The following is a 55983-nucleotide window of genomic DNA, read 5'->3' on the forward strand; positions in this document are numbered from 1 at the left end:
GGCTCCGGCCGCCCGACCGTCGAGGTCTGGGAGGCGCTGGAGGCCGAAGGGCTGATCACCCGGCTGCTGCCCGACTGGGAGCGGGTCCGCTGCCGCCCGCAGCGCAACGCCGTGCACCTGTGGACCGTCGACCGTCACCTCATCGAGACCGCGGTGCGCGCGTCCGAGTTCACCCGCCGGGTCAGCCGCCCCGACCTGCTGCTGGTCGCCGCGCTGCTGCACGACATCGGCAAGGGCTGGCCCGGCGACCACTCGGTGGCCGGCGAGATCATCGCCAAGGACGTCGCCGCCCGCATCGGCTTCGACCGGCACGACGTGGCCGTCGTCGCCACCCTCGTACGCCACCACCTGCTCCTCGTCGAGACCGCCACCCGGCGTGACCTGGAGGACCCGGCCACCGTGCGGGCCGTCGCCGACGCCGTCGGCTCCCCGGGCACCCTGGAGCTGCTGCACGCGCTGACCGAGGCCGACGCCCTGGCCACCGGCCCGGCCGCCTGGTCCTCCTGGCGCGGCTCGCTCGTCGCCGACCTGGTCGCACGTGTCGCGGCGGTGCTCGCCGGGGACGCCCCGGCGGACCCCGAGGCCGCGGCGCCCACCGCCGAGCAGGAGCGGCTCGCCCTGGAGGCCGCCGCGACCGGCAGCCCGGTCCTCGCCCTGCGGGCCCAGACCGAGTCGCCCGCCGGGCAGGAGCCGTCCGGCGACCCCGAGCCGCTCGGCGTGGAGCTGCTCATCGCCGTCCCGGACCAGCCCGGGGTGCTGCCCGCGGTGGCCGGCGTCCTCGCCGTGCACCGGCTGACCGTACGGACCGCCGAGCTGAGGTCGCTGACCCTGCCCGCCGGGGTCGACGGATCCGTCCTGCTGCTGGACTGGCGGGTCGCCGCCGAGTACGGCTCGCTGCCCCAGGCCGCCCGGCTGCGCGCGGACCTGGTCCGCGCCCTGGACGGCAGCCTGGACATCGCCGCCCGCCTCGCCGAGCGGGACGCGGCCTATCCGCGCCGCCGGGGCGTGATCGCGCCCCCGCCCAGGGTGTCGGTCCACCCGGCCGCCTCCCGGCTGGCCACCGTCATCGAGGTCCGCTCCCAGGACGCCCCGGGCCTGCTGTTCCGCATCGGCCGCGCCCTGGAGGACGCGAGCGTGCAGGTGCGCAGCGCCCATGTGTCGACCCTCGGCGCCAATGCCGTGGACGCCTTCTACGTGACGGGCCCGGAGGGCGCGCCGCTGCCCGGTGACGAGGCCGAGTCGGTGGCCCGGAAGCTGGAGGAGACACTGCGCGGGTGATGCCGACCCGGCGACTTGTCACGCCGGGATACCCTGGAGGGCGATTCCCCAGTCTGTCTCCGACCCCGAGGACCGCGAGCGCCGTGTTCGATACTCTTTCCGATCGCCTCTCAGCGACCTTCAAGAACCTGCGCGGCAAGGGACGGCTCTCCGAGGCGGACATCGACGCCACGGCGCGCGAGATCCGGATCGCTCTGCTCGAAGCCGACGTCGCCCTGCCGGTCGTCCGGACGTTCATCAAGAACGTCAAGGAGCGTGCCCTCGGCGCCGAGGTCTCCCGCGCGCTGAACCCGGCCCAGCAGGTCCTCAAGATCGTCAACGAGGAACTGGTCACCATCCTCGGCGGCGAGACCCGGCGCCTGCGCTTCGCCAAGCAGCCGCCCACCGTGATCATGCTGGCGGGTCTGCAGGGTGCCGGTAAGACCACCCTCGCGGGCAAGCTCGGCCGCTGGCTGAAGGAGCAGGGCCACTCGCCGCTGCTCGTCGCCTGTGACCTGCAGCGCCCCAACGCCGTGAACCAGCTCAGCGTGGTCGCCGAGCGCGCCGGTGTCGCGGTCTACGCCCCGGAGCCGGGCAACGGCGTGGGCGACCCGGTCAAGGTCGCCAAGGACTCCATCGACTTCGCCAAGTCCAAGGTCCACGACATCGTGATCGTGGACACCGCCGGCCGTCTCGGCATCGACCAGGAGATGATGCAGCAGGCCGCGGACATCCGCGACGCCGTCTCCCCGGACGAGATCCTGTTCGTCGTCGACGCGATGATCGGTCAGGACGCCGTCAACACGGCCGAGGCCTTCCGCGACGGCGTCGGCTTCGACGGCGTGGTGCTCTCCAAGCTCGACGGCGACGCCCGCGGTGGTGCGGCCCTGTCGATCCGGCAGATCACCGGCAAGCCGATCATGTTCGCCTCGAACGGCGAGAAGCTCGACGACTTCGACGCCTTCCACCCGGACCGGATGGCCTCCCGCATCCTCGACATGGGTGACCTGCTCACCCTGATCGAGCAGGCGGAGAAGACGTTCAGCCAGGAAGAGGCCGAGAAGATGGCCTCCAAGCTGGCGTCGAAGAAGGGCCAGGACTTCACCCTGGACGACTTCCTGGCCCAGATGGAGCAGGTCCGCAAGATGGGCTCCATCTCCAAGCTGCTCGGCATGCTGCCGGGCATGGGCCAGATGAAGGACCAGATCCAGAACCTCGACGAGCGGGACGTCGACCGCACGGCGGCCATCATCAAGTCGATGACCCCGGGCGAGCGCCAGGACCCGACGATCATCAACGGCTCGCGCCGCGCCCGTATCGCCCGCGGTTCCGGTGTCGAGGTCAGCGCCGTGAAGAACCTGGTCGAGCGGTTCTTCGAGGCCCGCAAGATGATGTCCCGCATGGCCCAGGGCGGTATGCCGGGGATGCCCGGGATGCCGGGCATGGGCGGCGGTCCCGGCCGGGCGAAGAAGAAGCAGAAGCAGGCCAAGGGCAAGCAGCGCTCCGGCAACCCGATGAAGCGCAAGCAGCAGGAGCAGGAGGCCGCCGCCCGCCGCGCGGCCGCCGCCGAGGGCGGCAACGCCTTCGGGCTGCCCCAGCAGGGCGGCAAGGACTTCGAACTCCCCGACGAGTTCAAGAAGTTCATGGGCTGACGAACCGGGCCTGTACCCGGTCCTGTATCCGGTCCCGTACGACCACGCCGAGGGCGCTCCTGCCGTGCAGGGGCGCCCTCTCGGTCGTGTCAGGCGCCGCGCGTCACGGCGTCCGGGCGATCAGGTACCGGAACACGTTCGGCATCCACACCGTGCCGTCCCGGCGCTGGTGCGGGTGCAGGGCCTCGGTCAGCTCCTTGTCCACCTGCACCTGGTCCGTCGCCCGCATCGCCGCGTCGAACAGACCCGTCGATTTCAGGCCGCGTACCGCGCTGTCCACGTCGGCGTAGCCGAAGGGGCAGGCCACCCGGCCCGAGCCGTCCGGCCTGAGCCCCGCCCGCCGGGCGACGTCCTCCAGGTCGTCGCGCAGGGCCGGGCGCCAGCTGCCCGAGGTGCGCAGCGGCTCCGCCAGCTTCGTGGCGACCCGCAGCACGGACGTCGTGGCGCACCGCTCCGGCGGACCCCAGCCGGCCAGCACCACGGTGGCTCCGCGCTCGGCGAGCGGCGTCGCCTCCGCGAGCAGCCCGCCCAGCCCCTCCGAGTCGCCCGCGAGGCACCCGATCGGCTCGAAGGCCGTCACCAGCGTGTAGCCGGGCGCGCCGGGCTCCGCGGTGTCCCCGGGCGAGCCGTCCACCAGCCGGGTGTCCGTGCGCGTACCGGTACCGGACGCCCCGGGCAGGAGCCGCTCCCGCGCGAGGGCCACTCTTTCGGGGGAAGCGTCGACACCGGTGACCGCCGCTCCCCGGGCGGCGGCCATCAGCAGGGCGAGTCCGGAACCGCAGCCGAGGCCGAGCAGCCGCGTGGCGGGACCCACGTCCAGTCGCTCGTAGACGGCCTCGTAGAGCGGTACGAGCATCCGCTCCTGGATCTCGGACCAGTCACGCGCGCGTGCACGCAGGTCCACGCGGGGTGCGGCCCCCGCGTGAGGCAGGTGCTGCTGCCGCACGAGCGTAGGTGTCATAAGTAAGCGCCCCAATCCGCCGAGAGTTGCCTCTTGCCGCTTTCCATGGCCCCCGTGACAGTGCGCTCGCACTACCCCCGTATGCCAGGTAACTCCCCCCTCGACCCGTCGTCCAGTGGAATGCGGCAGGGCTTGTGAGATGTCATGTGCCGGTGGCGAGATTTCACATTCCGGCAACCTGGGCCCGTACGATCGCGCCATGGCCAAGGCACCCGTACTCACGCCTCGCGGGGACGATTTCCCGCGCTGGTACCAGGACCTGATCACCAAGGCGGAGCTCGCCGACAACGGTCCGGTGCGCGGCACCATGGTCATCCGGCCGTACGGATACGGACTGTGGGAGCGGATGCAGGCGGAGATGGACGCCCGCATCAAGGCCACGGGCACCCAGAACGCCTACTTCCCGCTGCTGATCCCGCAGTCGTATCTGACGAAGGAAGCGGACCACGTCGAGGGCTTCGCGCCGGAACTGGCCGTGGTCACCCACGGCGGCGGCAAGGAACTCGAAGAGCCCGCGGTGGTCCGCCCCACCTCCGAAATGATCATCAACGCCACTTTCTCCAAGTGGGTGCAGAGCTACCGCGATCTGCCGCTGCTCATCAACCAGTGGGCGAACGTCGTGCGGTGGGAGCTGCGGCCGCGTCTCTTCCTGCGCACGACCGAGTTCCTCTGGCAGGAGGGCCACACCGCGCACGCCACCTACGGGGAGGCGCGCGACTTCGCCGCGCACATCCACCGGCAGGTCTACGAGGACTTCATGGTGAACGTCCTCGCCATGGACGTCGTCCCCGGCCGCAAGACGGCCAGGGAGCGTTTCGCGGGCGCCGTCAACACCCTCACGCTCGAAGGGATGATGGGCGACGGCAAGGCCCTGCAGATGGCCACGAGCCATGAACTGGGCCAGAACTTCGCCAAGGCGTTCCAGACGCGGTACCTGTCGAAGGACGGCACGCAGGAACTGGTCTGGCAGACCTCCTGGGGGTCCACCACGCGCATGATCGGCGCGCTGGTGATGATGCACGGCGACGACGACGGACTGCGCGTCCCGCCCCGGCTGGCGCAGATCCAGGCCGTGATCCTCGCGATCAAGGGCGACGAAGCGGTTCTGGCCAAGGTCCGCGAGGTCGGCGACCGGCTGCGGGCGGCCGGAATCCGTGTGCACGTCGACGACCGCAGCGACATCCCCTTCGGCCGCCGCGCGGTCGACTGGGAGCTCAAGGGCGTGCCCGTCCGCGTCGAGATCGGCCCGCGCGACCTGGAGAACGGCACCGCGATGCTGGCCCGCCGCATCCCGGGAGGCAAGGCGCCGGTCTCCCTGGACGAGCTGGCGCAGCTGCTGCCCAAGGTCCTGGAGGAGGACCAGGAGCTGCTGCTCACGCAGTCCCGCGAGCGCCGTGAGTCCCGCACGGCCGAGGTGACGACGATCGGGGAGGCCGTCGAGGCGGCCACGGCCGGCGGCTGGGCGCGCATCCCGTGGGCGGTGCTCGGCGAGGAGGGCGAGGCGGCGCTCGCCGAGCACGCGGTGACCGTACGGTGTCTGGTCGCCGAGGACGGGTCGGTGCCGGCCGACGGTGACGCACCCGGTAACGTCGCGGTCGTCGCACGCGCTTACTGAAGCAGGCGTGCATCGCGCGCGAGAGACCCAAGGCGACCGAAACGCCTCTTGCGTCCCCGCGGACCCCTCGCTCCCCGGCGCGCGGACATCTTCTACGCGCCGGGGCGTACGCGCTACTACGCACCACCTTGTGGTGAGCTGCGAGGCTTCTCCACAGATCAGCGCACGCGCCCTCGTCGGGACGCATCAGAGGCAACTGACGGGTACGTGCAAATTATTTGGGATGGCCCGGAATCGGAACACTGGGGCACCCAGGCTCGTTGTCATTACGTGAGCACGACACAGACACCACCTGTTCTCGCCGCAGAGCTGGCACAGGCGTGGGCCGACATTCAGCGGTACCACCCCGAGCTGCCCGACCTTGCCGCGCCAGAGTCCCTGATCGGGGAGTCGTCGTCCGCGTGCGGTCACGAGCTCTCCTTCGAGCGACTGCTCCATGAGGCAGTCCATGGCATCGCCGCCGCGCGCGGCGTCCGCGACACCTCCCGTGCCGGCCGCTACCACAACCGCAGATTCCTGGCCATCGCCGAGGAGCTGGGCCTGGACCACCCCGAGGAACCGCACCCCAGCAGCGGCTTCTCGCTGGTCACGCTCACGCCCGAGGCGAAGCGCCGCTACCGCCCGACGATGGAGCGCCTCCAGCGCGCCCTCAAGGCGCACACCGCCGCGACCTCCTCCGACACCTCCCGCACCTTCCGGGGCCCGGCCGCCCGCCACGGCTCCTCGGGTGGCGGCGTGCGCGTCAAGGCGGTCTGCGACTGCGGACGCAACGTCCGCGTCGTCCCGTCGGTCCTCGCCCAGGCACCCATCGTCTGCGGTGGCTGCGGCAAGCCGTTCCGCATCCCCGAGGTCGTGGGAGCGGTCGCGAGCTGACGTCCCCCCCACCGGCATCTCGTGGCTGCCGGTCGGGACGGACCGCCGGAACGGACCGGCACCCGGCGTACGCACCTCACCTCCACGCCGGGTGCCCCTCCGGCATGCCCGGGCGCGGCGCACCCGCGGCCGGAGCGACCCGCGGGGTGTGGCACAATGGCTAGCTGTACTCGACAGCCGCACAGGAACCCTCTCGCCTCCGGCTGACGCGTCCATCGGGCACTCGGGTACCGCAACCCCACGCGGCTTTCTCGCCGTGCCCAACCACGTCAAATCCAGGAGAACCCACTCCCGTGGCAGTCAAGATCAAGCTGAAGCGTCTGGGCAAGATCCGTTCGCCTCACTACCGCATCGTCGTCGCCGACTCCCGCACCCGCCGTGACGGCCGTGCGATCGAGGAGATCGGCAAGTACCACCCGACGTACAACCCGTCGGTGATCGAGGTCGACGCGGACCGTGTCGCGTACTGGCTGGGTGTCGGCGCGCAGCCGACCGAGCCCGTGCTCGCCATCCTCAAGAAGACCGGCGACTGGCAGAAGTTCAAGGGCGAGCCGGCTCCGGCCCCGCTCCTGACGCAGCCCGAGAAGGCCGCGCGCCCGTCGTTCGAGGCTCTCGCCGGTGACGACGAGGGCAAGGGTGAGGCGATCACCCAGAAGAAGAAGGCTGAGAAGAAGGACGACGCTGCCGCTGAGTCCGCTTCGACCGAGGCCTGAGCATGCTCGAGGAGGCTCTCGAGCACCTCGTGAAGGGCATCGTCGACAACCCTGACGATGTGCAGGTCGCCTCGCGCGACCTGCGCCGCGGGCGGGTGCTCGAGGTCCGGGTCCACCCGGACGACCTCGGCAAGGTGATCGGCCGCAACGGCCGCACCGCACGCGCCCTGCGCACCGTCGTGGGCGCCATCGGCGGTCGCGGTGTCCGCGTCGACCTCGTCGACGTGGACCACGTCCGCTGACGCTTATCGCGCAACCGGCTCGGGCCGGGGAGGGCCACAGGGCCGTCCCCGGCCCGCGGTCGTATGACAAGGAGACTTGGACACGTGCAGCTGGTAGTCGCACGGATCGGCCGTGCCCATGGCATCAAGGGCGAGGTCACCGTCGAGGTACGGACTGACGAGCCGGAGCTGAGGCTGGCCCCCGGCGCGGTGCTCGCCACCGACCCCGCCTCCGCGGGACCGCTCACCATCGAGACGGGCCGCGTCCACAGCGGCCGCCTCCTGCTGCGCTTCGAGGGCGTCCGCGACCGCACCGGCGCCGAGGCCCTGCGCAACACCCTCCTGATCGCCGAGGTCGACCCGGAGGAACTGCCCGAGGGCGAGGACGAGTACTACGACCACCAGCTCGTCGACCTCGACGTGGTCACCGCGGACGGCACCGAGGTCGGGCGGATCACGGAGATCTCGCACCTGCCCACCCAGGACCTGTTCATCGTCGAGCGGCCCGACGGCAGCGAGGTGATGATCCCCTTCGTGGAGGAGATCGTCGCCGAGATCGACCTGGAGGAGCAGAAGGCCGTCATCACCCCGCCCCCGGGCCTGATCGACGACCGCGCCGAGATCGCCTCCAGCCGGGACGACGCCTCCGGCCGGGACGAGTCGTAATGCGCCTCGACGTCGTCACGATCTTCCCCGAGTACCTGGAACCGCTGAACGTCTCCCTGGTCGGCAAGGCCCGCGCGCGGGGACAGCTCGACGTGCACGTCCACGACCTGCGGTCCTGGACCTACGACCGCCACAACACCGTCGACGACACCCCCTACGGCGGCGGCCCCGGCATGGTCATGAAGACCGAGCCCTGGGGAGACGCCCTGGACTCCGTCCTGGCCGACGGCTACGAGACCGGCTCGCGCGAGCCCGCCCTCATCGTGCCCACCCCGAGCGGCCGCCCCTTCACCCAGGAACTCGCCGTCCACCTCTCCGAGCGCCCCTGGCTGATCTTCACGCCGGCCCGCTACGAGGGCATCGACCGGCGCGTCGTCGACGAGTACGCCACGCGCATGCCGGTCTACGAGGTCTCCATCGGCGACTACGTCCTGGCCGGGGGCGAGGCGGCCGTGCTCGTCGTCACGGAGGCCGTGGCGCGGCTGCTGCCGGGCGTCCTGGGCAACGCCGAGTCCCACCGCGACGACTCGTTCGCGCCCGGGGCCATGGCCAACCTGCTCGAAGGGCCCGTCTACACCAAGCCGCCCGAGTGGCGCGGCCGGGACATCCCCGACGTGCTGCTCAGCGGGCACCACGGCAGGATCGCCCGCTGGCGCCGGGACGAGGCGCTCAAGCGCACCACCGCGAACCGGCCCGACCTCATCGAGCGGTGCGACCCCAAGGCCTTCGACAAGAAGGACCGCGAGATGCTGTCCATCCTGGGCTGGGCGCCGGACCCGGCGGGGGAGCCGTACGGCCGATTTTGGCGCAGGACCGAGGGCATGGAAGAATAGCCAGCTGTTGTGCGTCCGTCCGGCGTGCGCCCCTGCCACAGGGGGAGACGACGCCCGCCCCGACCCGCGCGACCCTGATCCCGAAACACCTAGTTTCCGTTGATGACCTGTGGCATCAGCGAGGAAAGCAGACGAAATGTCTCACCTGCTCGACACCGTCGACTCCGCGTCGCTGCGCAGCGACGTCCCCGCCTTCCGCCCGGGCGACACGGTCAACGTGCACGTCCGCGTCATCGAGGGCAACCGCTCCCGTGTGCAGCAGTTCAAGGGCGTCGTGATCCGCCGCCAGGGCTCCGGCGTGCGCGAGACCTTCACGGTTCGCAAGGTCTCCTTCTCCGTCGGCGTCGAGCGCACCTTCCCGGTGCACACCCCGATCGTGGAGAAGATCGAGCTCGTCACCAAGGGTGACGTCCGCCGCGCCAAGCTGTACTACCTGCGCGAGCTGCGCGGCAAGGCCGCCAAGATCAAGGAGAAGCGCGAGAACTGAGCGCTCTCCGGGGTTCACATCGGAGCCGGATAGCATCTGGCTCCGATGGACACCGAAGCACAGCACACGGAGCGCGACCGCTCCTCCCGCCCTTCCGACTCCGGGGACACCCCCTCGGACTCCGCAGGGCCGGAGGGACGGTCGCGTTTCGCGTTGGTGTCGCGCGTCAGTGCCTGGCTGCCGGGCGGCCGGATCACCCTCGCCCTGCTGACCTGCCTGCTGTTCCTGCTGTTCCTCAGCACGTTCGTGCTGCGGCCGTTCCAGATCCCCAGCGGATCGATGGAGCGGGGATTGAGGATCGGGGACCGGGTTCTCGTAAATAAGTTGGCATACCGTTTCGGTGCCGCGCCGCAGCGGGGAGACATCGTCGTGTTCGACGGCACCGGGTACTTCGGGCACGCGGACTACATCAAACGCGTTGTCGGCGTGGGGGGAGACCACGTCGTCTGCTGCGACAAGGACGGGAGGATCCAGGTGAACGGCCGGCCGGTCGACGAGTCGCGCTTCCTGTATCCCGGGAACAGCCCGTCCGCGGTGCCCTTCGACGTCGTCGTGCCCGCCGGCAGGCTCTTCCTCCTCGGCGACCACCGCAGCGACTCCAGCGACTCCCGCGACCACCTCGGCTCGCCCGGCGGCGGCATGGTCCCCGCCGGCGCCGTGATCGGCCGCGCCGACGCGATCGTCTGGCCCTTCGCGCACGCCACCCGGCTGCAGCGCCCCGACGCCTACGCGCGCGTGCCCGCCCCAGCCCCGGAGGCGGGCCATGGGTAACCGCGGCAAACCGCGCGGGGTCCCCGCCAGCCCCGCGGACAACCTGCTGCCCACCGGCGCCCGGCGCGCCGCCGGCGCGTCCGGCGGCCGCACACGCGCCGAGCGGCGCAAGCTCCAGAAGAAGGTCAAGCGGCGCCGCAGGCGCGGTGCCGTCAAGGAGATACCCCTCCTCGTCGGCGTCGCCGTGCTCATAGCCCTCGTGCTGAAGACCTTCCTCGTCCAGGCCTTCGTCATCCCGTCGGGCTCCATGGAGCAGACGATCCAGATCGGCGACCGCGTCCTGGTCGACAAGCTCACCCCGTGGTTCGGCTCCGAGCCGCAGCGCGGGGACGTCGTCGTGTTCAAGGACCCCGGCGGCTGGCTCCAGGACGAGCAGCCCACGGCCAAGAAGGACGACCCCGTCGTCATCAAGCAGATCAAGGAAGGGCTCACCTTCATCGGCCTGCTGCCGTCGGAGAACGAGAAGGACCTCATCAAGCGGGTCGTCGGCGTCGGCGGCGACCGCGTCAAGTGCTGTGACACGCAAGGACGCGTGACCGTCAACGGCGTCCCGCTGAACGAGGACTACCTGTACCCCGGTGCCGCCCCCTCGGACACGCCGTTCGACATCACCGTCCCGCAGGGGCGCCTGTGGGTGATGGGCGACCACCGCAACAACTCCGCGGACTCCCGCGCCCACCAGGACACCGACTACGGCGGCACCGTCTCCGAGGACGAGGTCGTCGGCCGCGCCATGGTCATCGCCTGGCCCCTCGGCCACTGGACCACCCTGGAGGAGCCGAACACCTACGCCTCGGTGTCCGACTCGGGCACCGGGTCGACCGCCGGCCCGCAACTGTCGCATAGGGTTGCCTCCGACGATTCGAACGAAGCGATCCAGCTCCCGACCCCTGCGGAACTCCCGCTCGTTATGGGAGTGGTGGGCCTGCGCCGTGTGTGGGGCAGGCGGCGGCACAGAGTGAGGAGTTGGCGTGGGGGATGTGGCGGTTGGCGCACGGTCCGGACACGACGGCGAGGAGCACCGCGGACGTCCCGCGGAATCCGCCGTCCCGGCCGCGGACAGCGCCGTGACCTCCGGGAGTGACTCCGGGGCAGCCGAGGGCGACAGGGTGACGGACGAGCACAGCACGGCCGAGGGCCAGGGACCGGGCGGTACGGCCCGGACACCGAAGAAACCGCGCTCCTTCTGGAAGGAGCTGCCCATCCTGATCGGTATCGCGCTGGTGCTGGCGCTGCTGATCAAGACCTTCCTGGTGCAGGCGTTCTCCATCCCCTCCGACTCGATGCAGAACACCCTCCAGCAGGGCGACCGCGTCCTCGTCGACAAGCTCACGCCCTGGTTCGGCTCCGAGCCCGAGCGCGGCGAGGTCGTCGTCTTCCACGACCCGGACAACTGGCTGGCGGGCGAGCCGACCACGGACCCGAACGCGCTCCAGACGTTCCTCAGCTGGATCGGCCTCATGCCGTCGGTGGAGGAGAAGGACCTCATCAAGCGCGTCATCGGCGTCGGCGGCGACACGATCGAGTGCAAGAACACCGGCCCGTTGACGGTGAACGGCAAGGCGCTGAACGAGGCGTCGTACGTCTACCCCGGCAACACGCCGTGCAGCGTCGACGACCAGGGCGGCCAGTTCAAGGTGAAGGTCCCCGAGGGCTACATCTGGGTCATGGGCGACCACCGGCAGAACTCCCGGGACTCCCGGTACAACCAGTCGGACAAGAACCACGGCATGGTCCCCGTGAAGGACGTCGTCGGCCGGGCCGTCGTCGTCGCCTGGCCGGTCAACCGCTGGGACAACCTGCCGGTGCCGGACACCTTCGACCAGCCCGGCCTGAACGCCCAGCCGGCCGCCGCCGGTCTGCCGGTGGCGCCGCAGGGTCTGGCGCTGGCCGGTGTGGTGCCGGTGGTGTGGTGGCGGCGCCGCAAGCCGTAGCGCGCCCTTGCGGGGAAGCGGTGATTCCACCCGTCTGCTGACCCCGGACCGTACCCCCGGGTAGGGTGCGGACCCATGGGTGGCGAGAGCATGACGCACACGGCCCCGCGCGGCAGCGGCGCGGGCACGGGCCCGGTGGGCAGCCGGACCGGACAGCGGTTGTCCGGGCTGGCCGTCGCACTGGGCCTGGTGCTTTTCCTCGGCGGGTTCGCCTGGGGCGCGGTGGTCTACCGGCCGTACACCGTGCCGACCAGTTCGATGACGCCGACGATCGACGCGGGCGACCGCATCCTCGCGCAGCGGGTCGACGGCGGTGCCGTGCGCCGCGGTGACGTCGTCGTCTTCAAGGACGCCACCTGGGCCAACGCGCCCATGGTCAAGCGCGTGGTCGCCGTCGGCGGCGACACGGTCTCCTGCTGCAAGGACGGCAAGCTCAAGGTCAACGGCAAGGAGATCGACGAAACGTACCTGCCCCAGGGCACGCTGGCCGAGATGAGCAACTTCCCGACCGTGACCGTCCCCAAGGGCCGGCTGTTCCTGCTCGGTGACGAGCGGGGCAACTCCGTGGACTCCACCGCCCACCTGACCGACGCCGCCAGCGGCACGGTGGCGCGCTCCGCCGTGGACGCCCGCGTCGACTCCGTCGTCTGGCCGACGAAGGGCATGCTGGAGCGCCCCACCGGCTTCGAGCCGCTCGGCGCCCTCTCCTCGCCCGGGCCGCTGCGGACGATCACCCTCCTGGTGATCGCCGGTGCCGCGCTCGTCCTGGGCGGAGGCGCCTACGGACCCATCGCCAAGCGCACGGGCGCGGCCCGGGCCCGCCGGGCGAGCACGGAGCCCGCGGGTGTCCGCTGAGGCCGTGCCGGCGGGCCGGGACACCTACCAGGGCGGACTGCGCAAGGTGGCCCGGGTCGTGCTGCTCGACCCGCGGGACCGCATCCTGCTGCTGCACGGGCACGAGCCGGACGATCCGGCCGACGACTGGTGGTTCACGCCCGGCGGCGGTGTGGAGGGCGACGAGACCCGTGAACAGGCCGCCCTGCGGGAACTCGCCGAGGAGACGGGCATCACGGAGGTCGAGCTCGGCCCGGTGCTGTGGCGGCGCAGGTGCTCCTTCCCGTTCGCGGGCCGCCGCTGGGACCAGGACGAGTGGTACTACCTGGCCCGTACGGACCGGACGGAGATCGCCGCCGCCGGGCTGACCGAACTGGAACGGCGCAGTGTCGCCGGAGCGCGCTGGTGGACGTGTCCGGAACTGAGCCGGGCACATGAGACGGTGTATCCGACCAGACTCGCCGGGCTGCTGCGCACGCTGCTCGACGAGGGTCCCCCGGCCAGGCCTGTGATCCTTGACCCGGAAATCGTCTAGGGGCTCACGGGACTGGCGCACAATGGGGGGATCGCACGGCTGAAGGGGAACATGCCATGAGCGCCGAGGACCTCGAGAAGTACGAGACCGAGATGGAGCTGAAGCTCTACCGGGAGTACCGCGATGTCGTCGGTCTGTTCAAATACGTGATCGAGACCGAGCGGCGCTTCTACCTCACCAACGACTACGAGATGCAGGTGCACTCCGTCCAGGGTGAGGTGTTCTTCGAGGTGTCCATGGCGGACGCCTGGGTCTGGGACATGTACCGGCCCGCGCGTTTCGTGAAGCAGGTCCGGGTGCTCACGTTCAAGGACGTGAACATTGAGGAGCTGAACAAGAGCGACCTGGAGCTGCCCAGCGGCTGAACGCCGCCAGGTCACCCGGGTGGGTGACTGAGTTGTCCACAACGGCCGAGCCGTCCACCAAGATCCACTTCGTGGGCGGGGCTGCGTGATCGTTGGCGCCGGAGGTGGTGCCGACATGAACGCACGCGGTGCGATGGGCAGGTACGGAGAGACCCTGGCGGCCCGGCGGCTGAGGGAGACCGGGCTGACGGTCCTGGAGCGCAACTGGCGCTCCGGCCGCGCCGGGGAGATCGACATCGTGGCCCGGGACGGGGACGTCCTGGTCGTCTGCGAGGTCAAGACCCGCAGGGAAGGTCCCTTCGAGCATCCGATGGCGGCCGTGACCCCGCAGAAGGCGGAGCGGCTGCGGGACCTCGCCCAGCGCTGGATTCAGACACACGGGGGAGTGCCGCCCGGCGGCGTCCGCATCGACGTGGTCGGGGTGCTGCTGCCGGCCCGCGGCGCGGCCGTGGTCGAGCACGTGCGGGGGGTGGCCTGATGGCGTTCGCCCGTACGTGTTCGGTGGCGCTGGTGGGCGTCGAGGGCGTGGTCGTCGAGGTCCAGGCCGACCTCGAACCGGGCGTGGCGGCGTTCACGCTGGTGGGGCTGCCCGACAAGAGCCTGACGGAGAGCCGGGACCGGGTGCGCGCCGCGGTCGTCAACTCGGGCGCGGCCTGGCCCCAGAAGAAGCTCACGGTGGGTCTGAGCCCCGCCTCGGTCCCCAAGTCGGGCAGCGGCTTCGACCTGGCCGTGGCGGCCGCGGTCCTGGGGGCGGCGGAGCGCATCGACCCCCGGGTCCTGGCCGACATCGTGATGATCGGCGAACTGGGCCTGGACGGCCGAGTGCGCCCGGTCCGCGGGGTGCTGCCGGCGGTGCTGGCGGCGGCGGACGCGGGGTATGAGCAGGTGGTGGTGCCGGAGTGTGCCGCAGCTGAGGCGTCGCTGGTGCCCGGGATCTCCGTGCTCGGTGTCCGCAGTCTGCGGCAGCTGATCGCCATCCTGGCCGACGAACCCGTACCCGACGAGGAACCCGACGAACTGGGACGCCCGGACCCGCTCCTCGCCGGCCTGCGGGTGCCGGGCACCGGCGCGGCCACCGGCATGCACAGCGTCGGAGCCGCCCAGCACGACCACGGTCACGACCTCGCGGACGTCGTCGGCCAGACCTCGGCCCGCACAGCCGTGGAGGTGGCCGCGGCCGGCGGGCACCACCTCTTCCTGGAGGGGCCTCCCGGAGCGGGCAAGACGATGCTCGCCGAGCGGCTGCCGACCATCCTGCCCCGGCTCTGCCGTCAGGAGTCGCTTGAGGTCACCGCGGTCCACTCGGTGGCGGGTCTGCTGCCCCCGGGCAAGCCGCTGATCGACGTCGCCCCCTACTGCGCCCCGCACCACTCGGCCACGATGCAGGCGCTGGTCGGCGGCGGCCCGGGCATCGCGCGGCCCGGCGCGGTCTCGCTGTCCCACCGGGGCGTGCTGTTCCTGGACGAGACGCCCGAGTTCAGCAGCCAGGCGCTGGACGCGCTGCGCCAGCCACTGGAGGCCGGGCAGGTCGTGATCGCGCGCAGCGCGGGCGTGGTGCGCTTCCCGGCCAAGTTCCTCATGGTGCTCGCGGCCAACCCGTGCCCGTGCGGCCGGTTCTCGCTCCGCGACGACCTGTGCGAATGCCCGCCCTCGGCGATCCGCCGCTACCAGGCCAGGCTGTCCGGCCCGCTGCTCGACCGGGTCGACCTGCGCGTCGAGGTGGACCGCGTCACGCGCACGGAGCTGACCGCCTTCGGCGCCCGCGGCGAGTCCACGGCGACGGTCGCCGACCGGGTCCGTGCCGCCCGGGAGCGCGCCGCGGAGCGCTTGGCGGGCACCCCTTGGCGCACCAACAGCGAGGTGCCCGGACGGGAGCTGCGCAGCCGCTGGTACGCCGTGTCCGGCGCGATGGACGAGGCCGAGCGGAACCTGGAGCGGGGCGTCCTGACCGCCCGGGGCCTCGACCGAGTCCTGCGGGTGGCCTGGACGGTCGCCGACCTCGTGGGACACGACCGGCCCGACGCGACGGACGTCGCCCTGGCGCTGCAGCTGCGCACCGGAGTGCCCCGGGGCGTGCCCATGGCCATCGGGGCACCGACGTGAACGCCCCCGACGAAGCGGACGACGAGCTGCTCGCCCGGGTTTTCCTCACTCGGGTCATCGAGCCGGGTGACGAGGCCGGGGGGCGGTGGGTGCGGGAGCTCGGGGTCGGGGAAGTGGCGCGGCGGCTCCGGGACGGCGGGGCGGCGCTGCCCGGCGTCAGCGGGAAGCGGTGGGCCGGGCTCCTGGCCAGGGCCGCGGTCGCCCGGCCGCACCAGGACCTCGCCGTCGCCCGGGACGCCGGCGTGCGGTTCGTGTGCCCCGGCGGCACCGAGTGGCCGGCGCAGCTCGACGACCTCGGGGACGCCCGGCCCCTCGGGCTCTGGGTGCGGGGGCGGGCGGCCCTGCGCATGTGGGCGCTGAAGTCCGTGGCCGTCGTCGGCGCCCGGGCCTGCACCGAGTACGGCGCCCACATGGCGGCCACCCTCGCCGCCGGCCTCGCCGAGCAGGGGTGGGTCGTGGTCTCCGGCGGCGCCTACGGGGTCGACGGCGCCGCACACCGGGGAGCGCTCGGCGCGGGCGGGGCCACCGTCGCCGTCCTCGCCTGCGGCGTCGACCGGCCCTACCCGCGCGGACACAGCCGGCTGATCGGCAGGATCGCCGAACAGGGACTGGTCGTCGGCGAGTTGCCGCCCGGCGACCATCCCACCCCCAGCCGGTTCATCCTGCGCAACCGCGTGATCGCGGCCCTCACCCGCGGCACCGTGGTCGTCGAGGCCGCCCACCGCAGCGGCTCCCTCGTCACGGCCCGGGCGGCTCAGCGGCTCGGGCGGCACACCATGGGCGTCCCGGGCCCCGCCACCAGCGCCCTGTCCGCGGGGGTGCACGAACTGCTGCGGGGCGAGGCCACCCTGGTCACCGACGCCGCGGACGTCGTGGAGCTGGTCGGTGCCATCGGGCAGCTGGCACCGGACCGGCGCGGCCCCGTCCTGCCCCGCGACCTGCTGGACCCGGCCACCCGGCAGGTGCTCGCCGCGCTGCCGGGGCGCGGGGCCGCCCGGCCGGACGAGATCGCGCGCCGTGCGCAGACCGCGCAGGACGACGCGATCGCGAGACTGTACGAACTCCGAGCACTCGGTTACGTCGAACGACACGGCGACGGCTGGAAGTTGACACGCCAGGCGGTGATGTCGGTCCGCGATGTTCCCGGCCCGTCCTGACCGCCCGTGTTCGGCCGTCCGGGGGAACCCCGACATCCCTTGGAAATGCGCCCAGTTGGGCTTCTGTGGTGATCACACCGAGCGACCGCGACGGCCCGGCGGTTCGCACCGAGGAACGTATCTGCGCCCGCTCCGGGCTCCTTCCTTCGCGCACCGCGACACCGCAGTCACGCTACGCTCACGAGGATCCCGACACGGACAGGCAACTCGACATCAGACAGACAGCCCACCCAGGCAGCACCACTCCGCAGCAGAACGGCACAAGGCGACGAATGCCCCAGCACACCTCCGGGTCCGACCGGGCGGCGATCCCCCCAGCCGCCCGTGACGGTGGCAGCGTGCGGCCGCCCGCTCCCTCGACGCTCGACGAGCTGTGGCGGTCGTACAAGGCGACGGGGGACGAGCGGCTGCGGGAGCAGCTGATCCTGCACTACTCGCCGCTGGTGAAGTACGTCGCGGGACGGGTCAGCGTGGGCCTGCCGTCCAACGTGGAGCAGGCGGACTTCGTGTCCTCGGGCGTGTTCGGACTGATCGACGCGATCGAGAAGTTCGACGTCGACCGGGAGATCAAGTTCGAGACGTACGCGATCACGCGCATCCGCGGGGCGATGATCGACGAACTGCGGGCGCTGGACTGGATCCCCCGCTCGGTGCGGCAGAAGGCACGCAACGTGGAGCGGGCCTACGCCACGCTGGAGGCGCGGCTGCGGCGGACGCCGACGGAGGGCGAGGTGGCCGCCGAGATGGGCATCGCCGTGGAGGAACTCCACGCGGTGTTCAGCCAGTTGTCGCTGGCGAACGTGGTGGCCCTGGAGGAGCTGCTGCACGGCGGGGCCGAGGGCGGCGACGGGCTGAGCGTGATGGACACGCTGGAGGACACCGCCGCCGACAATCCCGTCGAGGTCGCCGAGGACCGGGAGCTGCGCCGATTCCTGGCGCGGGCGATCAACACGCTGCCCGACCGGGAGAAGACCGTGGTGACGCTGTACTACTACGAGGGCCTCACGCTGGCCGAGATCGGCAACGTGCTGGGCGTGACCGAGAGCCGGGTCAGCCAGATCCACACCAAGTCCGTGCTCCAGCTGCGCGCCAAACTGGCCGGTTTCGGCCGCTGACCGGGCCGGGCGGCGCCGGACGCCCGGGAGCCACTCCCGCCGGGCCCGGTGCGTCCGTAGAGTGGTTGACGTGCCAAGGATTCGAGCGGCCTCCGTGGCCGAGCACCGGTCGATGCAGCGAGCCGCCCTGCTGGATGCGGCTCGTTCCTTGTTGTCCGAGGGCGGTACGGAGGCGCTGACCTTCCCGGCCCTCGCCGAGCGGACGGGCCTCGCGCGGTCGAGCGTCTACGAATACTTCCGGTCACGGGCGGCCGTGGTCGAGGAACTGTGCGAGGTCGACTTCCCGGTCTGGGCGGCGGATGTGTCGTCCGCCATGGAGCGGGCGCAGACGCCCGAGGCCAAGGTCGAGGCGTACGTGCGCCGGCAGCTGGAGCTGGTCGGGGACCGGCGGCACCGGGCCGTGGTCGCGATCTCGGCGAGCGAGCTCGACGCGGGGGCCCGGGAGAAGATCCGGGCGGCGCACGGCGGGCTGGTCGCGATGATCGTCGAGGCGCTCGCGGAGATGGGGCACGAGCAGCCCAGACTCGCGGCGATGCTGGTGCAGGGCGTGGTGGACGCGGCGGTGCGCAGGATCGAGCTTGGAGCGGCGGAGGAGCCCGGGGCGATCACCGAGGCCGCCGTCTCCATGGCCCTGCGGGGTGTCCGGGGCTGAGCCCTGCCCTGGTGTCCGGGGCTGAACCCTGCGCGTCCCTGCCCCGCCTTTCCCTTCCCCCTTCCCGGGCCGGACCCGGGGCGCGCGGCGTCACGGGAACACCGGCAGCAGCCTGGACGGGCCCCTGTGGAGGAGCCAGGGGGGCAGGAGCGACAGCGGGTCCAGATACGCGTCGGCCCGGCGCAGCCCCCAGTGCACACAGGTCGCGGCGCAGTGCGAGCCGCTCGCGTCCACCGTGCCGATCACCTCGCCGGGCGTCACCATCTCGCCCTCCTCGACCGACGCCGTGACCGGCTCGTACGTGGTGCGGAGCGGGGGATCGCCGGTCCCGGTGAGTTCCACCGTGACCACCCCCTTGCCCGCCACGCGGCCCGCGAAGGCCACCCGGCCCGCCGCCACCGCCCGCACCGGCGTCCCGGGCGCCGCCGCCAGGTCCACGCCCCGGTGGCCCGGCCCGTAGACCGTCGCCGGCGGTTCCCAGCCGCGCAGCACCCGAGGGCGCAGACCGACCGGCCAGGCACGCCCCACCGCCGGCACGGTGCCGTCCGCGGTCGGTTCGGTGGGGTCCCCGGTCGGCACGCGGGCGTCCGCCGTCGGTGGGGCGGCCGCGAAGAGGGGTGGGGGCGGGGCCAGCAGGACCGCCGCCGTCAGGGTCACCAGCAGGACCAGACGCGTGATCACACGCACACATCGCTTCGCTCGCATGGGCAAAGCGTCCCGAAAGGCCGCCGTCCCCGCCCGCGCCTGTGGACCGGCGTCCGGTTGTGGACATCGGCGTCACCCGGCACCTCCCGGGTCCCGTACACTTCTGGTGGCGACCCGGGCCACCGGGTCGACTTCGCACGCCCCGACACACAACCCGGCAACGGGCCGTGTCAGCGCCCCTCGGTCCCCAGTGGCACGGCGCGCAGTGGGCGTCAGGCGCGGAAGCCGTCCGGCATCCGCGGCACAACCGAGAACATTCAAGGAGATACGGCCATGGCCGTCGTCACGATGCGGGAGCTGCTGGAGAGCGGCGTCCACTTCGGTCACCAGACCCGCCGTTGGAACCCGAAGATGAAGCGCTTCATCTTCACCGAGCGCAACGGCATCTACATCATCGACCTGCTCCAGTCGCTGTCGTACATCGACCGCGCCTACGAGTTCGTCAAGGAGACCGTCGCCCACGGCGGCACGGTCATGTTCGTCGGCACGAAGAAGCAGGCGCAGGAGGCCATCGCCGAGCAGGCCACCCGCGTCGGCATGCCCTACGTCAACCAGCGCTGGCTGGGCGGCATGCTCACCAACTTCTCGACCGTCTACAAGCGCCTGCAGCGCCTGAAGGAGCTCGAGCAGATCGACTTCGAGGACGTCGCGTCCTCCGGTCTGACCAAGAAGGAGCTGCTGGTCCTCTCCCGCGAGAAGGCCAAGCTGGAGAAGACCCTCGGCGGTATCCGCGAGATGCAGAAGGTGCCCAGCGCCGTCTGGATCGTGGACACCAAGAAGGAGCACATCGCCGTTGGTGAGGCCCGGAAGCTGAACATCCCGGTCGTCGCGATCCTCGACACCAACTGCGACCCCGACGAGGTCGACTACAAGATCCCGGGCAACGACGACGCGATCCGCTCCGTCACCCTGCTCACCCGCGTCATCGCCGACGCCGTCGCCGAGGGCCTCATCGCCCGCAGCGGTGTCGCCACCGAGGGCAAGGGCGAGAAGGCCGCCGGCGAGCCGCTGGCCGAGTGGGAGCGCGACCTGCTCGAGGGCGAGAAGAAGGCCGACGAGGCCGCCCCCGCCGCCGAGGCTGCCCCCGCCGCCGAGGCCGCTCCGGCCGCCGAGGCTGCTCCGGCCGCCGAGGCCGAGAAGCCGGCCGAGGGCGAGAAGCCGGCCGAGGCCGAGCAGGCCTGACCCGTCAGTCCGCGTTGACGGCGGGAGCGGCACTCCATCACAGGACGCCTTCCGGCGCGATGAAGTCCGCTCCCGCCGTTCACCCGTAGGTCGGCGGAAGGACAGCACCCCAGGGCTCCATGGGGGGTGCATCCCGCAGATCTTCGATCTTCCAGACTTCGAGAAAGATTCACAGACTCATGGCGAACTACACCGCCGCCGACGTCAAGAAGCTCCGCGAGCTCACGGGCGCCGGCATGATGGACTGCAAGAAGGCGCTGGACGAGGCCGAGGGCAACGTCGAGAAGGCTGTCGAGGCGCTCCGCATCAAGGGCCAGAAGGGCGTCGCCAAGCGCGAGGGCCGCTCCGCCGAGAACGGCGCCGTGGTCTCGATCATCGCCGACGACAACTCCTCCGGTGTCCTCGTCGAGCTGAAGTGCGAGACGGACTTCGTCGCCAAGGGCGAGAAGTTCCAGGCCGTGGCCACCGCCATCGCCGAGCACGTCGCCAAGACCTCCCCGGCCGACCTGGAGGCCCTGCTCGCCTCCGAGATCGAGGCCGGCAAGACCGTCCAGGCGTTCGTGGACGAGGCCAACGCCAACCTGGGCGAGAAGATCGTCCTGGACCGCTTCGCGCAGTTCGCCGACGGCTACGTCACGGCGTACATGCACCGCACGATGCCCGACCTGCCCCCGCAGATCGGTGTCCTCGTCGAGCTGGACAAGCCGAACGCGGAGATCGCCAAGGGCGTCGCCCAGCACATCGCCGCCTTCGCGCCGAAGTACCTCTCCAAGGAGGACGTCCCGGCCGAGGTCGTCGAGTCCGAGCGCCGCGTCGCCGAGGAGACCACCCGCGCCGAGGGCAAGCCCGAGGCCGCCCTGCCGAAGATCGTCGAGGGTCGCCTCAACGGCTTCTTCAAGGACGCCACGCTGCTCGGCCAGCCCTACGCGCTCGACAACAAGAAGTCCGTCCAGAAGGTCCTGGACGAGGCCGGTGTCACCCTGAAGCGCTTCACGCGCATCAAGGTCGGCATCTGAGTCCGTACCGCGATCGACGCGCGACCCCGATAGGGTCGACAGCAGTCGTCCGCGTACGCCGTCACAGGGGTGACGGACGACAGCAGATCTGACGAGGAGGCCATTGCCGTATGGGATGCGAAACACGCCCCACCGGCAATGGCCTTCTTCGCATGTGCACCACGTGAAAGAGGCGGGATCCCCCATGACGACCAAGGCCCAGAAGAGCGACGACGGCAAAGTACGCGGCCGGTTTCTGCTGAAGCTGTCCGGAGAGGCCTTCTCCGGCGGTGGGGGCCTGGGCGTCGACCCCGACGTGGTGCACAAGATCGCCCGCGAGATCGCGGCCGTCGTACGCGACGGCGCGCAGATCGCGGTCGTCATCGGCGGCGGCAACTTCTTCCGCGGCGCCGAACTCCAGCAGCGCGGCATGGACCGGGCCCGCTCCGACTACATGGGCATGCTCGGCACGGTCATGAACTGCCTCGCCCTGCAGGACTTCCTGGAGAAGGTCGGCGTGGACTGCCGCGTGCAGACCGCCATCACCATGGGCCAGGTCGCGGAGCCCTACATCCCGCTGCGCGCCGTACGGCACCTGGAGAAGGGCCGCGTGGTGATCTTCGGCGCCGGTATGGGCATGCCGTACTTCTCCACCGACACCACCGCCGCACAGCGCGCCCTGGAGATCGACGCCGAGGCGCTGCTGATGGGCAAGAACGGTGTGGACGGGGTCTACGACTCCGACCCGAAGACCAACCCGGACGCCGTGAAGTTCGACCACCTCGGCTACGGCGAGGTCATCACCCGCGACCTGAAGGTCGCCGACGCCACGGCCGTGACGCTGTGCCGCGACAACAAGCTCCCGATCGTGGTCTTCGAGCTGCTCGCGGAGGGCAACATCGCGCGTGCCGTCAAGGGTGAGAAGATCGGCACGCTGGTGGGGGACGCCGGCAGCCGCGACTGAGGCACCGTAACAACCCCGTCCGGGGGACGGACGGGACGGAGCCGGGCCGGGGGATGGACAATGTCCAGCCGGTCGGGAACCGTGCAGGAAGAAGACGCGACGCAGCCGGCCGCCGCCCCACATGGAACCGCAGCCGGGCCTACTCAAGACACGCAGGAGCAAGTGGTGATCGAAGAGACCCTCCTCGAGGCCGAGGAGAAGATGGAGAAGGCCGTCGTGGTCGCCAAGGAGGACTTCGCCGCGATCCGCACCGGCCGTGCGCACCCGGCGATGTTCAACAAGATCGTGGCCGACTACTACGGCGCGCCGACGCCGATCAACCAGCTGGCCTCGTTCTCCGTGCCCGAGCCGCGCATGGCCGTGGTGACGCCGTTCGACAAGAGCGCGCTGCGCAACATCGAGCAGGCCATCCGCGACTCCGACCTGGGCGTCAACCCGAGCAACGACGGCAACATCATCCGGGTGGTGTTCCCCGAGCTGACCGAGGAGCGCCGCCGCGAGTACATCAAGGTCGCCAAGGGCAAGGGCGAGGACGCGAAGATCTCGATCCGCTCCGTGCGCCGCAAGGCCAAGGAAGCCATCGACAAGCTGATCAAGGACGGCGAGGTCGGCGAGGACGAGGGCCGCCGTGCGGAGAAGGAGCTCGACGACACCACCGCGAAGTACGTCGCGCAGGTGGACGAGCTCCTGAAGCACAAGGAAGCGGAGCTGCTCGAGGTCTGATGAACGACTCTTCCTGGGGGGCGCCGTCACAGGCCGGGTACTGGGGGCCCACCGACCAAGGGCACGGCCATGGACCCGCGCAGGGTCATGGCCAGGGGCCCGTGCAGGGGCACGGCCACGGACACGTCCGGGGGGCCGTCCCGGCGGGTCCCGCATACGATGCGCGGGAAGCGCCTCACACTCGCCCCATGCCCATCGTGCCCGAGGTAGCCGCACACGGCGGAAACCAGGATGACGACCGGAGGGCCGCTTCGCCGAGCGGCCCCCCGGTCCGGAACGAGACGAACCCGGAGCCCATGCCCGACTCCTCACAGCCGGCCCCCAAGCCGCAGAAGAAGAGCGCGGGTCGCGACCTCAGTGCCGCGATAGGGGTCGGCGTCGGGCTCGGCGCGGTGATCGTCGCCTCGCTGTTCATCGTCAAGGCCGTGTTCGTCGGGGTCGTCGCGGTGGCCGTGGTGGTGGGTCTGTGGGAGCTGACCAAGCGGCTGGACGAACGCAAGGGCATCCGGGCGCCGCTCGTGCCGCTCGCGCTCGGCGGTGCCGCGATGGTCGTCGCCGGATACGTCCGGGGCGCCGAGGGCGCCTGGGTGGCGATGGCGCTCACGGCCCTGGCCGTGCTCGTCTGGCGCATGACGGAACCGCCCGAGAACTACCTCAGGGACGTCACGGCCGGCGTCTTCGCGGCGTTCTACGTGCCGTTCCTGGCGACGTTCGTCGCGATGATGCTGACCGCCGACGACGGGCCGCAGCGGGTCCTCACCTTCCTGCTGCTCACCGTCGTCAGCGACACCGGCGCCTACGCCGTCGGCTGGCGCTTCGGCCGGACCAAGCTCGCGCCGCGCATCAGCCCTGGCAAGACCCGCGAGGGCCTGGCCGGAGCGGTCTCCTTCGCCATGGTCGCGGGCGCGCTGTGCATGCAGTTCCTGATCGACGACGGCGTCTGGTGGCAGGGGCTGGTCCTCGGCCTCGCGGTCGCGGTCACCGCCACCCTCGGCGACCTCGGCGAGTCCATGATCAAGCGGGACCTCGGCATCAAGGACATGGGCACGCTGCTGCCGGGGCACGGCGGCATCATGGACCGGCTCGACTCGCTGCTGCCGACGGCTCCGGTCGTGTGGCTGCTGCTGGTCCTCTTCGTCGGATCCGGCTGAGCGGAACCCGTCTTCCCGCAGTGCTTCGCGCAGCGAGCCTCCGTCCGTCCCGGGCGGGGGCTCGCCGCCGTTCTCGGAGTGCCTCCGGGAGCCGCCGGTGGGACGATGCAGGGGTACCTCCCCGAGGAGGCCATCATGTCCGCCATCAAAGAAACCGTCGACGTCGACTGCCGTCCCGAGGACGTCTACGACTACGTCACGGACACCGAGAGAATGCCGGAGTGGCAGCTCAGCGCCGTATCGGCGGAGCGCCTCGACCCCGGGCCCGTCGGTGTCGGCACCCGGGTCCGCGTGACCCGGCACATCGGCAGCCGTGTCATGCCGATGACCATGGAGGTCACCGAGTACGACCCGCCGCACAGCTGGGGCATGCGTGGGGTCGACGGCCCGGTCCGGGCGCGGGTGCACGGCGAGGTCGAGCCGTTCGACGAGGGCCGCCGCTCCCATGTCACGATCGCCGTCGACTTCGAGGGCCACGGCATGGGCAAGGTCCTGGTCCCACTCGTCGTCCGCCCCCAGGTCCGCAAGGAGCTCCCGCGCAACGAGCAACTCCTCAAGGACCGTCTGGAACACCCGGGCGGCTAGCCCCGGCTCACCCGGTGCCGCGGGTCACCTGAATTGATCTGCGACACTGGTACAGCCATGCCTAAGCCCGGAGAACTGATGTGATCCGGGCATGAAGAAGCCCCCTACCAGCGAGGTTGTCGCCAGTAGGGGGCTGTCTTGTGCCCGCTGGGCCGTTCCTGGGCCGTCAGGGCTCCTGGGCCGTGCCGAAGACGCTGTCCAGGGCTCGGCGGGCGCGCTCGGTGCTGCTGGGCATCAGGTGGGCGTACACCCGCAGTGTCATCGCCGGGTCGGAGTGGCCGAGGTATTCGCTGACGGCCTTGATGCTCTCGCCCGCGTCCAGGAGGACCGAGGCATAGAAGTGGCGGAGGGCGTGCATTCCATGCTGCCGTGCGGAGGCGTACGGCTTGCCGGGTTCAGGCGTCGGGATGAGGCCGGCGGCCGCGACGGCGGGCTTCCATTCCTGGATGTTGAAGTTGCTTCGCCAGACGATTCCGTCGGCCGTGTTGGTGAAGATTAGGCGCCGCTCGGTGAGCGGGCCGTCAGGCCTGCCCCAGGGCAGCTTGATGCCCACGGGCGGGTGGTTCTTCATGTGCTGCCGCAGAGCGGAGGCCACCGAGGACGGCAGCGGTACGTCACGCTCCTTGTTGCCCTTGGGCGGAGCGAAGACCGCGACGCCCCGGATCAGCTTGACCTGAGTGGTGACGCGGAGGGTGTCGCTGTCGAGCTGCACGGTGTCCTCTGCCAGACCGATGATCTCGCCCTGCCGGAGGCCGCAGCCGCTGCCTACGTCGACCATGGCCCGGTATCGCTCGGGCAGGGCGTCTCGGACGGCACGCACCTGGGACGGGAGCCAGGGCACGACCCGGGCAGTCGAGACGGCGGGCGGGCGCACCGACGCTGCCGAGCACGGGTTCCGGGCGGGGTAGCCGTCATCTACGGCAGCCGAGAGGACGGCACGGACGTTGGCGTAGATGTTGCGGGCGTAGGTGCCGCCCATCGAACCGTTCTCCAGGTCGCGCACGAACTCGCGGATGTGGACTGGGCGGAAAGACCCCCAGCGGACGCGCCCCGATACGAGGGAAGGCATGCAGCCGAAGACGGGTCTCCACACCGATGCGTGTGTTCAGGTCGGTTGTCTGCCCGGTGATCCAGCGCTCGGCGTACTGCTGAAAGGTGGTCTGGGCTGCCCTGGGGTCCACGTACTGACCACGGGACATGTCGGCAGCCGTCTCGGCCAGCCATTCCTCCGCCCGGCGCTTCTGGCGGTCTGGGAAGGACTTGCTCTTCTCTGTGCCGTCCGGGCCGACGTAGCGGGCCCGGTAGCGGAGTCCGTTGCCGTAGCGTTCGGTCTTGACCCTTACCGGCTTGCCGTCGGGGCCCGGCTCGGTCTTGTACCAGCGGTCTTGGACGTGCCCCGCCATTAGGCGGCCTCCTCGAGCTGGGAGTCGACCCAGGCTCGTATGTCGTTCGGGTCGAAGCGGAGATGCCGGCCGACTCGGAAGCCGCGGGGGCCGGTGCGCTTGCGGCGCCACTGGTAGACCGTCTCGACGCTGGGCAGCTCGAACATCGGGGCCACCGGGGCGGCGGCGGGGTCTGGCCGCTGGTGACGATGGCGGTCGGCTCGACGACCGTGGGCGGTGTGACGTGGCCGGTCGGCGTGGGCATGGTCGGGATCTTCGGACGGAACATCGGCGGTTCTCCCTTCCGGGGCGGTTACTTGATGAAGGTGTCGATGGCGGGGGCGAGGACGCTGTCGGCGAGGAGGATGCCGCCGAGCAGCAGGACGGCGATGAGCCAGGCGGGCGGGCGGATGAGCTTGACGCCGAGGTAGCCGACGACGAGCAGGGCGAGCCAGAGCGGTACTTCCATGGCGGAGGGCCTCCTAGCGGACGCGGCAGCGGTGGGTGCGGGCGGCGAGCTGGGCGGCGGACTGGCTGCCGTAGTCGGAGGACCAGCCGCAGCGGTCGGCGGTGCACACGGCGGCGTACTTGGTCTGGCCGTGGCGGTCGCGGTGGGTGCCGATCTGCACGGGTCCGATGCGCATCACGGAGTGGAAGTGGTCGCGGGCGGGCATGTCAGTCGGTCTCCTTGCGGGTCAGGGCCGGATCGGGGTAGGCCGCGCGGATACCGGCGGCGGTGGCCGGGTCGGTGGTGCGGCGGGCGGCTTCCTCGGCGAGCAGGTGGGCGAGGAGGGGCCGGTTCGCGGCGGCCATCTCGCGGGCGGCGTCGAGGTGGTCGGCGGCGGTCAGGTCGGCCGGGTCACTGGTCATGGCGTGCTCTCCTGTTGATGTCAGGCGAGTTGGGCGGCGATGGCGTCGGCGAGCTGGGGCGGGACGCCGAGTCGGGCGCGCAGGGTGTCGGTGTCGATCGGCGTACCGGTGCGGGCATGGTGGTCGTCGGCGACCTTGCGGGCGTGGTCGACCAGCGCGGCCGGGACCGGCACAGCCGAAGCAGCGGCGACCGGGGCGGGCTCGGCGGCCGGAGCGGGCTCGGCGACGGGAAGCGCCGGGGTGTCGTCGACCGCCGGAAGCGACTCGGGCTCGGGCTCGGTAACCGGCTCCGGGTCCGGTCCGGTGGCCGGTGCCGTGGGTGCCGGCGTTTCCGGCTCCCGGTCGGTGGCGGAGTGGGCGAGGAGGGTGCCGCCCATGAAGGCCAGGGCGGGCCAGGCGGCGACGAGGATGCGCAGCCAGGCCGGAACGTGATCGAGGTCGAGGAGTCCGGCGGTGGCGACGTTGGCGCCGAGGGAGGCGATCAGGGCGATCACGAACCAGCACCAGGCCAGCCGGGACGGGCCCTCGGAGCGCAGCCGCCGCCAGGCAGCCACCAGGAGCAGGTCGACGCTGATCGGGTAGGCCCAAGCTTTCCAGCCGTCCGTCCGGCAGCGGCGGCCAGGTCGTGCAGGTGGGCGAAGGACAGCGCCCCGGCGATGACGGCCTGGACCACGACGGCGTCGACGCGGAGAGCGGGGCGAGTCATCACGGTTCCTTCCTGTCGTGTGGCATGGCGGGGGTAGGGACCTGGCGCGAACGGTCACGCCAACCGGTTGAGGGGGGAGGGTCAGGCGGTGGCGGGGGCTGTCTTGGACAGCGGCCGCCCGGGCCGAGGGCAGCGGGGCGACGGCGGGCCGGTAGGCGGCCAGGGCGGGCACGTCGGGGGTGCGGTGGGCGTGCTTGTTGCAGGTGTTCACGGCCTGGCGCAGCGAGGTGTGCGGGGCGCGGATGCGGTGCCAGCCACCGGTGGAGTCACCGGCGATCGCGATGCCGCGTGTCTCGGCGGGGATCTGGATGGCGGCCAGGACGGCGTCCGGGGAGATGTCGCCGAAGGCCATGTTCGCGGAGGTCTCGTCGGTGACGCGGTGGGCGGTGCGGCCGGTGAGCTGGGCGCGGAGCATGGTGATGCCCTTGCCGAGTTCGGAGCCGAAGCGCTGCCCGCAGATCTCCAGGTAGATGCCGGCCGCGCGGCCGAGCTGGGCGAGACGGACCAGGGCGGTGATGATCCGGTCGCGTCGCTTCTCTTCCTCCTTCGAGGCGAACAGGGCGAGTTCGGCGACCTCGTCGACCAGGACCACGACCGGGACGGGGCGGATGTCGTCGGGCAGGTCCCAGATGTCGGCGGCGATCTCCGCATCGGGCACCGCGACACTGATGCGCTGCTCAGCGATCAGGGAGCGCACCATCCCGCGACTGGCCCGACGCATCCTTGCGGCGGTCGAGGCCAAGTCCGAGTCTGCCCCGGTTTACCTGGAGCATGGCCAGAGGCCGGAGAGCCGAGCTGCGTGATCCCGCAGGACTGACCCGCAGTGCGGTAAGAGTTTCCCTATATTCATCAAGTGCCCGCGCACGGCGCGGGCGCGCGCCGCCTCTGCGGCGCGGCCTGCCTCCTGTCTGCGCCCCGGCTGGCCGCGCCCGGCGGCGCGCTCGGCGGCTGCGGGCATGAAGTGGGAGACACTCTCTGTGGCTGGGGCGGTCGGCTCCACGGCTTTAGGCAGTCACTTTGGGGCGAGCCTCTAAGATCATCGCCCCAACGTCGTGCTTTAACGGGCAGGTCCACAGACTGCCCGACGCGCCGGAAGCTTACGGGGCCATGATCACTCGCCCCAAAGCAGCTCCAGCCCAAAGCCGCTCCGCCGACCTCTAGTTTATGCTGCGTATTTCCGGGGGCAGACGTGATTTAGGCGATTAGCGCTTGACTCGGCCGCGTATAGCAAGTACGGCGAGACCGAGCAGAACTGGCTCGGAAAAACGTGATGCCATCTCGATGTAGGTGCCTGCCTTGGTTAGATCTTGACCCGAAGAGCGAAATATCACTGAATTCAAGGTTACTCGCAAGGCGCTCTCGACTCGCTTGCCTGTAATGCGAGCGCGGTAGGGAACTTCCGGGTTGGCAGGGTCAGGCTTCTCTGTTGTTATAGAAATGCTACCATCCTTTATCTGGCCGGAAGAGGACGAGTCGACGCTCGATTTAGGGATGCCCCATATTGTTAGACTCGCCACGGTGGCAATCATTGTTAGCAATAGCCACCCGAGCGCCCTTGAAGCGCGCAAGCCATAACCGGATGTGCCCCAGTAGAGAGATAGTAAGACCCTCTCGCCGAATGGGCGACTGGGATCATGGCGCCGCATTTCCATCTCGCCATAGTAAAAGTCTGCGGCATCTGGTTCATTCTTTCCGTCTTCCAACGCTTTGCGTAGCTGTCTATATGTCGCGCCTAGTGCAGACGGTGTTGGAGGGGTGATATCTTGCCCAGCTGTTGTCCAGCCACGCCAAATTGGACTCTCGGCACGTCTGTAGCTCATTCGCCATAGATGTTCCTCGTAAATGGTGCGCCGTTGAGTCCATCTAGCGAGGCGAAAACTGTTGCGCTGAAACCCCGTAGGTGTTGCGGAGTAAGTGCAGTTTCCTTCCATGCGGATTTGATCCAGATGGAAGGCTCCAGTGAAGATGCAGGATGACAGGTCAAGGTCGGTCAACACCAGATGAGCGGCATCTACGCCGCGTACTGTTGTCATTCGTACGGTCGGATGGAGGCCGTCGAAAAAATCTTCCGACAGTTCAGTGCCATGTTCACTTACAAATCGGCGTTCCCGTGAGGTTACCGCAACTGGATATTCGAAAAACGCATCGTCCAAATTTACGGCAGCGTACCGAAGTCGCAAAGTCGCCGTTGACTTCCAGTGAGTGCGTTGACAATCAACCTGCCTGGCGGAAACCTCCAGCAAAGTTGGTTTCTCGAAAACGGCTAGTGTTAGGTTTACCGTTTGCGCGCATATGAGCGGGCCAATTTGGGGGGCATTGCTAAATGTTGCATTTGAGAAGTCGATATCGCCGCCTATAGTAGACTGCCAAAACTCCAAAGGTCCGCGAAAGGTTGCCCGGCTAAAGAAGGCTGCGGAGTGAAATGTGCAGTCGGTGAAATGAGTGGCACCCGAAAAGACGGTCAGACCAAAGCCTGCCGTCCTCTCGAAATGGGCACCATCAAAAAATGCTTCATCGCGGAAATCGGCTCGCCCGAAAAATGCGTCTTTCAGGATGGCGTTTTCAAAGCTGACGTATGCATTAAACACGGCATCGTTGAATTTTGCCCCGTCTTGAAATGTCGCCATAAAGAAGACTGCTGTGCCTTCGAAGTGAGAATGGCCGTAGTTGGCATTTCCGTCAATCACCGCCTCTGTGAGATCTACATCGCCGAACCTCTTATGCTGACGCGTGGGGTCGTAGAACCTATGCAGCACTTCGTCAAGGAGTTGCTCGGATACTGTTGTCCCGCGCAGATCAAGATTTCCTCCCGGAGACAAACTCGCCAGGAATGCATCTTTTTGAGAAGAGTCGGCATGCGTAAGGCATCGGCCGTGGGGGGCAAGAGCTAGGCCACGGCAACCGACCGGGTCCGAACTGTCTGCTCCTACGGCGCAGTGTTGCCAGTCCGGAGGTTCGACCTCAGGAGGCGGGCTTGGAATCTGATTGGGTGCGGCCACATCGACCACAGACGTTAGGGTCGCGCAGATGGTTCCGCTGTCTTGTGCTGCCGCACTGGCCGCGTCGTAGCGCGAGATGTCTGAGTCCCTGGGCCGTCCCTGGGCCGTCCGAAGCCGACCAACGCCGACAGTCGGCACCCACAGGTGACCACGCCCACCCCGCTCCGGCCTGGGCTCCCGGCGATGATCTGCGACACTGGGTGGGTTATGCCGAAGCCCGGAGAACTCACTTTCGTCGCCCCGCGCGGAGCCAAGAAGCCGCCGCGGCATCTCGCCGATCTCACTCCTGCCGAGCGCAAGGAGGCCGTCGCCGCTGTCGGGGAGAAGCCGTTTCGCGCCAAGCAGCTCTCGCAGCACTACTTCGCGCGGTACGCGCACGATCCGGAGCAGTGGACCGACATCCCCGCCGGGTCCCGTGACCGGCTGCGGGAAGCGCTGCTGCCTGAGCTGATGACCGTCGTGCGGCATCTGTCCACCGACCAGGGCACCACGCGCAAGACGCTGTGGCGGCTGTTCGACGGGACGCTCGTCGAGTCCGTGCTGATGCGCTACCCGGACCGGGTGACCATGTGCATCAGCTCGCAGGCCGGCTGCGGGATGAACTGCCCCTTCTGTGCGACGGGGCAGGCCGGCCTGGACCGGAACCTGTCCACCGCCGAGATCGTGCACCAGATCGTGGACGGGATGCGCGCCCTGCGCGACGGGGAGGTCCCCGGCGGCCCGGCGCGGCTCAGCAACATCGTGTTCATGGGCATGGGCGAGCCCCTCGCGAACTACAACCGGGTCATCGGCTCTATCCGGCGGCTCACCGACCCCGAGCCGGACGGGCTGGGGCTGTCGCAGCGCGGCATCACCGTCTCGACGGTCGGGCTCGTCCCGGCCATCCACCGGTTCGCCGACGAGGGCTTCAAGTGCCGCCTCGCCATCTCGCTGCACGCCCCGGACGACGAGCTGCGCGACACCCTCGTGCCCGTGAACACGCGGTGGAAGGTACGTGAGGTGCTCGACGCCGGCTTCGAGTACAGCGCCAAGTCCGGGCGCCGGCTGTCCATCGAGTACGCGCTGATCCGGGACATCAACGACCAGGCCTGGCGCGGGGACCGGCTCGGCCGGATGCTCAAGGGCAGGCCCGTGCACGTCAACCTCATCCCGCTGAACCCGACGCCCGGGTCGAAGTGGACGGCCTCCCGGCCGGAGGACGAGAAGGCGTTCGTCGAGGCCATCGCCGCGCACGGTGTGCCGGTGACGATCCGGGACACCCGTGGTCAGGAGATCGACGGGGCGTGTGGTCAGCTCGCCGCCACCGAACGGTAGTCTGACCGCCGTAAGAACATCTGCATATTCCGACAGGGGAGCGCCACAGCGCTGAGAGTGCGGCACCGGCCGCAGACCCTCCGAACCTGGCCCAGGTCATTCTGGGTAGGGAGATCGGTCATCACTCGAGCTGTTGCGCCCTGCCCGGGACCTCGGAAGTCCCGGGCGGGGCCGCGTCTTCTCCTGGTCACTCCAGGAGGAATCCAGTGGGCATCAACGCGAAGCGCCTGACGGCGGCGGTCGTCGGGCTGGGCATGGCGGGCACGCTCGCCGCGTGCGGGTCGTCCGACGGCGGTCAGGAGTCCGGCGACTCCACGACGGTGACGCTCGTCAGCCACGACTCGTGGGCCGCGTCCAAGGACGTGATCGCGGCCTTCGAGAAGCAGTCCGGCTACAAGGTCCGCGTCCTGAAGGACGGCGACGCCGGGCAGGCCGTCAACAAGGCCATCCTCACCAAGGACAACCCGCAGGGCGACGTCCTCTTCGGCGTCGACAACACCCTGCTGTCCCGCGCCCTCGACAACGGCCTGTTCCAGCCGTACGAGGCGAAGGGATCGGAGCGGATCAAGCCCGAGTACCGGGCCGATCAGGAGCAGCACCGGGTCACGCCCGTCGACACCGGCGACATCTGCGTCAACTACGACAAGAAGTACTTCGCCGACCGCGATCTGCAGCCGCCGCGCAGCTTCGACGACCTGATCAAGCCGGCCTACAAGAACCTGCTGGTCACCGAGAACGCCTCCTCGTCCTCGCCCGGCCTCGGCTTCCTGCTCGGCACCGCCGCGAAGTACGGGGACGACGGCTGGGAGGGCTACTGGAAGAAGCTCAAGGCCAACGGCGTGAAGGTCGTCGACGGCTGGGAGCAGGCCTACAACGAGGAGTTCTCCGGCTCCAGCAGCGGCAAGAAGGCCAAGGGCGACCGGCCGCTCGTCGTGTCGTACGCCTCCTCGCCGCCCGCCGAGGTGCTGTACGCCGAGCCCAAGCCCACCGCCGCCCCGACCGGGGTCGCCGCGGGCACCTGCTTCCGGCAGGTCGAGTACGCCGGGCTGCTGAGCAACGCCCGCAACACCGAGGGCGGCAAGGCCCTCCTCGACTTCCTGATCGGCAAGCGGTTCCAGGAGGACATGCCGCTCAACATGTTCGTGTACCCGGTGACCGAGGGCGCCCAGGTGCCGCCGGAGTTCGTGAAGTACGGGCCGCAGGCGAAGGACCCGGAGACCATGGACCCGGCGAAGATCGCCGACCGTCGTGACCCGTGGATCAAGTCGTGGACCTCGCTCGTACTCAAGTGAGCGGCCGGACGCGGGGCGCGGCGGCGCGGCTCGGCCTGCTGGCCGTGCCCGTCGCGTTCTTCGCGGTCTTCTTCGCCTACCCCGTCGCCGCGATAGTGTCGCGTGGCCTGAAGGCCGACGGGGCCTGGCACCTCGGGCGGATCGGGGAGGTGCTGGCGCAGTCCGACGTGCGGCACGTGCTGTGGTTCAACACCTGGCAGGCCCTCGTCTCCACCGCGCTCACCCTGCTGATCGCCCTCCCGGGCGCGTACGTCTTCGCGCGCTTGTCGTTCCCGGGCAAGCAGGTCCTGCGGGCGGTCGTGACCGTGCCCTTCGTGCTGCCCACGGTCGTCGTCGGTACGGCGTTCCTGGCGCTGGTCGGGCGCGGCGGGCTGCTCGACGAGCTGTGGGGCGTACGGCTGGACACCACCGTGTGGGCGATCCTGCTCGCGCACGTCTTCTTCAACTACGCCGTCGTCGTGCGGACGGTCGGCGGGATGTGGGCGCAGCTCGACCCGCGGCAGGAGGAGGCCGCGCGGATGCTCGGCGCGTCCCGGGCGCAGGCCTGGCGGCAGGTCACCCTGCCGGCCCTCGCCCCGGCCGTGGCCGCCGCCGCGCTCATGGTCTTCCTGTTCACCTTCACCTCCTTCGGTGTCGTCCAGATCCTCGGCGGGCCCACCTTCTCCACCCTGGAGGTGGAGATCTACCGGCAGACCTCGGAGATCTTCGACCTGTCCACGGCGGCCGTGCTCACGCTGATCCAGTTCGCGGCGGTGGGCGCGATCCTCGCCCTGCACGCCTGGACGGTGCGGCGGCGGGAGACCGCGCTGCGGCTGGTGGACCCGTCCGTGACCGCGCGCAGGCCGCGCGGCGCCGGGCAGTGGGCGCTGCTGGGCGGGGTGCTCGTCACCGCCGCGCTCCTGCTCCTGCTGCCGCTCACCGTGCTGGTGCAGCGGTCCCTGGACGCGCCGGGCCTGGGCTACTACCGGGCACTGACCCGCGAGGACGGGGGCGTGTTCCTGGTCCCGCCGATCGAGGCGATCGGCAACTCCCTGTCGTACGCCGTCGCCGCCACGCTCGTCGCCGTGGTGGTCGGGGGACTGGCTGCCGTCGCGCTCACCCGCCGGGACGCCGGGCGGTTCGTGCGCGGCTTCGACGCGCTGCTGATGCTGCCGCTCGGGGTGTCCGCGGTGACCGTCGGGTTCGGGTTCCTGATCGCCCTGGACGAGCCGCCGCTGGACCTGCGGTCCACATGGATCCTGGTGCCGCTCGCGCAGGCGCTGGTCGGGGTGCCGTTCGTGGTGCGGACCATGCTGCCCGTGCTGCGGGCCGTGGACACCCGGCTGCGGGAGGCGGCCGCGGTGCTCGGGGCCTCGCCCTGGCGCGTGTGGCGGGAGGTGGATCTGCCGCTCGTACGGCGGGCGCTGCTGATCGCGGCCGGGTTCGCCTTCGCGGTGTCGCTGGGGGAGTTCGGGGCGACGGTGTTCATCGCGCGGCCCGACAATCCGACGCTGCCGGTGGCCGTGGCCCGGCTGCTGGGGCGGCCCGGGGAGCTCAACTACGGGCAGGCGATGGCCCTGTCGACGATTCTGATGGTGGTGTGCGCGGTGGCCCTGCTGGTGCTGGAGCGGCTGCGGACGGACCGGACGGGGGAGTTCTAGATGCTGCTGAGCCTGGAGGGCGCGACGGTCCGTTTCGGCGGGCGGGCCGTGCTGGACGCCGTCGATCTGGCGGTCGCCGAGCACGAGATCGTGTGCGTGCTGGGCCCGAGCGGCAGCGGCAAGTCGACCCTGCTGCGGGCGGTGGCGGGGCTGCAGCCGCTCGACTCCGGGCGGGTCTCGCTCGACGGCCGGGACCAGGCGGGTGTGCCCGCGCACCGGCGGGGCGTGGGGCTGATGTTCCAGGACCACCAGCTGTTCCCGCAGCGGGACGTGGGCGGCAACGTCGCTTTCGGTCTGCGCATGCACGGGGCGTCCAGGCGGCAGCAGGCCGAGCGCGTACGGGAGTTGCTGGAGCTCGTGGGGCTGCCGGGCGCCGGGAACCGGGCCGTTGCCGCGCTGTCCGGCGGGGAGCAGCAGCGGGTCGCGCTGGCCCGGGCGCTGGCGCCGAGCCCGCGGCTGCTGATGCTGGACGAGCCGCTGGGCCAGCTCGACCGGTCGCTGCGGGAGCGGCTGGTCGTCGAACTGAAGGAACTGTTCGGCCGGTTGGGCACCACCGTGCTCGCCGTGACGCACGACCAGGGCGAGGCCTTCGCCCTCGCCGACCGGGTCGTGGTGATGCGGGACGGGCGGATCGCCCAGTCCGGCACGCCCCTTGAGGTGTGGCAGCGGCCCGCCGACGCGTTCGTGGCCCGCTTCCTCGGCTTCGAGAACGTCGTCGAGGCGACCGTCGGTGCGGAGGCGGCGGACACGCCGTGGGGCAAGGTGCCGGTGCCCGAGGACGCGCCGCAGGGCACCCGGACGCTGCTCGTGCGGCCCGCGGGCGTGCGGCTGGTGCCCGCCGGCACCGGCCTGCGCTGCACGGTGGCCGCGCGGACCTTCCGGGGCACCCATGTCGCCGTCCACCTCCAGCCCGCGGACGCCCCACGCCTGGAGGCGGCATGCGCGCTGCGCTCCGCGCCCGAGACGGGGGACGAGGTCGGGGTGGAGTTCGACGCCACCGAAATCGTGGTGCTCGACTGACCGGGGGCGGCCCGAGCTGACCGAGGTCGGTGTCTCCTGGCGTCGGGGCCACGTGAAGGCCACGGTCGTCCTGCGCAGGCGACGTTCGGCTGAGGCAAGACGTCCCGGGACGGGACGTGGCCCGCCCCCGTGGTGCGGGGACGGGCCACGTCGGGTTGCCTGGAGGCGTCAGCTCTCGCTCTTCGCCCCACGGCGGCGCATGCCGAAGAACACGGCACCACCACCGGCGACGACCAGGGCCGCCGCGATGCCGGCGATGACGCCGGTGTTGGAGTTGGCACCCGTCTCGGCGAGGTTCGAGTCACCGGCCGGAGCGGGCACGTTGCCCGCGGGCGTGGTGCTCTCGCCCTCCGACGGCTCGGGAGCCGGCGTACCGGTCTCCTCGGCCGGCTGCGACGGGGAGGCCGACGGGGTCGGCGTGGCCGGCGGGGTCGAAGCCGGGGGCTCCTCCCCCTTCTTGCAGGCCGTGGCCGGGGTGACGAGGTTCGGCTTGATGTCCTCGTCGACGTACGGAGTGGCCTTCACGTGGATGCGGTACTCCGCGTTCGGCTTCCACTCCTCGGCGAAGGTGATGGTGGTGCCCTCGCGCGAGCCCTTGACGACCTGCTCGCCGACCTTCTTGGCGTCGGCGCCGTTGTTCTGCAGGTACACGGTGACCGTGGCCGGGACACCGGCGGGGTCCACGTCGGTGACGGTGATGACGCCCTTGTCACCGTCGCACTTCGCCTCGGCGGAGAACTCGTTGATGTTGCAGGCGAGCGCGTTGCCGGAGGCACCGAGCGCGAGCGCGGCCGAGGCCGAGACGACCCCGAGGACGCGCAGGGAACGAGCAACAGTACGGCGCGAGGCCGTACGGGATACGGACAGAACTGCCACGTTTGTCCTTTACAGGATGCGTAATGCGGGGGGTTGGTGGCGGTGTTGACAGAGCATCAGCACCACCTGGAGGCTCACAGGTTTATAAGCGCCGCATAAGTAGTGTCAACGCATATGCCGCTTGCAAGCACTTGCTTTGCCAGGTTATTAACCGCCCAGACGTTTCAACGCCTCGGGCGCCTCCTCGATCCGGTCCACCAGCGCGATCCGCGCCTCCATCGACCGCTCCCTGGCCAGCGACTTCAGCAGCGGCCACGCGGGCAGCCGCTCCGTCCAGTGCGCGCGGTTCACGAGCACCATGGGCGTCGGCTCGCCGCGGGACTCGTAGTAGTTGGGCGTCGCGTTGTCGAAGATCTCCTGTACGGTCCCGGCGGCGCCCGGCAGGAACACCACACCCGCGTTGCACCGGGCCAGCAGGCCGTCCTCGCGGGTGGCGTTGGCGAAGTACTTGGCGATGTGCGACGCGAAGGCGTTCGGCGGCTCGTGGCCGTAGAACCAGGTCGGGATGCCGACGGAGCGTCCGCCCCGCGGCCGGCGCGAGCGTATCTCGAAGGCGGCCGTCGCCCACTGGGTGATCGACGGGGTGAAGTGCGGTGCCTTGGCGAGCAGTTCGAGGGACTCGGTGAGCATCTCCGCCTCGAACGGGGCGGCGTAGGCCCCGAGGTTCGCCGCCTCCATCGCGCCGGGGCCGCCGCCCGTGGCGACCGTGAAACCGGCCCGGGCCAGCTCCTGCCCGAGCCGGGCGGCGCCCGCGTACTCCTCGGTGCCGCGGGCCATGGCGTGGCCGCCCATCACGCCCACGACCCGGGCGCCGGCGAGGAGTTCGTCGAGGGCGTCCGAGACCGAGTCGTCGTGGACCGCGCGCAGCATGGACGCGTGGATGTCGCCGTCCGCCTTCGTGCGCTGGAACCAGGCGTAGGCGCGGGCGTCGGGCGTGGCCTCGTAGCCGTCCGACAGGGACGCGAACAGCTCGTCCGGCGCGTAGAGCGCCCCGCGGTACGGGTCGAAGGGCAGGCCGGGGACCGGAGGGAAGACCAGGGCGCCGTCGGTGCGGATCTTCGCGGCCGCGTCCTCCCGCATGGCGCAGCCGAGGAAGACCGCTCCGGCCGTGTCCGTGGAGAGCAGTTCGCGCGTACGGTCCGTCAGATCGACCGCCTGGACGCGGTATCCGGCGAGGGTGCCGCGCGCCGAGACGGTCGCGTCGAACTCTTCGAGGGTCTCTATCTCACGGTCGTCGTGGTGGGCCGCATGGGCGGGCATCGTCTGCACCCGCCCATGCTGGCACAGCGGCCCTCAGCCCTGGACGGCCGCCGGGTCCATCCACACGACCTCGAAGGTGTGGCCGTCCGGGTCGTCGAAGGCGCGGCCGTACATGAAGCCGTGGTCCTGGGTCTCGCCGCTGACGGAACCGCCCGCCGCGACCGCCTTGTCCACGAGCTCGTCGACCTTCTCGCGGCTCTCCGCGCTCAGCGCGATCAGCACCTCGCTGGTCTGCGTCGCGTCCGCGATCCGCTTCTTGGTGAACTGCGCGTACTTCTCCTTCGTGTGCACCATCACGACGATGGTGTCGCTGATCACGACGGAGGCGGTCGAGTCGTCGCTGAACTGCTCGTTGATCGAGTAGCCCAGTTCCGTGAAGAACTTCTTCGAGGTGCCGAGGTCGCTCACGCACAGGTTCACGAAGATCATCTGCTGGTACATGCGGGTCTCTCCCAACGGGTCCGTGTCGTTACGTGGGATTAGACCGGGCCCGGGCGCGGGACTCATCGCCGTTCGTGGATTTTCTTCGGACGGGTTCTCTCAGCGGGCCAGGGGCAGGGCCGCCAGCTCGGCGACCGTCAGGGTGAGGGGGCCGAACAGGGCGAGCAGGGCGCCCGCGCGCAGGGCGGCGGCGCCGCGCAGCATGGTCGCGGGGGCGCCGAGCCGCAGCAGCGCGGCGGTCGTGTCGGCGCGCAGCTGGCGGGCCTCGACGGCGGCCGTGAGCAGCGTCCCGACCGTGCAGCCGGTCACCAGGAACACGCCGAGCAGGGTGAGCGGGCCGAGGGACAGCCCGTCGGGGCCGTGCAGCAGCGCCATGGCCCAGGCGGCCGACAGCACCGCGCTGACGACACCCAGGGGGCGGCCGATGCGGCCCGCCTCCGCCATGAGGACGCGTCCGGCCAGCAGCCGCGGGGCGCCGGGGCGGGCCGACTGCAGGAGCCGTCCGCACAGGTGCGTCAGGCCCGGTCCGGCCAGGGCGAGCCCGACGGCGGCCAGGGCCCAGCCGGCCAGAACGCCGGGGGAGGCGCCGGAGAAGGAGAGGTCGGGCGCGGCCGGGGCGGTGCGGCTCGTGTAGGTCTCCACGGCCAGGCCCGCGGCGAGCAGGGTGATGCCCCAGGGGAGACCGGTGGGGGCGGCGGTGGGGGAGCCGGCGGTCGCGGGCGCGTCCGGCAGGGCCGCCGCGAGAACGGCCGGGTCGTCGGCGCCGCGCACCTCGGCCGGGTGCGGGGCGGTGCGCTGGGCGGGCGTCCCGTCGGCGCGGGCGGTGCCCGCCGACTGCGGCACCTCGGGGTGCCGTGCGGGACGAGCGGTCCGCGGGTCGGACGTGGCCGCGTGCCCGGCCGGCGCACCCCCGACGGAGGCCGCCGGGTCCGACGGGTCGCCGTCCGGGTGCCCGGTGCGTGGCGGGGAGGATTCCCCCGCCTGCCGGGCCGGGTCGCCGTACGGGATGACCGCGCTCACCGCGTCGCGTGCCGCCGGGTCGGCGAGCGCGCTCACCGTGCCGCCGGAGCCGGAGCCGGAGCCGGAGCCGGAGCCGGAGCCGGAGCCAGAGCCGGAGCCGGAGCCAGAGCCGGCGCCGAGGCCGGTCGCCGTCGTGGCCGGTTCGCCGGTGCGCGCCTGCGGGGGGCCGCCCTGCGAAGGGCCGCCCTGCGGCGCGGAGTCGGCGGAGCCGCCGGGCGCGGGCCGCACGATCTGCCGTCCGAACCGGCCGTACGCCCCGAACGTCTCACGCCTGCTGTCACGGCGGTACGCGCCGAAGCGGCCGTACATCCGGGACGCCCGGGGCGCGGCCGGAGCCGCCTCCCGCGGCCGCAGCGCCAGCGCCACGGCCGCCGACGCGCCGACGGGCACGATCGCCAGCAGCGTCAGGGTGCCCGCCAGCGGCAGGGGCCGGCCCGAGGCGAGGGGCCCGGCGGCCGCCCCGTCGAAGGGCAGACCCGACAGGTCGCCCCGCAGATGCAGGAAGACGAGCAGGGCCAGCATCGAGCCGAGCGTGCAGGACAGGGCCGTCGTCGCCGCCGACACGGCCATCAGGCGCACCGGGCCGAGGCCGATCGCGGCGAGGCCGGGGCGGGGTTTCGTGGCGGGGTCGGTGCGCGCCACCGCGACGGCGAAGTAGACGGTGGCGGCCAGCGGGGCCACGCACCACGCCAGGCGCGTCAGGGACTCGCCGGTGGTGCCGGGGTGCCCGAGGGCGTGTCCCAGGGCGCACAGCAGCAGGAAGCTCGTGCCCGCCGAGGCCGCCGCGACCAGGAGGCGGCGCAGCTGGACGGCCGGGTGGGCGCCGCGGGTCAGACGGAGAGCGAGCACGCGGCCCGGCCTTCCGCCTCGGTGGTCTCGCCGACCGGTGGCAGGTGCACCGTCTGCACGCGCCGCCCGTCGAGCAGCGACACGGTGCGGTCGGCGAGCGCGGCGGTGTCGGGGTCGTGGGTGGCCAGGACCACGGTGATGCCGTGGGAGCGGGCCGCCGTGGTGAGGGTGCGCAGCACGTGGGAGCGGTCGGCGCGGTGCAGGGGCGCCGTGGGCTCGTCGGCGAAGAGGACCGAGGGGGCGGTGGCGAGCGCGCGGGCGATGCAGACCCGCTGGCGCTCGGCCTGCACGAGCTGGTGGGGGCGCTTGCGGGCACCGTCGCCGATGTCGAGGCGCTCCAGCCACTCCAGGGCCGCGGTCTTGGCGCGCCGGCGGCTGGTGCCGCGCAGCATCAGCGGCAGGGCCGTGTTCTCCCAGGCGTTGAGCTCCGGGACGAGCGAGGGTGCCGGGTCGATCCAGCCGAAGCGGTCGCGGCGCAGCCGTTCCCGGGTGAGCGGACCCATGGTGTGCACGGGCACGCTGTTGAACCAGACCTCGCCGCGCCGCACGGGCACCAGGCCGGACAGGCACCGCAGCAGGGTCGTCTTGCCGCTGCCGCGCGGGCCGCTGACGGCGAGGATCTCGGCCTCGCGGACGCCGAGCGAGACACCGCAGAGCGCGGGCGAGCCGTCGTCGTGCTGGAAGTGCAGGGCACGTGCCCAGAGCACGTCGTTGTCCGGCGGGGCCTCCATGGGCGTACACCTCGGTTCAGATCCGTAGTTCCCGTGCCATCCCCCGTGCGGGGGAACGAAGGCAGGGCCGATCGGTCACTGGGCACGCTAGGCAGAAGGCGGCTCGGGGCCGGACAGCACGCGGCCCCGGGCCGCCGTTTCTCACTCGAACGGGCGGCACCGGGGCCGGTGTTGATCATCCAGGCAGACGATCGGAGCGACGCGGGGGCGCCGGCCGGTCAGAGCTTGGTCCACGCCTCCGAGAGCGTGGCCCGCAGGATCTGCTCGATCTCGTCGAACGTCGACTGGTCCGAGATCAGCGGCGGGGCGAGCTGCACGACCGGGTCGCCGCGGTCGTCGGCCCGGCAGTACAGGCCGTTCTCGTAGAGCTTCTTGGAGAGGAAGCCGTACAGGACGCGCTCGGTCTCGTCCGCGTCGAAGGACTCCTTGGTGGCCTTGTCCTTGACGAGCTCGATGCCGTAGAAGAAGCCGTTGCCGCGGACGTCGCCGACGATCGGCAGGTCGTGGAGCTTCTCCAGGGTCGAGCGGAAGTTGCCCTCGTTGTCCAGGACGTGCTGGTTGAGGTTCTCGCGCTCGAACAGGTCGAGGTTGGCCAGGCCCACGGCCGCGGAGACCGGGTGGCCGCCGAAGGTGTAGCCGTGCAGGAAGGTGTTGTCGCCCTTGTAGAACGGCTCGGCCAGGCGGTCGGAGATGATGCAGGCGCCGATCGGGGAGTAGCCCGAGGTCATGCCCTTGGCGCAGGTGATCATGTCCGGCACGTAGTCGAACTTGTCGCAGGCGAAGTAGGTGCCCAGGCGGCCGAAGGCGCAGATGACCTCGTCGGAGACGAGCAGCACGTCGTGCCGGTCGCAGATCTCGCGCACCCGCTGGAAGTAGCCGGGCGGGGGCGGGAAGCAGCCGCCGGCGTTCTGCACGGGCTCCAGGAAGACCGCGGCCACCGTGTCCGGGCCCTCGAAGAGGATCTGCTGCTCGATCTGGTCGGCGGCCCAGCGGCCGAAGGCCTCCGGGTCGTCGCCGAAGAGCGGGGCGCGGTAGATGTTGGTGTTCGGGACCTTGTGCGCGCCCGGCACCAGCGGCTCGAACGGGGCCTTCAGACCCGGCAGGCCGGTGATGGACAGGGCGCCCTGCGGGGTGCCGTGGTAGGCGACCGCGCGGGATATGACCTTGTGCTTGGTGGGCTTGCCGACCAGCTTGAAGTACTGCTTGGCGAGCTTCCAGGCGGTCTCGACGGCCTCGCCGCCACCGGTGGTGAAGAAGACCTTGTTCAGGTCGCCCGGCGCGTGGTGGGCCAGCCGCTCGGCCAGCTCGACGGCCTTGGGGTGGGCGTACGACCACACAGGGAAGAACGCCAGCTCCTGCGCCTGCTTGAAGGCGGTCTCGGCGAGCTCGACGCGGCCGTGCCCGGCCTGCACCACGAACAGGCCGGCGAGGCCGTCCAGGTAGCGCTTGCCCTGGTCGTCGTAGATGTAGGTGCCCTCGCCCCGCACGATGGTGGGGACGGGGGCCTTCTCGTACGACGACATGCGCGTGAAGTGCATCCACAGGTGGTCGTACGCGGACTGGGAGAGGTCCTTGCTCACGGCTATCGGGTCCTCACGGTTATCGGGTTCCCCACATGTAGGTCTGCTTCTTGAGCTTGAGGTAGACGAAGCTCTCGGTGGAGCGCACTCCGGGGACGGCCCGGATGCGTTTGTTGATGACGTCCAGGAGGTGGTCGTCGTCCTCGCAGACGATCTCCACCATCAGGTCGAAGGAGCCTGCGGTCATCACCACGTACTCGCACTCGGACATGGCCGTCAGCGCGTCGGCGACCGACTCCACGTCGCCCTCGACGTTGACGCCGACCATCGCCTGTCTGCGGAAGCCCACGGTGAGCGGGTCCGTGACGGCGACGATCTGCATCACGCCCTGGTCGAGCAGCTTCTGGACGCGCTGGCGCACGGCCGCCTCGGACAGGCCGACGGCCTTGCCGATGGCGGCGTACGGCCGGCGGCCGTCCTCCTGCAGCTGCTCGATGATGGCGAGGGAGACGGCGTCCAGCTGGGGCGAGCTGCCGTTCCTGGACTCACGGGAGGGCTCGCGGTGCTCCCGCGAGCCCTTCTGGTCTGCGCTTCGACTGGCCACGGGGTCACTGTGCACGAGGTCTCGACACTTCCGCAAGCCTGGGGCGATGAAATCCGTTGTTTCACTCCCCGAGTCCTGCGGATTCCGCATGAACGGGCGGAGCGGGGGTGTTGAAAACGTGGGTCGGCCGACTAGGGTGGGTGTCTCAAGTAATGGACATCCGAACTGGAGGGCCGGCAGTGAGCACCGAGCTGCGTCGTCTGCGCAACTACATCGGCGGTGAGTTCCGGGACGCCGCCGACGGACGGACCACCGAGGTGGTCAATCCCGCGACGGGCGAGGCGTACGCGACCGCTCCGCTGTCCGGGCAGGCGGACGTGGACGCCGCGATGGCGGCGGCCGCCGAGGCCTTCCCCGGCTGGCGCGACACCACGCCCGCCGAGCGTCAGAAGGCCCTGCTGAAGATCGCGGACGCCTTCGAGGAGCGCGCCGAGGAGCTGATCGCGGCCGAGGTGGAGAACACGGGCAAGCCGGTCGGGCTGACCCGCTCCGAGGAGATCCCGCCGATGGTCGACCAGATCCGCTTCTTCGCGGGTGCCGCGCGGATGCTGGAGGGCCGCTCGGCCGGTGAGTACATGGAGGGCCTCACCTCCATCGTCCGCCGTGAGCCGGTCGGCGTCTGCGCGCAGGTCGCGCCGTGGAACTACCCGATGATGATGGCCGTGTGGAAGTTCGCCCCGGCGATCGCGGCGGGCAACACGGTCGTGCTGAAGCCGTCCGACACCACCCCGGCCTCCACGGTCCTGATCGCGGAGATCCTCGGCGGGATCCTGCCCAAGGGCGTCTTCAACGTCATCTGCGGCGACCGCGAGACCGGCCGCATGATGGTCGAGCACCCGGTCCCGGCGATGGCCTCCATCACCGGCTCGGTGCGCGCCGGCATCCAGGTCGCCGAGTCCGCCTCCAAGGACGTCAAGCGCGTCCACCTGGAGCTGGGCGGCAAGGCGCCGGTCGTGGTCTTCGAGGACACCGACATCGCCAAGGCCGTCGAGGACATCTCGGTCGCGGGCTACTTCAACGCCGGCCAGGACTGCACGGCCGCCACCCGCGTGCTCGTCCACGAGTCCATCCACGACGAGTTCGTCTCCGCGCTCGCGAAGGCCGCCGCCGACACCAAGACGGGCAAGCCGGACGACGAGGACGTGCTGTACGGGCCGCTGAACAACCCCAACCAGCTCAAGCAGGTCGAGGGCTTCATCGAGCGCCTGCCCGCGCACGCGCGCGTGGAGGCCGGTGGCAAGCGCGTCGGCGACCAGGGCTACTTCTACGCGCCGACCGTCGTCTCGGGTCTGAAGCAGGACGACGAGATCGTCCAGAACGAGGTCTTCGGCCCGGTCATCACGGTCCAGTCCTTCCGTGACGAGGACCAGGCCGTGGAGTGGGCCAACGGCGTGGAGTACGCGCTCGCCTCCTCGGTGTGGACCAAGGACCACGGCCGTGCCATGCGGATGAGCAAGAAGCTCGACTTCGGCTGCGTGTGGATCAACACGCACATCCCGCTGGTCGCGGAGATGCCGCACGGCGGCTTCAAGAAGTCCGGCTACGGCAAGGACCTGTCGGCGTACGGCTTCGACGACTACACGCGGATCAAGCACGTGATGACGTCGCTGGACGCGTAACCCTCCCCGCACGGCCGAACGGCCCCGGACGGTTCCTCTCCGTCCGGGGCCGTCCGTGTGTCCGGAGCCGGGAACGGCCATTTTTGAACATGTTCAATTGCAGGCGTAGAGTGCGCCTCATGAGCGACAGAGCCGCCCTGTTGAAGGGCATCCGTGCGTGGCTGGTCTTCTTCGTGGTGTGTCTGGTGCTCAGCGGCGCCACCGCCTTCCCCCTGGTCCACGAACTGCGCTGGACCGACGAGCTGTTGCGGGCGTCGGCCGTCGGCGATCAGCTGCCCGGCCTGGCGGACTGGATCGGGCGGGTGCGCGCGGGGCTCGACCGGGCGGACGCCGAGTACCCCTTCCTGCTGTACGGCACGGACTGGCTGGCCTTCGCGCACCTGGTGATCGCGGTCGCCTTCTACGGGCCCTACCGCGACCCGGTCCGCAACATCTGGGTCGTCGAGTTCGGGATGATCGCCTGCGCCGGCGTCATCCCCCTGGCCCTGATCTGCGGGCCGATCCGCGGCATCCCCTTGTGGTGGTCGGTGATCGACATGGCGTTCGGCGTGTTCGGGGTGATCCCGCTGTACGTCGTACGGCGGCGGATCAAGCGGCTGGAGGAGCTGACCGCGCCGGTGGCCGTCCCGGTGCCGGCCGTCTGAGACGCGCTAGCCGCGCCCGTCCGGCCGGTCCGGCGGCGCTCGCGCGTGCGGCGCACAGGACGTCGACGCGGTTGGTCGTGATCGAGTCCACGCCCGCGGCCATGAGCCGGCGCATGGAGCGGCGGGTGTCGGGGGTCCACACGGACAGCAGGTGGCCGTCGCGGTGGACGCGGTCGGCGAGGGCGCGGTCCACCAGCGGGAAGCGGTAGTTGAGCCAGCGCGGGCGGATCGCCTCCAGCAGCACCGGCCGCGGCGGGGCCAGGGTCGTCCAGGTGAGGGCGATCTCGGCGGCCGGGTCCGCCGCCCGCACCGCGAGCATCGTGTCCGCGCCCGCGCAGTAGTAGACGCGGTCCGCGGCCCCGGCCTCCCCGACGGCGTCCATGACCCGGCGCACCGCCCGCACGTCGGGCGAGCCCGGCAGGTCGATCATCATGCGGTGCCCGTCGGTCGCGGCCAGCGCCTCCGTCAGCGTCGGCACCCCGCCCCCGGTCAGCCCGCGCACCTCGGCCCAGGACAGCGCGAGCACCGGCCGCTGGTGCTCCCAGAGCCGCTTGAGCGTCGCGTCGTGCAGCAGCACCGGCACACCGTCCCGGGTGAGCCGTACGTCGACCTCCACCGCGTCCGCGCCCCGGGCCAGCGCGGACCGCAGCGAGGCCACGGTGTTCTCGCGGACGCGGTAGGGGTCGCCCCGGTGGGCCACGGCGGTCACAGGCCGCCCGGGGCGCTGCGCCGAGGACATCGGTCGAGCCGAGGACATCACCGGCCGAGCCACTCCGCGGTGTACGTGTCGATCTCGCGCGTGATCCTGGTCTTGCCGGCGTCGTCCAGGAAGGACGCCTCGACGGCGTTCTTCGCCAGGCCGGCCAGGCCTCGCTCGTCGAGGCCGAGGAGACGGGCGGCCACCGCGTACTCGTTGTGCAGGTCGGTGCCGAACATCGGCGGGTCGTCGGAGTTGATCGTGACGACGACCCCGGCCCGGGCGAACTCCTTGATCGGGTGCTCGTCGAGGGTGCGGACCGCGCGCGTGGCGATGTTCGAGGTCGGGCAGACCTCCAGCGCGATCCGGTGCTCGGCGAGGTGCGCGAGAAGCTTCGGGTCCTGCGCCGCGCTCGTGCCGTGCCCGATGCGCTCGGCGCGCAGATGCGTCAGCGCGTCCCAGACCGTCTCCGGGCCGGTGGTCTCCCCGGCGTGCGGCACGGAGTGCAGCCCGGCCGCGATCGCGCGGTCGAAGTAGGGCTTGAACTGCGGCCGGGGCACGCCGATCTCCGGACCGCCGAGCCCGAAGGAGACCAGGCCCTCCGGGCGCAGCCGGTCGTCCGTGGCCAGCCGGGTCGTCTCCTCGGCCGCCTCCAGGCCCGCCTCGCCAGGGATGTCGAAGCACCAGCGCAGCACGGTCCCGAACTCGGCCTCGGCGGCCTTGCGGGCGTCCTCGATCGCGTCCATGAAGGCGCGCTCGTCGATGCCGCGCCGGGTGGAGGAGAACGGCGTGATGGTCAGCTCGGCGTAGCGCACCTGCTGGCGGGCCAGCTCCCGGGCCACCTCGTAGGTCAGCAGCCGGACGTCCTCCGGCGTGCGGATCAGGTCGACGACCGACAGGTACACCTCGATGAAGTGCGCGAAGTCGGTGAAGGTGAAGTAGTCGGCCAGGGCCTCGGGGTCGGTCGGCACCTTCGAGTCGGGGTGCCGGGCGGCCAGCTCGGAGACGATCCGGGGGGAGGCGGAGCCCACGTGGTGCACGTGCAGTTCGGCCTTGGGCAGGCCGGCGATGAACGCCTTCAGGTCCCGCGGGGCCTGGGCGTCGACGAGATGCTCGGTCAAGGGTTCCTCCCCGGAACGGCGCCGGGCCGGCGTGAGGGCGGCGGGCGCGGGTGATCGGCTGATCGATGACTCGGGTTTCATCCTAGGCGGGGGAGCGGCACGTCAGGGGGGCGCGGGGCCGCGCCGGCCTCCGGCTGCGCCGCCGCGGGCGGGAAGGACCCCGCGCACCCGCCCTGTGGTCCGCGCCGAACGGCCCCGTAGCATGGCGACACGATCGACCCAGGGGGGATGCACAGATGACGGACCCGACGCAGCCCGGCGGAGGCGGCGGCCACGACCCGTGGGCGCCCCCGGAGCACAAGCCGTCGCTCGACAAGGACCAGCCGCCCACCCAGGGGCCGCCCTCCGTGCACGACCAGGCCACGGTCACCTCGATGCCCACGGCCGGTTTCACCCCGCCCGCCGGCACCCCGCAGTACGACACCTCCGGCGCCGGCGCGGTCCCGCCCCCGCCCGTCGCCCCAGGCGGTCCCGGCGGCTACGGGTACCCCGGCTACCCCCAGTCCGGCTACGGCTGGCCCGGCATGCCCGTGGCCCCGCAGAACGGCATGGGCATCGCCGCGATGGTGCTCGGCATCGTCTCCTGCACGCTCTTCTGCCTGTACGGCGTGGTCTCCCTGGTCACCGGCATCCTCGCCGTCGTCTTCGGCATCAAGGGCCGCAAGCGCGCCGAGGCCGGTGTGGCCACCAACCACGGGCAGGCCCAGGCGGGTCTGATCATGGGCATCATCGGGATCATCCTCGGCATCACCGTGATCGTCCTGATCGCGGTCGGCATCACGGCCGCCATCAACAGCGACGACTACGACGACGACCCGTACTACGGCACCCTTCGCCCCGCCGTCACCGCACCGGTCCTGCACTGAACTCCCGTGCTCCCCGGCCGACTCGGCCACTACGATTCCCTGGTCTGACAACGGAGGGGAGCTCGTCCATGTCCAACACCAATCCCACGCCCGGTGGCTTCGGCCCACCGTCCCAGCCTCCGCAGCAGCCGGCCCCCGGCTACGGCTTCCCGCAGCAGTCCGGCCCGGGCTACGGCTACCCCCAGGCCGGCCCCGGCTACCCGGCCGCGCCGCCCGTCGGCTACCCGCAGGCGGCCGGCTACGGGATGCCCGCGCAGCCGAGCAACGGCATGGGAACCACGGGTCTGGTGCTGGGCATCATCGGCGTGGTGTGCAGCGTGACCTTCCTGCTGTGGTTCTTCGGCGTGATCCTCGGCATCCTGGCGATCATCTTCGGCGCCATCGGCCGGGGCAAGGCCACCCGCGGCGAGGCCACCAACAAGGGCGCGGCGACCGCCGGCCTGGTCTGCGGCATCATCGCCACCGTGATCCTGCCGCTGCTGGGCTTCCTGCTGTTCGCCGGCATCATGGGCGGGCTCGGCGCGGCTTCCTGAGCGCAGCCCGCAGGCAGTAGCAAGGGGCCGGTCCCCCGGACCGGCCCCTTGCTCATGCTCCCGCCCGCAGCCGCTCCCGCGCCGCCATCAGCGCGAAGCCCAGCAGATTCGGCCCCCGCCACCGCTCCGGGTCCATCGCCGCCTCGTCGTCCGCGGCCAGCCCGATGCCCCAGACCCGGTCCACGGGGCTCGCCTCGACCAGCACGCGGTCGCCCGTGCCCAGCAGGAAGCCCTGCAGCTCCGGATGCGCCGCGAACTTGTGGACGCTGCCCTCCACGACGATCCGGAACCGCTCCCGCGCCCAGACCGTCTCGTCGAACCCGCGCACCAGCCGCCCGGCCTTCTTCGCCTCGGCGGGATGCCCGGCGGCCAGCACGGCACGCTCGGCCGCCGCGTCCTCGAAGAGCCGGGCCTTGCCGGCCATCATCCAGTGCTCGGCCGTCGCGTACCGAACGCCGTCCACCGTGAACGGCGACGGCCACCACTGGCTCAGGCAGCTCGGGCCGATCCGGCCGTCCGGCCGCGGCCGGTGCCCCCAGAAATGCAGATACTTGATACCGGCCCCCGCGCGGACCGCCCTGATCAGGGCTTCCCGCGAGTCGACCGCCCCCGTGATCCTCTCCATGCACGCGAGTCTGGCACGCACCACTGACACAGCGTCCCGCCTTTTCCCGGCGGACTCGACACCTGGTCGACAGATTCCGTCGCGTAACCAAAAATCAACAACGGAATCACTTGTTGGTGTGCCATCCCTCTGTCAGGATCGGCACTCAAATCGAGCCTGAGCCACGCCGGCCCCATCATGGGGACACGGAGGAGAGCGACATGCACAACCCGGGCAACGCCACCCCGGACCGATTCCCGGCCGAGGAGCGCTTCCAGCAGGGCGCGCAGTACATCGCGGGCCGTCCGACCAGGGGCACCTCCGGCCGGACGCACGCGGTCGTCGACCCGGCGTCGGGCGAGGAGGTGCTGCGCTACGAGCTGGCCGGCACGGCCGACGTCGACCGGGCCGTCGCCGCCGCCCGCGAGGCCTTCCCCGGCTGGGCGGGCACCACCCCCGGTGAGCGGTCCGACGCCCTGCACCGGTTCGCCGCGGTGCTGGCCGACCGGGCCGAGGACTTCGCCCGCGCCGAGTCCCTGCAGTGCGGCAAGCCGCTGAAGCTGACGCGCGAGTTCGACGTCCCCGGGACCATCGACAACACGGCCTTCTTCGCCGGTGCCGCACGGCATCTCCAGGGCCAGTCGGCCGGTGAGTACTCCGGCGACCACACCTCCTACGTCCGGCGCGAGCCCATCGGGGTCGTCGGGTCGATCGCGCCCTGGAACTACCCGCTGCAGATGGCCGCCTGGAAGATCCTCCCGGCGATCGCCGCGGGCAACACCATCGTCCTGAAGCCCGCCGAGCTCACCCCGCTGACCTCGCTGCTCTTCGCCCAGGCGGCCACGGACGCCGGGATCCCGGACGGCGTGATCAACATCGTCACCGGTACCGGCAGGGAGGCCGGAGAGCACCTCGTCGGCCACCCCGACGTGGCCATGACCTCCTTCACCGGCTCCACCGCCGTCGGCAAGCGCGTCGCCGAGGTCGCCACCGCCACGGTCAAGCGCCTCCACCTGGAGCTCGGCGGCAAGGCGCCCTTCGTGGTCTTCGACGACGCCGACCCGGAGGCCGCCGCCCAGGGCGCCGTCGCCGGTGCGCTGATCAACACCGGGCAGGACTGCACGGCCGCCACGCGCGCGTACGTGCAGCGGCCGCTGTACGACGCCTTCGTGGAGCGGACGGCCGCGCTCATGGAGACGGTCCGGCTCGGCGACCCGTTCGCCGCCGGGACCGACCTCGGCCCGCTGATCTCGCACGTGCAGCGCGACCGGGTCGCCGGCTTCGTCGACCGGGCGCGTGGCTACGCGCGCGTGGTGACCGGCGGCGAGGCGCCCGGCGGTGAGCTCGCCAAGGGCGCCTACTACCGGCCCACCCTGATCGCCGACGCGGCCCAGGACAGCGAGGTCGTCCAGTCGGAGATCTTCGGACCGGTCCTCGTCGTGCTGCCGTTCGACACCGACGACGAGGGCATCGCCCTCGCCAACGACACCCCGTACGGGCTGGCCGCCTCCGCCTGGAGCCGGGACGTGTACCGGGCCAACCGGGCCACGCGCGAGATCAAGGCCGGCTGCGTGTGGGTCAACGACCACATCCCGATCATCAGCGAGATGCCGCACGGCGGCTACAAGTCCTCCGGCTACGGCAAGGACATGTCCGCGTACTCGTTCGAGGAGTACACCCAGATCAAGCACGTCATGTTCGACAACACCGCGGTGGCCGCGAAGGACTGGCACCGCACCGTCTTCGGGGACCGCTAGCCGTATCAGGCCGCCTGACCAGCGGCCGCCCACCCTCCGAAAGGGCACCACGCGCATGGAGCAGTACGAGCCCGACCGCCTGTCAGCGGCCCAAGTGGCCGCGGCGCGGCGCAGCCTCACCAACGGCAGGGCCGCCCTCACCCGGCGGTCGCTGCTGCGCGCCTCCGCGGGCGGCGCGCTCGCCGTCGGCGGTCTCGGGACCCTGAGCGCCTGCGGCATCCCGGCGGCCGGTCAGTCGCAGGGCGGCGTCCCGGCCGAGGACCGCTCGGCCAAGGAGAAGACCGTGAACTTCTCCAACTGGACCGAGTACATGGACGTCGACGACAGCGGCAAGCACCACCCCACGCTGGAGCAGTTCACGAAGCGCACCGGCATCAAGGTCAAGTACACCGAGGACATCAACGACAACAACGAGTTCTTCGGCAAGATCAAGCCGCAGCTCGCCGCGGGCCAGGACACCGGCCGCGACCTGATCGTCCTCACCGACTGGCTGGCCGCCCGCCTCATCCGCCTGGGCTGGGTGCAGAAGCTCGACGCCAGCAACCTGCCGCACGCCTACGCCAACCTGTCGGCCCAGTTCCGCAACCCCGACTGGGACCCGGGCCGCGCCTACTCGTACGTCTGGCAGGGCATCTCGACGGTCATCGCGTACAACAAGAAGGCCCTCGACGGCGTCGAGGTGACGTCGATATCCGACCTGCTCGACAACCCCAGGCTCAAGGGCCGCGTCGGCTTCCTGTCGGAGATGCGCGACAGCGTCGGCATGACCCTGCTCGACATGGGCAAGGACCCGGCGGACTTCACCGCCGACGACTACGACGCGGCCATCGCCCGGCTGCAGAAGGCCGTCGACAAGGGCCAGATCCGCCGCTTCACCGGCAACGACTACACCTCGGACCTGACCAGCGGCGACTTCGCCGCCTGCGTCGCCTGGGCCGGGGACGTCGTCCAGCTCAAGGCGGACAGCCCCGACATCGACTTCCTCATCCCGGACAGCGGCTACATGACGTCCACGGACAACCTGCTGGTCCCCAACAAGGCCCGGCACAAGACGAACGCCGAACGGCTCATCGACTTCTACTACGAGCCGAAGCCGGCCGCGGAACTGGCCGCGTACATCAACTACGTGTGTCCCGTCGACGGTGTGAAGGCCGAACTGGCGAAGATCGACGAGGACGCGGCGAACAACCCGCTGATCATTCCCGACAAGGCCATGGCGGCCAAGTCGCACGCCTTCCGCTCGCTGAGCTCGAAGGAAGAGACCGAGTTCGAAGAGAAGTTCGCGAAGCTGACGGGGGCGTGACCACCATGACGAACACGACGGACCCCAGCGGCGACGTCCGCCTCACCGGCATCGCCAAGACCTACGGCTCCTTCACGGCCGTCCACCCGCTCGACCTGACCGTCCCGCAGGGCTCCTTCTTCGCCCTGCTCGGCGCCTCCGGCTGCGGCAAGACCACCACCCTGCGCATGATCGCAGGGCTGGAGGAACCGTCCGCCGGCACCGTCTTCCTCGGCGACCAGGACGTGACGGCCCTGCCGCCCTACAAGCGGCCGGTGAACACCGTCTTCCAGTCCTACGCCCTCTTCCCGCACCTCGACATCTTCGAGAACGTCGCCTTCGGCCTGCGCCGGCGCGGTCTGAAGTCGGTGAAGAAGCAGGTCGAGGAGATGCTGGAGCTGGTCCAGCTCGGCGAGCAGGCGCGCAAGAAGCCGCACCAGCTCTCCGGCGGCCAGCAGCAGCGCGTCGCCGTGGCCCGCGCCCTGATCAACCACCCCAAGGTGCTCCTGCTCGACGAGCCGCTCGGCGCCCTGGACCTGAAGCTGCGCCGCCAGATGCAGCTGGAGCTCAAGCGCATCCAGACCGAGGTCGGCATCACCTTCATCCACGTCACGCACGACCAGGAGGAGGCCATGACCATGGCCGACACGGTCGCCGTGATGAACGGCGGCCGCGTCGAGCAGCTCGGCACGCCCGCCGACCTGTACGAGAACCCGCGCACCACCTTCGTCGCCAACTTCCTCGGCACCTCCAACTTCATCGAGGCCGAGGTCGACTCCAAGAGCGGCGAGGACATCGTGCTCAAGGCGGGCGGCGGCAAGCTCGTCCTGCCCGAGGCGCGATGTTCGGCGCCCACGAGCACCGGCGGCAAGGTGCTGGTCGGGGTCCGCCCGGAGAAGATCTCCCTCACCCACGCGGACGACGCCGGCGAGATCCCGGAGGGCCGCAACCGCATCACGGGCCGGATCGCCGACTCCAGCTTCATCGGCGTCTCCACGCAGTACGTCGTCGACAGCCCGGTCTGCCCGGACTTCGAGGTCTACGCCCAGAACATCGACCGCGACCCCCGGCTCGTGCCCGGCGCCGAGGTCGTCCTGCACTGGAACCCGGCCCACACCTTCGGCCTGGACGCCGCGCAGGACGCCGACGCCGGAGTGGAAGAGGCGGCCTGATGTCGACACTCACCGAGGCGCCGCCGCCTCTCGCGCCCGGGGCGCCCGAATCCAAGCCCCCCAAGCGCCGGGGCCGCTTCACGCCGTACTGGCTGCTGCTGCCCGGCATCCTCTGGCTGGTCGTCTTCTTCGCGCTGCCGATGATCTACCAGGCCTCCACGTCCGTGCAGACGGGCTCCCTGGAGACGGGTTACAAGGTCACCTGGCACTTCGCCACCTACTGGGACGCGCTGTCGGCGTACTGGCCGCAGTTCGTCCGCTCGGTGCTCTACGCCGGTACCGCCACGATCCTGTGCCTGCTGCTCGGCTACCCGCTCGCCTATCTGATCGCCTTCCGGGCGGGCCGCTGGCGGAACCTCATCATGATCCTGGTGATCGCGCCCTTCTTCACCAGCTTCCTGATCCGCACCCTGGCCTGGAAGACGATCCTCGCGGACGGCGGCCCGCTCGTCGGCGCGCTCAACTCGCTGCACGTCCTGGACGTCACCAGCTGGCTGGGCCTGACCGCGGGCGACCGGGTGCTGGCCACCCCGCTGGCGGTCATCTGCGGTCTGACGTACAACTTCCTGCCGTTCATGATCCTGCCGCTGTACACCTCGCTGGAGCGCATCGACGGCCGGCTCCACGAGGCCGCCGGCGACCTGTACGCCCGGCCCTGGACGACCTTCCGCAAGGTCACCTTCCCGCTGTCGATGCCGGGTGTCGTCTCCGGCACGCTGCTGACCTTCATCCCGGCGACCGGTGACTACGTCAACGCCGACCTGCTCGGCTCGACCGACACCCGCATGGTCGGAAACGTCATCCAGACGCAGTTCCTCCGCGTGCTCGACTACCCGACGGCGGCGGCGCTCTCCTTCATCCTCATGGCGGCCATCCTCCTCATGGTCACCTTCTACATCCGCAGGTCCGGGACGGAGGATCTGGTCTGAATGCCCTTCGTCAACTGGCTCAAGAGACATCTCGTCGTCATCGCGGGACTCGTTACGCTCGCCTATCTGCTGCTGCCGAACATCATCGTGACGGTGTTCTCCTTCAACAAACCGAAGGGGCGCTTCAACTACGAGTGGCAGCAGTTCTCGCTGGACGCCTGGAAGGACCCGTGCGGTGTCTCCGACCTGTGCGGCTCGCTCTCGGTCAGCCTCCAGATCGCCTTCTGGGCGACCCTCGGCGCCACGCTCCTCGGCACGCTGATCGCGTTCGCCCTGGTCCGCTACCGGTTCCGCGCCCGCGGCGCCGTGAACTCGCTGATCTTCCTGCCGATGGCGATGCCCGAGGTCGTCATGGCCGCCTCGCTGCTCACCCTGTTCCTGAACATGGGCGCGCAGCTCGGTTTCTGGACGATCCTCATCGCGCACATCATGTTCTGCCTCAGTTTCGTGGTCACGGCCGTGAAGGCGCGCGTGATGTCGATGGACCCGAAACTGGAGGAGGCGGCACGGGACCTGTACGCGGGCCCGTTCCAGACCTTCGTCCGGGTCACCCTGCCGATCGCGGCACCGGGTATCGCGGCCGGTGCGCTGCTCGCCTTCGCGCTCTCCTTCGACGATTTCATCATCACGAATTTCAACGCCGGCTCGACCGTCACCTTCCCCATGTTCGTCTGGGGCTCGGCGCAGCGCGGAACGCCCGTCCAGATCAACGTCATCGGTACGGCCATGTTCATCGTCGCCGTACTGTTCGTCCTGATTTCCGTGGTCATCGGAAATCGCCGCAACAGGCAAAAGGCATAACCGTAGGGAGTTGAAATCATGGCCCCTGGCGCCATGAATCAGTGGACTCATTCGCTCTCCGACGCCCAGCCGGTCCCGTACTGGCTGGACGACCCCGGCCGGCCCCGCCCCGAACCCGCCCTCACCACCTCCGAGACCTGTGACCTGCTGGTCGTCGGCGGCGGCTACAGCGGCCTGTGGACGGCGCTGATCGCCAAGGAGCGCGACCCGCGGCGGGACGTGGTGCTGGTGGAGGGCCGTGAGGCGGGCTGGGCCGCCTCGGGCCGCAACGGCGGGTTCTGCGCCGCCTCCCTCACCCACGGCCTGCCCAACGGCCTCACCCGCTGGCCCGACGAGATCCACACGCTCCAGCAGCTGGGCGCCCGCAACCTCGACGCGATCGAGG

General features: G+C 70.7%; 56 protein-coding genes, 4 pseudogenes and 1 riboswitch (2 of these 61 running past the window's edge). Of the genes and pseudogenes, 40 read left to right on the forward strand and 20 right to left on the reverse strand.

Translation table 11 applies throughout. The annotated features are described in order from the left end of the window. Together CHR28_RS24035 and ffh are read left to right on the forward strand one after the other, a co-directional pair. A protein-coding gene (locus CHR28_RS24035) for a [protein-PII] uridylyltransferase (protein WP_094055764.1) crosses the window boundary here: on the forward strand, positions 1-1278 show its 3' portion. The gene continues 1170 nt to the left of window position 1, outside the view; 1278 of the gene's 2448 nt are visible here — the last part of the coding sequence; its start codon lies beyond the left edge, outside the window; its stop codon occupies positions 1276-1278. Positions 1279-1361: 83 nt separating this feature from the next. Next, complete coding sequence (gene ffh, locus CHR28_RS24040; protein ID WP_094055765.1) at positions 1362-2909, forward strand: signal recognition particle protein; 1548 nt, start codon at positions 1362-1364, stop codon at positions 2907-2909. A 103-nt stretch (positions 2910-3012) separates the two neighbouring features. On the opposite strand, the gene CHR28_RS24045 is transcribed toward ffh, so the two are convergent. After that, entirely contained in the window at positions 3013-3870 is an 858-nt protein-coding gene (locus CHR28_RS24045; protein WP_094055766.1) for a methyltransferase domain-containing protein, read from the reverse strand. A 199-nt stretch (positions 3871-4069) separates the two neighbouring features. Here CHR28_RS24045 and proS point away from each other — a divergent pair, with 199 nt between their 5' ends. The 18 genes from proS (at position 4070) to CHR28_RS24135 (ending at position 18744) form a co-directional block, all read left to right on the forward strand. Next, the gene (proS, locus tag CHR28_RS24050) at positions 4070-5485 is read left to right on the forward strand and encodes a proline--tRNA ligase (protein WP_094055767.1); all 1416 of its coding nucleotides are present in this window, start codon (positions 4070-4072) and stop codon (positions 5483-5485) included. A 270-nt stretch (positions 5486-5755) separates the two neighbouring features. After that, positions 5756-6358 carry a hypothetical protein gene (locus tag CHR28_RS24055; RefSeq protein WP_094055768.1) on the forward strand — a complete coding sequence of 201 codons (603 nt, stop codon included), beginning with the start codon at positions 5756-5758 and terminating at the stop codon, positions 6356-6358. A 293-nt stretch (positions 6359-6651) separates the two neighbouring features. Then, positions 6652-7071 carry a 30S ribosomal protein S16 gene (gene rpsP, locus CHR28_RS24060; protein ID WP_094055769.1) on the forward strand — a complete coding sequence of 140 codons (420 nt, stop codon included), beginning with the start codon at positions 6652-6654 and terminating at the stop codon, positions 7069-7071. A 2-nt stretch (positions 7072-7073) separates the two neighbouring features. Next, positions 7074-7313 (forward strand): RNA-binding protein, encoded by a 240-nt coding sequence (locus CHR28_RS24065; protein WP_005479813.1) that lies wholly within the window; start codon positions 7074-7076, stop codon positions 7311-7313. Between the two features lie 84 nt (positions 7314-7397). Beyond that, the gene (gene rimM / locus CHR28_RS24070; RefSeq protein ID WP_094055770.1) at positions 7398-7958 is read left to right on the forward strand and encodes a ribosome maturation factor RimM; all 561 of its coding nucleotides are present in this window, start codon (positions 7398-7400) and stop codon (positions 7956-7958) included. Continuing rightward, positions 7958-8791 carry a tRNA (guanosine(37)-N1)-methyltransferase TrmD gene (gene trmD / locus CHR28_RS24075; protein ID WP_094055771.1) on the forward strand — a complete coding sequence of 278 codons (834 nt, stop codon included), beginning with the start codon at positions 7958-7960 and terminating at the stop codon, positions 8789-8791. The genes rimM and trmD overlap by 1 nt, the downstream gene beginning before the upstream one ends. Positions 8792-8927: 136 nt before the next feature. Then, a complete protein-coding gene (rplS, locus tag CHR28_RS24080; RefSeq protein WP_030852073.1) occupies positions 8928-9278 on the forward strand; it encodes a 50S ribosomal protein L19 in 351 nt (116 codons plus the stop codon). Positions 9279-9323: 45 nt separating this feature from the next. After that, positions 9324-10049, forward strand: coding sequence for a signal peptidase I (lepB, locus tag CHR28_RS24085; RefSeq protein WP_094055772.1), 726 nt, complete (start codon positions 9324-9326; stop codon positions 10047-10049). After that, positions 10042-11133, forward strand: a complete 1092-nt coding sequence (gene lepB, locus CHR28_RS24090; RefSeq protein ID WP_094055773.1) for a signal peptidase I — start codon at positions 10042-10044, stop codon at positions 11131-11133. The genes lepB (CHR28_RS24085) and lepB (CHR28_RS24090) overlap by 8 nt, the downstream gene beginning before the upstream one ends. Then, on the forward strand, positions 11021-11983 hold the full coding sequence (gene lepB, locus CHR28_RS24095) for a signal peptidase I (RefSeq protein ID WP_094055774.1): 963 nt from the start codon (positions 11021-11023) through the stop codon (positions 11981-11983). Before lepB (CHR28_RS24090) ends, lepB (CHR28_RS24095) begins: the two co-directional genes overlap by 113 nt. A gap of 75 nt (positions 11984-12058) precedes the next feature. Beyond that, the gene (lepB, locus tag CHR28_RS24100) at positions 12059-12838 is read left to right on the forward strand and encodes a signal peptidase I (RefSeq protein ID WP_094055775.1); all 780 of its coding nucleotides are present in this window, start codon (positions 12059-12061) and stop codon (positions 12836-12838) included. After that, a complete protein-coding gene (locus tag CHR28_RS24105) occupies positions 12828-13352 on the forward strand; it encodes an NUDIX hydrolase (RefSeq protein ID WP_094055776.1) in 525 nt (174 codons plus the stop codon). The genes lepB (CHR28_RS24100) and CHR28_RS24105 overlap by 11 nt, the downstream gene beginning before the upstream one ends. Positions 13353-13408: 56 nt before the next feature. Beyond that, positions 13409-13717 (forward strand): DUF2469 domain-containing protein, encoded by a 309-nt coding sequence (locus CHR28_RS24110; RefSeq protein WP_003993268.1) that lies wholly within the window; start codon positions 13409-13411, stop codon positions 13715-13717. Between the two features lie 85 nt (positions 13718-13802). Beyond that, positions 13803-14195 carry a YraN family protein gene (locus CHR28_RS24115; protein WP_094055777.1) on the forward strand — a complete coding sequence of 131 codons (393 nt, stop codon included), beginning with the start codon at positions 13803-13805 and terminating at the stop codon, positions 14193-14195. Next, entirely contained in the window at positions 14195-15820 is a 1626-nt protein-coding gene (locus CHR28_RS24120; protein ID WP_094055778.1) for a YifB family Mg chelatase-like AAA ATPase, read from the forward strand. Before CHR28_RS24115 ends, CHR28_RS24120 begins: the two co-directional genes overlap by 1 nt. Continuing rightward, on the forward strand, positions 15817-16977 hold the full coding sequence (gene dprA / locus CHR28_RS24125; RefSeq protein ID WP_094055779.1) for a DNA-processing protein DprA: 1161 nt from the start codon (positions 15817-15819) through the stop codon (positions 16975-16977). The genes CHR28_RS24120 and dprA overlap by 4 nt, the downstream gene beginning before the upstream one ends. Positions 16978-17249: 272 nt before the next feature. Next, the gene (gene whiG, locus CHR28_RS24130) at positions 17250-18092 is read left to right on the forward strand and encodes an RNA polymerase sigma factor WhiG (protein WP_094055780.1); all 843 of its coding nucleotides are present in this window, start codon (positions 17250-17252) and stop codon (positions 18090-18092) included. Positions 18093-18186: 94 nt separating this feature from the next. Further along, a complete protein-coding gene (locus CHR28_RS24135; protein ID WP_094055781.1) occupies positions 18187-18744 on the forward strand; it encodes a TetR/AcrR family transcriptional regulator in 558 nt (185 codons plus the stop codon). A gap of 90 nt (positions 18745-18834) precedes the next feature. On the opposite strand, the gene CHR28_RS24140 is transcribed toward CHR28_RS24135, so the two are convergent. Continuing rightward, complete coding sequence (locus CHR28_RS24140) at positions 18835-19449, reverse strand: murein hydrolase activator EnvC family protein (protein ID WP_094055782.1); 615 nt, start codon at positions 19447-19449, stop codon at positions 18835-18837. 273 nt (positions 19450-19722) lie between these two features. On the opposite strand from CHR28_RS24140, the gene rpsB reads away from it, so the two are divergent. From rpsB to CHR28_RS24170, 6 genes are all read left to right on the forward strand, one after another. Further along, a complete protein-coding gene (gene rpsB, locus CHR28_RS24145) occupies positions 19723-20631 on the forward strand; it encodes a 30S ribosomal protein S2 (protein WP_094055783.1) in 909 nt (302 codons plus the stop codon). A 179-nt stretch (positions 20632-20810) separates the two neighbouring features. Further along, complete coding sequence (gene tsf, locus CHR28_RS24150; RefSeq protein ID WP_094055784.1) at positions 20811-21647, forward strand: translation elongation factor Ts; 837 nt, start codon at positions 20811-20813, stop codon at positions 21645-21647. Between the two features lie 184 nt (positions 21648-21831). Then, positions 21832-22590 (forward strand): UMP kinase, encoded by a 759-nt coding sequence (gene pyrH, locus CHR28_RS24155; protein WP_094055785.1) that lies wholly within the window; start codon positions 21832-21834, stop codon positions 22588-22590. 165 nt (positions 22591-22755) lie between these two features. Then, positions 22756-23313 carry a ribosome recycling factor gene (gene frr / locus CHR28_RS24160; RefSeq protein ID WP_006136598.1) on the forward strand — a complete coding sequence of 186 codons (558 nt, stop codon included), beginning with the start codon at positions 22756-22758 and terminating at the stop codon, positions 23311-23313. Then, positions 23313-24464 carry a phosphatidate cytidylyltransferase gene (locus CHR28_RS24165; RefSeq protein ID WP_094055786.1) on the forward strand — a complete coding sequence of 384 codons (1152 nt, stop codon included), beginning with the start codon at positions 23313-23315 and terminating at the stop codon, positions 24462-24464. The genes frr and CHR28_RS24165 overlap by 1 nt, the downstream gene beginning before the upstream one ends. A gap of 135 nt (positions 24465-24599) precedes the next feature. Further along, entirely contained in the window at positions 24600-25049 is a 450-nt protein-coding gene (locus tag CHR28_RS24170; protein ID WP_094055844.1) for an SRPBCC family protein, read from the forward strand. Between the two features lie 166 nt (positions 25050-25215). On the opposite strand, the pseudogene CHR28_RS24175 reads toward CHR28_RS24170, so the two are convergent. The 8 genes and pseudogenes from CHR28_RS24175 to CHR28_RS24215 all read right to left on the reverse strand — a co-directional run bounded on the left by CHR28_RS24175 (position 25216) and on the right by CHR28_RS24215 (position 31015). Next, positions 25216-26452 (reverse strand): annotated as a pseudogene (locus CHR28_RS24175) (tyrosine-type recombinase/integrase). Next, positions 26452-26598, reverse strand: a pseudogene (locus CHR28_RS24180) (helix-turn-helix transcriptional regulator); the annotation flags it as partial. The pseudogenes CHR28_RS24180 and CHR28_RS24175, both read right to left, overlap by 1 nt. Before the next feature lie 146 nt (positions 26599-26744). After that, entirely contained in the window at positions 26745-26900 is a 156-nt protein-coding gene (locus CHR28_RS24190) for a hypothetical protein (protein WP_094055788.1), read from the reverse strand. A 13-nt stretch (positions 26901-26913) separates the two neighbouring features. Continuing rightward, positions 26914-27105, reverse strand: coding sequence for a mobile element transfer protein (locus CHR28_RS24195; RefSeq protein ID WP_030894994.1), 192 nt, complete (start codon positions 27103-27105; stop codon positions 26914-26916). A gap of 1 nt (position 27106) precedes the next feature. Continuing rightward, positions 27107-27301: a hypothetical protein gene (locus CHR28_RS24200; protein WP_094055789.1), complete on the reverse strand. Its 195-nt coding sequence runs from the start codon at positions 27299-27301 to the stop codon at positions 27107-27109. A gap of 20 nt (positions 27302-27321) precedes the next feature. Next, a pseudogene (locus CHR28_RS24205) lies at positions 27322-28007 on the reverse strand (DUF2637 domain-containing protein). Positions 28008-28088: 81 nt separating this feature from the next. After that, positions 28089-28689: pseudogene (locus tag CHR28_RS38825) on the reverse strand (FtsK/SpoIIIE domain-containing protein); the annotation flags it as partial. A 520-nt stretch (positions 28690-29209) separates the two neighbouring features. Continuing rightward, the gene (locus CHR28_RS24215; protein WP_179272544.1) at positions 29210-31015 is read right to left on the reverse strand and encodes a pentapeptide repeat-containing protein; all 1806 of its coding nucleotides are present in this window, start codon (positions 31013-31015) and stop codon (positions 29210-29212) included. Positions 31016-31213: 198 nt separating this feature from the next. On the opposite strand from CHR28_RS24215, the gene rlmN reads away from it, so the two are divergent. The 4 genes from rlmN (at position 31214) to CHR28_RS24235 (ending at position 36272) form a co-directional block, all read left to right on the forward strand. Further along, a complete protein-coding gene (gene rlmN, locus CHR28_RS24220) occupies positions 31214-32320 on the forward strand; it encodes a 23S rRNA (adenine(2503)-C(2))-methyltransferase RlmN (RefSeq protein WP_094055790.1) in 1107 nt (368 codons plus the stop codon). Between the two features lie 24 nt (positions 32321-32344). After that, positions 32345-32450: riboswitch (TPP riboswitch) on the forward strand. A gap of 124 nt (positions 32451-32574) precedes the next feature. Further along, positions 32575-33612 (forward strand): thiamine ABC transporter substrate-binding protein, encoded by a 1038-nt coding sequence (locus tag CHR28_RS24225; RefSeq protein WP_094055846.1) that lies wholly within the window; start codon positions 32575-32577, stop codon positions 33610-33612. Next, complete coding sequence (locus tag CHR28_RS24230; RefSeq protein ID WP_094055791.1) at positions 33588-35252, forward strand: ABC transporter permease; 1665 nt, start codon at positions 33588-33590, stop codon at positions 35250-35252. The genes CHR28_RS24225 and CHR28_RS24230 overlap by 25 nt, the downstream gene beginning before the upstream one ends. Continuing rightward, entirely contained in the window at positions 35253-36272 is a 1020-nt protein-coding gene (locus tag CHR28_RS24235) for an ABC transporter ATP-binding protein (RefSeq protein WP_094055792.1), read from the forward strand. Positions 36273-36440: 168 nt separating this feature from the next. Here CHR28_RS24235 and CHR28_RS24240 read toward each other — a convergent pair whose 3' ends face one another. From CHR28_RS24240 to CHR28_RS24275, 7 genes are all read right to left on the reverse strand, one after another. Then, a complete protein-coding gene (locus CHR28_RS24240) occupies positions 36441-37148 on the reverse strand; it encodes an LAETG motif-containing sortase-dependent surface protein (protein ID WP_094055793.1) in 708 nt (235 codons plus the stop codon). A gap of 147 nt (positions 37149-37295) precedes the next feature. Continuing rightward, on the reverse strand, positions 37296-38417 hold the full coding sequence (locus CHR28_RS24245) for an LOG family protein (RefSeq protein ID WP_094055794.1): 1122 nt from the start codon (positions 38415-38417) through the stop codon (positions 37296-37298). Between the two features lie 24 nt (positions 38418-38441). Next, positions 38442-38849, reverse strand: coding sequence for a VOC family protein (locus tag CHR28_RS24250; RefSeq protein ID WP_094055795.1), 408 nt, complete (start codon positions 38847-38849; stop codon positions 38442-38444). 99 nt (positions 38850-38948) lie between these two features. Continuing rightward, positions 38949-40718 (reverse strand): hypothetical protein, encoded by a 1770-nt coding sequence (locus CHR28_RS37855; RefSeq protein WP_179272545.1) that lies wholly within the window; start codon positions 40716-40718, stop codon positions 38949-38951. Next, positions 40700-41449: an ABC transporter ATP-binding protein gene (locus tag CHR28_RS24265; protein ID WP_094055796.1), complete on the reverse strand. Its 750-nt coding sequence runs from the start codon at positions 41447-41449 to the stop codon at positions 40700-40702. Before CHR28_RS24265 ends, CHR28_RS37855 begins: the two co-directional genes overlap by 19 nt. A 218-nt stretch (positions 41450-41667) precedes the next feature. Continuing rightward, the gene (locus CHR28_RS24270; RefSeq protein WP_373453383.1) at positions 41668-43029 is read right to left on the reverse strand and encodes an aspartate aminotransferase family protein; all 1362 of its coding nucleotides are present in this window, start codon (positions 43027-43029) and stop codon (positions 41668-41670) included. Between the two features lie 19 nt (positions 43030-43048). Further along, positions 43049-43588, reverse strand: a complete 540-nt coding sequence (locus CHR28_RS24275; RefSeq protein WP_094055798.1) for an Lrp/AsnC family transcriptional regulator — start codon at positions 43586-43588, stop codon at positions 43049-43051. Positions 43589-43752: 164 nt separating this feature from the next. On the opposite strand from CHR28_RS24275, the gene CHR28_RS24280 reads away from it, so the two are divergent. Together CHR28_RS24280 and CHR28_RS24285 are read left to right on the forward strand one after the other, a co-directional pair. Continuing rightward, positions 43753-45192 (forward strand): gamma-aminobutyraldehyde dehydrogenase, encoded by a 1440-nt coding sequence (locus CHR28_RS24280; protein ID WP_094055799.1) that lies wholly within the window; start codon positions 43753-43755, stop codon positions 45190-45192. Positions 45193-45311: 119 nt separating this feature from the next. Then, a complete protein-coding gene (locus CHR28_RS24285) occupies positions 45312-45836 on the forward strand; it encodes a hypothetical protein (protein ID WP_094055800.1) in 525 nt (174 codons plus the stop codon). Here the strand turns inward: CHR28_RS24285 and CHR28_RS24290 are convergent. Together CHR28_RS24290 and CHR28_RS24295 are read right to left on the reverse strand one after the other, a co-directional pair. Beyond that, the gene (locus CHR28_RS24290) at positions 45781-46575 is read right to left on the reverse strand and encodes a glycerophosphodiester phosphodiesterase (protein ID WP_256984382.1); all 795 of its coding nucleotides are present in this window, start codon (positions 46573-46575) and stop codon (positions 45781-45783) included. The genes CHR28_RS24285 and CHR28_RS24290 overlap by 56 nt on opposite strands. 17 nt (positions 46576-46592) lie before the next feature. Continuing rightward, complete coding sequence (locus CHR28_RS24295; RefSeq protein WP_094055801.1) at positions 46593-47654, reverse strand: adenosine deaminase; 1062 nt, start codon at positions 47652-47654, stop codon at positions 46593-46595. Between the two features lie 236 nt (positions 47655-47890). Between CHR28_RS24295 and CHR28_RS24300 the strand changes: the two genes are divergently transcribed. Continuing rightward, the gene (locus tag CHR28_RS24300) at positions 47891-48520 is read left to right on the forward strand and encodes a DUF4190 domain-containing protein (RefSeq protein WP_094055802.1); all 630 of its coding nucleotides are present in this window, start codon (positions 47891-47893) and stop codon (positions 48518-48520) included. Positions 48521-48588: 68 nt separating this feature from the next. After that, positions 48589-49053: a DUF4190 domain-containing protein gene (locus tag CHR28_RS24305; RefSeq protein ID WP_094055803.1), complete on the forward strand. Its 465-nt coding sequence runs from the start codon at positions 48589-48591 to the stop codon at positions 49051-49053. A 52-nt stretch (positions 49054-49105) separates the two neighbouring features. Here CHR28_RS24305 and CHR28_RS24310 read toward each other — a convergent pair whose 3' ends face one another. Continuing rightward, positions 49106-49678, reverse strand: coding sequence for an NADAR family protein (locus CHR28_RS24310; protein ID WP_179272546.1), 573 nt, complete (start codon positions 49676-49678; stop codon positions 49106-49108). Positions 49679-49878: 200 nt separating this feature from the next. On the opposite strand from CHR28_RS24310, the gene CHR28_RS24315 reads away from it, so the two are divergent. The 6 genes in view from CHR28_RS24315 to CHR28_RS24340 are tightly spaced (at most 55 nt apart) and all read left to right on the forward strand, a layout consistent with a single transcriptional unit that may run on beyond the window. After that, positions 49879-51414, forward strand: coding sequence for a gamma-aminobutyraldehyde dehydrogenase (locus CHR28_RS24315; RefSeq protein ID WP_094055805.1), 1536 nt, complete (start codon positions 49879-49881; stop codon positions 51412-51414). A gap of 55 nt (positions 51415-51469) precedes the next feature. Then, on the forward strand, positions 51470-52717 hold the full coding sequence (locus CHR28_RS24320) for a polyamine ABC transporter substrate-binding protein (RefSeq protein ID WP_094055806.1): 1248 nt from the start codon (positions 51470-51472) through the stop codon (positions 52715-52717). Next, a complete protein-coding gene (locus tag CHR28_RS24325; protein ID WP_094055807.1) occupies positions 52714-53868 on the forward strand; it encodes an ABC transporter ATP-binding protein in 1155 nt (384 codons plus the stop codon). The genes CHR28_RS24320 and CHR28_RS24325 overlap by 4 nt, the downstream gene beginning before the upstream one ends. Beyond that, positions 53868-54797 (forward strand): ABC transporter permease, encoded by a 930-nt coding sequence (locus CHR28_RS24330; protein WP_094055808.1) that lies wholly within the window; start codon positions 53868-53870, stop codon positions 54795-54797. Before CHR28_RS24325 ends, CHR28_RS24330 begins: the two co-directional genes overlap by 1 nt. Further along, positions 54798-55598, forward strand: a complete 801-nt coding sequence (locus CHR28_RS24335) for an ABC transporter permease (protein WP_094055809.1) — start codon at positions 54798-54800, stop codon at positions 55596-55598. It abuts the gene before it with no gap. Between the two features lie 18 nt (positions 55599-55616). Continuing rightward, positions 55617-55983, forward strand: partial view of an NAD(P)/FAD-dependent oxidoreductase gene (locus CHR28_RS24340; RefSeq protein WP_094055810.1) — the start only. Its footprint extends 1052 nt past the window's final position; the window shows 367 of its 1419 coding nt (coding positions 1-367); the start codon lies at positions 55617-55619; its stop codon lies off the right edge, out of view.

The sequence above is a fragment of the Streptomyces sp. XY006 genome, assembly GCF_002237655.1.
Classification (GTDB): Bacteria; Actinomycetota; Actinomycetes; order Streptomycetales; family Streptomycetaceae; genus Streptomyces; species Streptomyces levis.

Bases quoted from the DNA above. Each gene is read 5' to 3' on its own strand.
- CHR28_RS24235 (WP_094055792.1), top strand. From the start codon at position 35,253: ATGCTGCTGAGCCTGGAGGGCGCGACGGTCCGTTTCGGCGGGCGGGCC.
- CHR28_RS24110 (WP_003993268.1), top strand. From the start codon at position 13,409: ATGAGCGCCGAGGACCTCGAGAAGTACGAGACCGAGATGGAGCTGAAG.
- CHR28_RS24045 (WP_094055766.1), bottom strand. From the start codon at position 3,870: ATGACACCTACGCTCGTGCGGCAGCAGCACCTGCCTCACGCGGGGGCC.
- CHR28_RS24265 (WP_094055796.1), bottom strand. From the start codon at position 41,449: ATGGAGGCCCCGCCGGACAACGACGTGCTCTGGGCACGTGCCCTGCAC.
- trmD (WP_094055771.1), top strand. From the start codon at position 7,958: ATGCGCCTCGACGTCGTCACGATCTTCCCCGAGTACCTGGAACCGCTG.
- CHR28_RS24335 (WP_094055809.1), top strand. From the start codon at position 54,798: ATGCCCTTCGTCAACTGGCTCAAGAGACATCTCGTCGTCATCGCGGGA.
- CHR28_RS24300 (WP_094055802.1), top strand. From the start codon at position 47,891: ATGACGGACCCGACGCAGCCCGGCGGAGGCGGCGGCCACGACCCGTGG.
- CHR28_RS24065 (WP_005479813.1), top strand. From the start codon at position 7,074: ATGCTCGAGGAGGCTCTCGAGCACCTCGTGAAGGGCATCGTCGACAAC.
- CHR28_RS24170 (WP_094055844.1), top strand. From the start codon at position 24,600: ATGTCCGCCATCAAAGAAACCGTCGACGTCGACTGCCGTCCCGAGGAC.
- whiG (WP_094055780.1), top strand. From the start codon at position 17,250: ATGCCCCAGCACACCTCCGGGTCCGACCGGGCGGCGATCCCCCCAGCC.
- lepB (WP_094055775.1), top strand. From the start codon at position 12,059: ATGGGTGGCGAGAGCATGACGCACACGGCCCCGCGCGGCAGCGGCGCG.
- CHR28_RS24190 (WP_094055788.1), bottom strand. From the start codon at position 26,900: ATGGAAGTACCGCTCTGGCTCGCCCTGCTCGTCGTCGGCTACCTCGGC.
- rlmN (WP_094055790.1), top strand. From the start codon at position 31,214: ATGCCGAAGCCCGGAGAACTCACTTTCGTCGCCCCGCGCGGAGCCAAG.
- CHR28_RS24330 (WP_094055808.1), top strand. From the start codon at position 53,868: ATGTCGACACTCACCGAGGCGCCGCCGCCTCTCGCGCCCGGGGCGCCC.
- CHR28_RS24310 (WP_179272546.1), bottom strand. From the start codon at position 49,678: ATGGAGAGGATCACGGGGGCGGTCGACTCGCGGGAAGCCCTGATCAGG.
- CHR28_RS24195 (WP_030894994.1), bottom strand. From the start codon at position 27,105: ATGCCCGCCCGCGACCACTTCCACTCCGTGATGCGCATCGGACCCGTG.
- CHR28_RS24320 (WP_094055806.1), top strand. From the start codon at position 51,470: ATGGAGCAGTACGAGCCCGACCGCCTGTCAGCGGCCCAAGTGGCCGCG.
- CHR28_RS24315 (WP_094055805.1), top strand. From the start codon at position 49,879: ATGCACAACCCGGGCAACGCCACCCCGGACCGATTCCCGGCCGAGGAG.
- CHR28_RS24250 (WP_094055795.1), bottom strand. From the start codon at position 38,849: ATGTACCAGCAGATGATCTTCGTGAACCTGTGCGTGAGCGACCTCGGC.
- rplS (WP_030852073.1), top strand. From the start codon at position 8,928: ATGTCTCACCTGCTCGACACCGTCGACTCCGCGTCGCTGCGCAGCGAC.
- CHR28_RS24290 (WP_256984382.1), bottom strand. From the start codon at position 46,575: ATGTCCTCGGCGCAGCGCCCCGGGCGGCCTGTGACCGCCGTGGCCCAC.
- CHR28_RS24120 (WP_094055778.1), top strand. From the start codon at position 14,195: ATGGCGTTCGCCCGTACGTGTTCGGTGGCGCTGGTGGGCGTCGAGGGC.
- rpsB (WP_094055783.1), top strand. From the start codon at position 19,723: ATGGCCGTCGTCACGATGCGGGAGCTGCTGGAGAGCGGCGTCCACTTC.
- CHR28_RS24285 (WP_094055800.1), top strand. From the start codon at position 45,312: ATGAGCGACAGAGCCGCCCTGTTGAAGGGCATCCGTGCGTGGCTGGTC.
- CHR28_RS24140 (WP_094055782.1), bottom strand. From the start codon at position 19,449: ATGCGAGCGAAGCGATGTGTGCGTGTGATCACGCGTCTGGTCCTGCTG.
- lepB (WP_094055772.1), top strand. From the start codon at position 9,324: ATGGACACCGAAGCACAGCACACGGAGCGCGACCGCTCCTCCCGCCCT.
- CHR28_RS24165 (WP_094055786.1), top strand. From the start codon at position 23,313: ATGAACGACTCTTCCTGGGGGGCGCCGTCACAGGCCGGGTACTGGGGG.
- CHR28_RS24200 (WP_094055789.1), bottom strand. From the start codon at position 27,301: ATGACCAGTGACCCGGCCGACCTGACCGCCGCCGACCACCTCGACGCC.
- CHR28_RS24305 (WP_094055803.1), top strand. From the start codon at position 48,589: ATGTCCAACACCAATCCCACGCCCGGTGGCTTCGGCCCACCGTCCCAG.
- CHR28_RS24225 (WP_094055846.1), top strand. From the start codon at position 32,575: ATGGCGGGCACGCTCGCCGCGTGCGGGTCGTCCGACGGCGGTCAGGAG.
- proS (WP_094055767.1), top strand. From the start codon at position 4,070: ATGGCCAAGGCACCCGTACTCACGCCTCGCGGGGACGATTTCCCGCGC.
- lepB (WP_094055773.1), top strand. From the start codon at position 10,042: ATGGGTAACCGCGGCAAACCGCGCGGGGTCCCCGCCAGCCCCGCGGAC.
- tsf (WP_094055784.1), top strand. From the start codon at position 20,811: ATGGCGAACTACACCGCCGCCGACGTCAAGAAGCTCCGCGAGCTCACG.
- pyrH (WP_094055785.1), top strand. From the start codon at position 21,832: ATGACGACCAAGGCCCAGAAGAGCGACGACGGCAAAGTACGCGGCCGG.